Genomic DNA, 46943 nt, shown 5'->3' with positions numbered 1-46943 from the left:
GCCCAGCGATATCCAGCAGATCCAGAAGTTCAAGCAGGACACCACCAACGCCGAAACCACCATCACCCGGGGGCAGTACGAGATGCTCACCCCGACGGATTCCTACACCCAGTCCTTGCAGAACCTGCCCAATGCCGTGGTCGTCAGCAGTGGCGACAGTATGGACGGGGACGACGTCTACATCAATGGTTTCAGCAAGAGTCTCATCAACTTCACCCTCGATGGCATACCACTCAACGACAACGACAGTTACACCTATTATTCCAATGAATTCATCCCCTCGGTGCTCATCGCCGGTACCAAGTACTACCCCGGTGCCCAGTCTGCGGCCATCCCGGGGCTTGCAAGCTTCGGCGGCTCCATCGAGACCTACAGCCTGAAGCCGTCCCCCTACTTCTTCGTGCGGCCCATGGTTGGCGGCGGTTCCTTCGGCAAGTACAACTACGGCGGACTGATCAATACCGGACTCTTCCTGAAGAATGTCGCGCCCACCTCGGCCTGGCTCTATGTCAATCAGAATCGTCGGGACGGGTATTTCCTGAACAACGGCTCTATCCAGACGCAATTCCTCTTCAAATCCGTGAGCCAGATCGGCCCCGGAGCCCTGACCCTGTTCTTCACTCAGAACAATCAGCGCTTCAATTATTACAACGGTGCCACGGCGGCCGATATCGCGAAATATGGAGAAAATTATAACGCTTATACGAGCGATCCATTTCTCGCTAATGGCAAACCGAACACTTTCTACACCGGCTATAATTATAACCGCTACCTCAACTGGGTAGCCTATGGCAAGTACGAAGGTGAAGTAGGAAAAGTCAAGTTCTCGGAGCAGCTCTATTACTACTACGGCAACGGCTTCGGCGCCGGTGCGACCACTTTCCCCCAAACGCTCCTCACTCCTCAAGGTACGGTACAGCGTACCTCGCCAGCTGCCAACCAGGTATTGCTACGCAACAGCGTCAACAACACCCATCGCTGGGGAAACATCGCCAAGCTGCTCTTCCCGCTGGGACCCGTGGATACCGAGCTGGGCTTCTGGTTCAACCACAACAACACCATGCACGATGCTCAGTATTACAATCAGGCCAACACCTATCTCGGTTCGACCTACATCGAGCCGGTCAAGACCGATACCTACGAGCCTTTCATCGTCTTCAATTACAAGCCGACCCAGGCGCTCAAGCTGACCGCGGGCGTCAAATATCTCTACGCTCAGCGCGATTTCCGCGATGAGGTCGCCTTAGCACAGAATAAGCCAGGGGTCTTCAACGCGAATTTCCACGCGGTGCTGCCGTCGGTGGGCCTCAACTATCGGGTCATGGATGGCGTCAACGTCTTTGCCAACTTCACCCAGAATGCCAACCCCCCCGCCTACAATCAGTTCTACTCCGGCGTCTTCAATCCTTCTCTGGCGCCGCAGAAGGCGTACACCTACGATCTCGGCACGGTCTGGAATCTCGGCTTCTGGAAAGGCGAACTGGATCTCTTCCGGGTGGATTTCCGCAATTATATTCTGTCGACTACCGTGCAGGTCGGCTCCTTCAACCAGACTGTGCTCGCCAATGCGGGCAAGGCCATTAATCAGGGCATTTCCTGGCAGAATAGCTTCATCCTCAACGACCAGTTCAGCGCTTACGCCAATCTGGGCATTCTGGACGCTCGCCTGAAATCGCAGGGACAACCCTTCCCCTACGCCCCGCACCACACCGAATCCATTGGTTTCATCTATCACGACCGAGGTCTGCGGGCGACGGTCGGCTTCAACGAGATCGGCAACGCCTACTACAACCTGGGTGGGAAGTTCTTGCCTCTGGGCAGTCGCTTCTACACCAACGCGAGCTTGCGCTACACCTTCAACAACATGGCGCTCGGCAGCGGCGGCTTTGGCCTCAAGAAGGTCTCCCTGGGCGTGTACGTCAATAACCTCTTCGATCGCACCTGGATCCAGAGTTACTCGGGCAGCAACGCCAATCCCAACCTGAAGCTGAATCTGCCCGCCAACGTCTACGCCACACTGGACGCGAGCTTCTGAGTCCATCCATCCACCCTACGGGATACCTCTGAGGTATCCCGTCTGAGAAAGGTATTGCCATGGATATGCACGCACTTTTCACCATCGCTCAGGAATCGGGCGGGATCCTCTTCATCATGCCCCTCATCCTCCTGCTCGTCCTCTGGGTGAGTTTCGAGCGCTTTCTCTTCATCAACCGCATGGTGCAGCAGGGCGAGCAGATCGCCGCAGCACTGGACTCCGCCCCCGACCTCAAGCCCAGCACCCTGGCACCCATCGCCGAGCGTAGCCCCTATCCCTTCCGGGCGCTGCTCGAGGTCCCCCTGCGCTTTCCTCAGATCCGCGACAGCGCCCGCCTTTCGGAAGTCCTCCAGGAAATGGTGATGCGCCAGGTCCCAAGCCTCGACAAACGCCTCTGGATTCTCGACACTGCCGTGACCCTCGCCCCTCTTTTGGGCCTGCTCGGCACCATCGTCGGCATGTTCCACGCCTTCCAGGTGCTGGGGGACGCCGCCAACAACCCCACCGCCATCACCGGTAACGTCGCCGAGGCCCTGCTCGCCACCGCCGCCGGCCTTGTCATCGCCATCATCGGCTTGGTGACCTTCAACGGGCTGCACAACCGCATGCGCCTCGTCGTCCACCAGATGGAAACCCTGCGCAACATGCTGGTCAACCGTCTGGAAGGTCTGGACCATAGCCACGCCCTGACGGCCAACGAGGCCAAACCCGTGTACTACGCGGCGCAGGAGGCCTGATCCGTGCAGTATCTCGAGGTCAAAAAAGCGCGCATCGAGATCATCCCGATGATCGACATCATGCTATTTCTGCTGGTGTTCTTCATCATGGTGACCATCCACATGATCCCCGACAAAGGTCTACCAGCCCAGATGCCGGGCTCAAGCACCGCCCAGGAACTGCCCAAGCCCAAGCTCGTCATCAACCTGCAGGTCAATGGCGATGCCGAGGTCGACGGCAAAACCTACAGCCCAAGCGCCCTTGAGGATTACCTGCGTCAGCACGATCCCAAGAACCTGCAAGTGACCATCGCCGCCGACAAAAATGCCGATGTCGACGCCCTGGTCCACGTCATGGACAGCTGCCGAAAGGCCGGCGTCACCGCCATCGGTCTCGCTTCCCGTCTTGAGAGCTCGCGCTGAGCCAGTGAGGTTGCACATGTCGCACCGAAGTTCGGTGATCGTGTCGGTGGTTCTGCTCGCTTGCCTTACGCAAGCGCCCGCTTTGGCGCGCGAAGGGGCCTCCCCCTCGGCGCATTCCGCGACGCTCCTGTCCAGTGGTCAGCGGCTCGCGCCCCTGGCCGCGCCGGGTAGTGCCTACTGGCGCCTGCCCGCAGACGGCAGTAATCGCGGTTTGGCCCTGCGGGGGGCGAGTCGCATACTGTTCGTGAACGGCGGGGCCGAAGCCCTCGTATTGGGCGCAGGCTACAAGAATGTCGATGAGGCTCCCGGCAGAACCGACCGGAAACTCTCGAATCAGCACCTTTTGCGCCTGCAACTCTCCGCGCAGATGCCCGCTTTGACCCAGTCCATCCCCCTCTTTGATAGCTTCGAGGGTATGGCGCTGAGCCCCGATGAACGAACCCTTTACCTGAGCACTGGGGTAAAAGACGGCGTACTGATCCTTCGCCGCGAGGGGGACAAGGCTGCCTGGCGCTTTGCCGGGCCTGCCATCGCGCTTGGCCACCAAGGCAAAGGCCTCGGCATCGGCGTCAAACCGCTGGCCGCCGGTCTCGCCCTGGACGGCACTGGCCGCTATCTCCTCGTCTGCAACGCCTTCAACGATTCCGTAAGCCTCATCGACACCGAAAATCGCCGCATCCTCTGGGAGCAGGATCTGCGCCCCGGGCCAAGCCAGGGAAAAAGCGGCGTGGCGGGTGGGGAGTATCCTTTTGCGGTGGTCTGGAGCCAGGCGGATCAGGCCATCGTCTCCAGCCTCCGGGATCGCGAACTCGTACTTTTGCACGTGACACCCGGTGGCGCGCAGATCCTTCAGCGCCTCTCCGTGCCTGGCAACCCGGGACGCATGCTGGTAGATACGGCCCGAGGGCGCCTATACGTTGCGCAGGACAATCGGGACAGCATCGCGGTGGTGGACCTCGCTCGCTTTCAGCTGCTCGGCGAGACGCCTCTTTTGCCGGCAAGCCTCGCGCCGGAATTGCAGGCAGCGGGTTTCGTCGGCGCCAAGAATCTTGGCTGGTCCGCCAACAGCCTCGCCATGTCTCGGGACGGCAAGCGGCTGTATGCCAGCATCGGCCGCATGAACGCCGTCGCCGTGCTGGGTCTCGACAAGGACCGGCCTGAGAGCCTCGCCCTCCTGCCAACGGCCTGGTCACCGCAGGATCTCGCCGTCGGCAGCGACGACAGGACCCTCTGGGTAGTCAACAACAAGACCATGCCGGGCCCGAACACCGGACTCTGTTACGGACGCTACCGCGGCTGTCTGGAGAGCTCTCCGGTGCAGGCTCGTGCCAATCAGTACATCCTCCAGAAGGTGGAGTCCGGACTGCAGAAGCTCCCGCTGCCACAGGATCCCGAAACCCTGGTGGGTCTGACCCGCCAGACCTGGCAGAACAATCATCCGGCCGCTGCCCTCAGTGCCGACGAGCAGGCGACCATGGCCTTTCTGCGCCGCCACATTCGCCACGTCATCTACGTGATCAAGGAAAATCGCAGCTACGATCAGGTGTTCGGAGATATCCCGCGGGGCAACGGTGACCCGAAACTCACGGAATTCCCGCGCCGGACCACCCCCAATCAGCACCAAGCGGCTGAGCAGATGGTACTCCTGGACAATTTTCTCGTGACGGGGGAGGTAAGTGGGAACGGCTGGGCCTGGTCCACGGCCGGCCGCGAGTCCTATCTCAGCGTGAAAGTCCTGCCCATGGCCTATAGCGGTGGCGGCGGTTCCTACGACTGGGAAGGCAGCAATCGCGGCGTGAATGTCGGCCTCAGTGGCGCGGCCCGCCGTGCGGCGGACCCCCGCCTGCCTGCGGACCCGGATCTTCTGCCTGGTACCGCCGACGTCGCTGCTCCCGACGCCATGGATGGCGAAAAACAAAAAGGCTACCTCTGGAGTGCGGCCCTGCGCCAGGGTCTTTCGGTGCGAAATTACGGGTTCTTCCTCAGTCTCTATCACCGCGCCGAAGACAGCAGCCTAAAGGCCTCCCGTAACGCCTTTGCTGAGCAGAAGCCGCAAGGTGTGCCCGCCAACCCCGAGCTCGCCCCCATCACGGACGTCTACTTCCGGGGCTTTGACAGCGCCTATCCGGATTTCTGGCGATTCAAGGAGTGGGAGCGGGAATTTCGCGATTACGGAAAACAGGGGCAGCTGCCCCGGCTCTCCCTGGTACGTCTGCCGGGGGATCACACCGGCTCCTTCTCGGAGGCCATGGACGGCATCGACACACCGGAGCGTCAGGTCGCGGACAACGACTACGCCTTGGGTCTGCTTTTAGAGCGCGTAGCGCAGAGTCCCTTTGCCAAAGACACTCTCATTTTCGTGCTGGAGGACGATGCCCAGGATGGCCCCGATCACGTGGATGCTCACCGTAGCATCGCCCTCGTCGTCGGGCCTTACGTCGCTCACGGCCGCGTCATCTCCGCGCCTTACAACACCCTGAGCGTGCTGCGTACCATCAGCGAGGTCCTCGGCATTCCGCCGACGAACGCCCTGGTGGCCGCGGCGCGGCCCATGGTGGAGGTCTTCGACACACGCGCGGCCCAGTGGGATTTTCGGGCCTGTCCCTCACCTTATCTCCTGGGCACACCTCTCGCACAGCACTTCCCGGCTGAGGCTACACGTTGTAGCGATTCAGCGGCGCTGGCTCCTCGCCACGATCGCCACTATTGGGCGCAGGCCGCGGCCGGCATGGATTTCAGTCGTGAGGATCGCCTGGATGCGGACCGCTACAACCGCATCCTGTGGAAAGGTCTGATGGATAGACCCTATCCCGCTGCGTATTTCGCTGCCGCAAGCACACGGGAGGACTGAGTCATGGCCGTCGACTTTCGCCAGCTCCCGGCAGAACTGTGTGTCGAGCCGCGCACGCAGCGGAAAGCCTGGGTTCTCGCCATCGTGGTGGAGGCGATACTGCTCGCCCTGATCCTCTGGGAGACCCAGCACGCCTCTCCACCCCCCGCTGCCCTCCCACCCATGCAGCTGCAGCTCGTGCAGGAGCCCAAACCGCTGCCACCGACGCCGCCGCCCCCCAAGCCCACTCCGACGCCGCCTAAACCCACGCCCAAGCCGGTGCCAAAGCCCACGCCGAAGCCCACGCCCAAACCGGCTCCGACGCCCAAGCCGGTGCGCGAGACGCTGCCGCCGAGCCCTCTCCCCAGCCCGGTGCAAGCACCGCCCCCGGAACCGGTGCCGGAGACGCCGCCCCCGCCTCCCGCTCCCGTGAATCCCGCAGTCAAGGCCGACTACCTCGCCCAGGTGAAAGGCGCTATCCAGGCCGCTGTGCACTTTCCCGAGGCCGCCCGAATGCTGGGAGAACAGGGCCAAGTCCTGGTGCACTTCACCTTGCGTAACGGCGCGGTAACGGATCTGCGCATCCTCCGCAAAGGCAGTCTGGAGGCCTTCGACAGCGCGGCTCTGGCGGCCGTACGCAGCGCGCGTCTGCCGCCCACACCTAAAGAACTCGAGAACAAAACCTACAGCCTGGACGTAGTGGTGCAGTTCGTGCTGCGCAACGACTGAAGGCAAGGGAAACACAGAAATTCCGCTGATCGAGAAGGAGCGTCTAAGCCAATGCAACTAAGTATGAAAGCCCTGAGAATTGCCGTGGTTCTTAGTTTCCTGCCGGGCACGGCACTGGCCGAGAGCCAGTCCCTCGGGACCGTCACGGCGGTGGACTCTACCCCGGACGGTGGGGGGGCGCCTTCCATGGCGCATTATGGGCCGCAGAGTGCTCCGGCCCTGGCTCCGGGCAAGGCTCCGCTCTCTGCCACGGAGCCGTCCACGATCATCGACTCCCGCTTCATCGACAACGCCGTACTGGGGGATGCCGATTTCAATCAGATTGCAAATCTTGCACCGGGTGTTTCCGGGGGCTTCAACAGCAATGGACCCGGTATTGGGGAGTCCAAGCTCAACCTTCGCGGATTCGGCGACGGAGAGTTCAACATGACCTACGACGGCATCCCCTTCGGCGATACCAACGACTTTACCCACCACTCCACCGCCTACTTCCCCGCTTCCACCATCGATCGGGTGGTCGTGGAGCGCGGTCCCGGCAACGCCGACAACCTCGGCTACGCCACCTTTGGCGGCTCCGTCAATCTCTTTTCCCCAAATCCCAGCGCCACACCCTCGGGCAAGATGGGCTTCCTTTACGGTTCCGACAATACCCTGCTCTTCAAGGCCCGCGCCAATAGCGGAGCGCTGCCGTGGTTGGGCGGGGCACGCTACCTCGTCAATTATCAACACAACAGCAGCGATGGCTATCAGAGCTTCTCGCCCGTGAAAGGCGACAACGTCCTCTTCAAGATGCTCGTACCCCTGGGCGAGAACACTCTGGTGACCCTGCTCACCACCTTCAATTGGAATACGTATTATCAGTCCGATGCCACCAAAGGGCAGTTGACGGAAGCTCTGGCCCAGCGTTTCGGCAAGGATTTCGCGCTCGGCAACAATCCCCTCATGGCCAACTATTACGCCTACAACCGTACGCGAAAGCATACGGGCTTCAGTTATCTGCGGTTGCAGAGCACCCTCGGGGAGGGTTTTTCGCTGGACGATACGGTGTACTACTACTTCTATCACAACAGTACCCTGTCCAGCTCGGCCAAGGATCCCCTGGCGGGACTCGGTGCGGTGATCCTTGGCAACGGCAAGAAATCCCTAGGAATACCGGGCTACGACAAACTCAACGGCTATTGGCTGGTTGGCAACATTCTGCGCCTACACAAGGATTGGTCTTTTGGTCGCGCCACGGCGGGTCTGTGGGTAGAAACGGGAGCGACCCAGCGTGGGCGTGTGGATTACGATCTTCTGACGGGTGCGCCCAATTACGATCAGAAGCCGGTGCCCGGAATCCTTCCCGGCATAAACAACATCCAGTTCGATCAGCACTCTGGAACGCGCAACCTGCAACCCTTTGCTCAGTTCGCTTGGCGCCCGATGGAGTCCCTCACCATCACACCCGGCATCAAATACCTACGTTTCACCCGCAGCATGAGCGCACTCATCAACCAGAACTCGCGACTGCCAGCCTTCTATCAACAGAGCTACCATAGCACTCTGCCTTTCCTGACCGTAAATTATCGCCTCAATCCTGAAAACTCGGCTTATCTGCAGTTTGCCAAAGGCTTTCTCGCACCGCCGCTGGACGTATTGCAGACGGCCAATGGCGAGAAAAATCGTCTGCAGCCGGAGACCACTACCAATTATCAGCTGGGTTTCAACCACCAATCCGAGCACTGGGTCTGGGATGCCGATCTCTACTACATCGATTTCAACAACCGCTATGCCATCGATCCAAACTCGCCTTTGAGCGATCCCTACTACTACAACCAGGGCGGGGTCATCTACAAAGGGGTCGAGGGCGAAGCGACTTACGCCCTCGGCAATGGGCTTGCCATCTACGCCAACGGCTCCATCAACAGCGCCAAATCCAAGGCGACCAACTTGACCATATCGGGAGCGCCGCGCTACACGGCGGCCGCAGCTCTGCTGTACGATATGGGGCCCTATCACCTCGCCTTGGTTTACAAACGTACCGGTCGTCAATACGTTCGTGACGATGCCCAGTACCCCTTGGCACCCCTCAACAATCTCAATTTGAAGCTCGGCTATGACATCGTCTCGCCCCTGCCGCGGGTCAAGAAGCTGCGGCTTGGCTTCGATGTCTACAATCTGACGGATGAACGCGGCGCGTACAAGGCCAAGGTCAAGAGCGCGCAGCCCTCTCCCGGCGATACCTTCAACTTTCAGGCACCGCGCTCCTTCTACGGCAGCGTCACGGCAAGCTTCTAAACGCTGACGACGCCCGAGTCAGCCGGCAATGCCCTTAGGGGTATCGTCGGCCGACCCCATCTCGGCGTGGCTCGCCGCCTTCGCGTCTCTTGGCGTGAAGCGGTAGCCCACGCCACGCTCTGTCAGGAGAAACTGCGGTTGGCGCGGATTTTCTTCAATCAGTTTGCGCAGCCGTGTCACCCGAACATCGATGCTGCGATCGAATCGTCCCTCGTCATCTCCTCCGAGGGCCTGTAGCAGTTGGTCCCGGCTGAGGGCTCGATTGGGTCGTTGGGCAAATACCAGTAGCAGGTCCATCTCGGCAGGACTGAGTTCCACGACCTCACCATCGCGCGACAGGCGTCGCTCCACCAGATCCAAAACGAAGGGACCAAAGTGCAGTAAGCGGCCAGGGTCGCCACGACCGGCCCGACGCAGCAAAACCTTCAATCGCGCCAGCAACTCTCGAGCGTTGAAGGGCTTGGCAAGATAATCCTCGACCCCGCTCTCCAGCCCGTGAATGCGTTCTTCGTCCTCGCCTCTGGCCGAAAGCATAAGGATGGGCGGCCCTGACTTCGCGCGCAGCTCCCGCACCAGACTGATGCCGTCCTGGCCGCCGGGCAGCATCCAGTCCATCACCACGACGTCCGCGGGTTCGGCCGCCAGCTGCTGCCACATCTCTCGGCCGTTACTGGCGACTCGCACCACCATCCCTTCTGCCTGCAGAAAATCCTGCAGCAAAGCCGCCAAGCGTTGGTCGTCATCGACGATGAGTACCACGGCCACGCGCTTCAGACTCCTCTCCCAGGGATCCGGAAATAATTCTGAAACAATTCTCGGGAATAATCCACACATTCGCGTCGGATGATGACGCTTCGGAGCGGCCATCCACGCGGTTCTCGTTGTTTTGCGGCTATTGGACGGGCCTTGCGCCCGTCACTTTTTTGTTCCGGCGACCATCCCAAAACCCACGAGAGCCCTCACCTGCGCCTCCCCAATCCATGCCCGGACCTATCGAGGCACCATTGTGGTATCCATCCCGCGACGGAACCCAAGCTGAGACCACCCCGGAAAACGGCGGACGAAGCCGCAGACAGTGACTCTACCCAATGGGCGATCAGCCGGAAATATTCTCGAAACATTAAGATAGCATAGTAGTGCGCAGTGAGGCTTAGTGACCCAAACCTCAAATGTGATGGAGCGATAGACACGGTCAAGCCCCGAGAAAGGACAGGGGATCGACCCTAGAAGTTTTAGCGGTTGTTTTGCGGCTATTGGACGGACTCCTGAGTCCGTCTTTTTTTATCCCGGCTCTCGGGGCAGCAAAACAGGCGTTATCGGAAATAATCTGGAAACACGGCAGGGATATTCTGGATGGGCATTGGAGATCTGGCCCAAGCCTCAAGATGAAAGGGAGCGTAGCATCCGAAGGGAAAGACGCAGGTAAGGAGTACGGTGTCCAGGCGAGTTTTGTAGCGGTTGTTTTGCGGCTATTGGACGGGCTCACAAGCCCGTCTTTTTTTACCCCGAGCCCATCGTGCTAGACTGAAGCTGGTCACGGAGGAGCACGGTATGGATCCGAAAACGCAGCGCCTGGTCTGGATCGATCTCGAAATGACGGGCCTGAGTCCGGAGCGTGATCAGATACTCGAGATTGCGAGCATCGTCACCGACAACGAGCTCCGCATCCTCAGCGAAGGGCCGGTACTGGCCGTACATCAAAGTGAGAGTGTGCTTGCCGCCATGGACGACTGGAATCAACGCACCCACGGAAACTCTGGACTCACCCAGAGGGTGCGCGAAAGCCGCCTCGACCTCGGCGCAGTGGAGGCCCAGACCCTGGATTTTCTGCAAGCCCACGTCCAGCCCGGAACGGCACCGCTCTGTGGAAACAGCGTCTGTCAGGACCGTCGTTTTCTAGCCCGTCTCATGCCCCGCCTCGAGCGTTTTCTCCATTACCGTCTCATCGACGTCAGTACCATCAAGGAACTGGCCCACCGCTGGTATCCCAACCTGCCGCGCTACCCCAAGACCGAGCGCCACGAAGCTTTGGCGGATATTCGCGAATCCATAGGCGAGCTGCTCTACTACCGCGAGCACCTGTTCCCACAACGTCTTTTCGTCGCTGGCAGCGCGGGAGATTTTGGCGAGACGGATGACGCTGAACTGCCCTGACCCCGGCGGAGAGCCGTCACCTGGGTCACTTCACCGGTGTCGGCAGATTGCGGATACGCGCCACGGGCACCTGAATCTCACGATCCTCATCCAGGAGTCGACAGCGCAGCAGATCGCCATCGCCGGACGACTCCAGAGCCACAGGCAGTACCCGCTCATAGTAATGCATGCCACTGTCGGGATCTTCCCAGTGCAGACGCATCTGTTCCGATGTTAGAATGGCGATCTGCAGGCGCTCGGCGATGTGGGGCGGCGTCAAAGACATGGGGGACTCCCGATCATGCAGGTGGATCTCTTCTACGAGCTGGCGGTACCCGAGCACCTCGGGCGCTCCGAGGCACAAGTCTATCACGAAACCCTTGCGGAGCTGACACTGGCCGATCGTCTCGGCTTCCACGGCGCCTGGTTTGTGGAACACCATTTCATGCGCGAGTATTCGCACTCCAGTGCGCCGGAAGTGTTCCTGGGGGCCGCCAGCCAGCGCACCGAGCGGCTGCGTCTCGGCCATGCCGTGGTGGTTCTGCCCTATCAGCACATCGTGCGCGTTGCCGAGAAAGCGGCAGCCTTGGACATTCTCAGCGGAGGACGGCTGGAGCTCGGCCTGGGCCGGGGCTTTTCGCCGAAAGAGTATCGCCTCTTCGGTAGCGACATGGGGCAAAGCCGCCGCCACCTCGAGGAAGGCCTCGCTATCCTTCGCCGGGCGCCGGGCGGTGCCTTCAGCCATCACGGCGAGATCTACGACTTCGAGGATCTCGACATTCTGCCCAAGCCGGTGCAGCGCCCTCACCCACCGCTGTGGACAGCAGCGGTGAGCCCGCCGAGCTTTCAATGGGCAGCAAAAGAGGGTATCGGTGTCTTGAGCGGCCCCTTCAAGCCTTGGTTTCTCATTAAACAGGACCTTAAATCCTATCGTCGGGCCTGGCGGGAGCATCACGGTACCGCCACGGTAACACCCGGCCAGAATCCCCGTTTCGCCATGACCATCGGTTGTCTCTGCCTCGAAAATGAGAGGGAGGCCCGGCAACTGGCGGCCGGTTTTGCTTGGTACTACCAGCGGCTTCTGGACCAGACCCGTCCGGTTCTCGCGCAGTTGCGGGAAAGCTATGAGTACTATCATCGCCTTGGCTTTCTGGAGCCCCTGCTGCGTCGCGGTCTGAGCCTGAGCCTGTTGGAAAACATGGGGATGGTGGTCGTGGGCGATCCCGCCAGCTGCCGCCGCAAGCTTTCTCGTTACGCACGCGCCGGAGTGGATCGTCTGATTCTCGCGGTGGGCGCAGGCATGGTGCCCAGCGAAGTAACCCAGAGATCTCTGGAAATCTTGGCGAGAGAGGTCTTGCCCGGCCTCGAGCACGAGGACGCCGACGCCGCCTGATGCGTATTCTGGTCACGGGCGCCGCGGGCCACATGGGCAGGTTGCTCGTGGCGGAGCTTCTCCATCGTTTTCCGGAACACGAATTGCTGGCCTTGGATCGGGTAGCGGCCCATTCGACCCATCCCAGGCTCCGTTGCTGGCAGCGCGACCTGCGCGATCCGGATCTCCCGGTACTGTTGGCGGGCGTCGATCTCGTCATCCACCTCGCCTTCGTGGTCCTGAGTCCGCACCTCGGCTGGGGCAAGGCGTGGCGGGAACGCATGGCGGCCAGTAATCGCGAGGGGACTCGCGCGCTCCTGGAGGCCATGCGCACCGCAGGCGTCCATCGTCTCATCTACAGCAGCAGCGTCGCGGTCTATGGCGCCTGGCCCGACAACCCCGCCATCATCGATGAGCAGCAGAGGTTGCGTCCCAACCCAGGCTTTGCTTACGCGGAGGACAAGGTGGCTGTGGAAGGGCTACTGGATGAACACGCCGCCAGCAATCCGCGCCTGCGCATCACCCGCCTGCGCCTGCATGCCATCGTCGGGCCGCAAGCCCAGCCTCTCGTCAACAACATCGCCACGAGTCCCTTCGGTCTACGCCTGCCCGATCCCGACTTGCCCCTGCAATGCATCCACGAGCAGGATGCCATAGGCGCCGTGCTGGCAGCTCTGACACAGGATCGTCCAGGCGCCTACAACATCGCCGCACCGGACCCGATCCCCTGGTCGAGCATTCCCCGCCGCTGGTCGCTGCCCCTGTCGCCACGGCAGATGCACGAAATCCACCGACGCCTGCGTCCTTTGGTCCGAGCCATGGGAGACCCCGGCTGGCTACTCGGGCTCGAGCATCCTCTGGTGGTGGACTGTCGCAAGGCAGAGGCAGAGCTGGGCTGGCGGGCTCGTCACGATGTCGCTCAAGCCATCGCATCGGTGCGCGGCGAGTCCTTGGGATAAACGGAGAGCGCCAGTTTCAGATCCTCCCAGACCTTGCGTTTGTCCAGGGGATTGCGCAGCAGATAGGCCGGATGATAGGTCACCACCAGAGGAATGCCGCGGTATTCCCAGACACGCCCACGAAGTTGCCCGATGGGAGTGGTGGTCTGCAATAGGGACTGCGCGGCGAAGCGTCCCATGGCCACCACTATCCGGGGCTGGACCAAGGCAATTTGGCGCTCCAGATACGGTAGGCAGGACTGCACTTCCGGACCCTGTGGGTCACGATTGTTGGGCGGGCGGCATTTGAGCACATTGGCGATGTAGACGTCCCGAGTGCGACTCAGAGACATGGCCGCCAGCATGGCGTCCAGAAGCTGACCGCCGCGACCCACAAAGGCTTCCCCGCGCCGATCCTCTTCCGCCCCTGGCGCCTCGCCAACGAAGAACCAGGATCCCGTGGGACTGCCGGCGCCTACCACAGCATTCTGCCGGGTGTTCCCCAGGCTGCAGGCGCGACAGGCCGCAATGCTATCCTTCAGGGTCGACCAGTCCATGGCCGCGATGGCGTGTCGACTTTGCTCATCCACGCCCACATTGTCGGCGCTGCACTCGTTCGCGCTCGCCGGCGCCCGGACGTCCTCGCGTTCCGGCTCTGCAGCAACCGGTTCGATGCGAGCCGGCGCTGGATGTGGCAGGTTTGACGGGGTTCGCGCAGACGGTTGTGGCACCGCAGAAGACAGAGACATCGACTTTGGGCCCAGCTCGGCGCCGGGGTTCGAGACCGGAAATCCCGCAAGATCCAGACCCAGAACCTCAAAAAAACGGCGTTGCCGCGGATTCATGAGGAATGCCACGGGATTCGCCGTTCTTTGCTCCTGGGATCCCGCTCGCCCGCAAAAAACGCTGGCGAAAAATACTGGACTAAAGCGGTGTTGCTCATTAAAATCGTCACGAAATCAACCACCCCAGGGAGCGTACCATGGAATCACCCGAACAGGCCATTTCCACCAGCCGACCGAGTTCCGAAGATACCAACACGGCCACCATCGTCCATTTGAGCGGAATCCTCCTCGGCATCATCGTCCCCTTGGTCCTCTACCTTGTCAAGAAAGACAGTGCCAGTCCCTGGCTGCGCAGTCAGATCCTGGAGGCTCTGAATTTTCAGATCACGCTGCTCATCGCCTACCTGATCTCCGGTATTCTAGCCATGCTGCTCGTCGGTCTGGTGTTCTTTGGGCTTCTGTTCCTCGTCAACATCGTGTTCTGCATTCTGGCTGCGGTACAATCCAGCAATGGTGCGGACTTCCGCTATCCCATCGCCCTGCGCCTTTTGAAATAGGGGTCCTTGCCCCATGGACTCTCGCCCTCTAAGCTGTGAGGCCGGTGCGCGTCCGTGTGCCGGTAGCAGAGGGCGAGGAGACGAAATACCGTGGGGATGGTTTTGCAGTTGGACCAGGGCCAGGTCGAATGGGGGGGGCGTGCGCTTCTGGATCGTGCCGACCTCGTGCTCGATGAGGGCGAGCGGGTAGGTCTCATCGGCCGTAATGGGGAGGGTAAGTCGACCCTGCTGCAGGTGCTCGCAGGGCTCTACCCTCTGGACGGCGGTCGACTCTCTTGGTCTTCCGGACTGCACGCTGCCTACCTGGCCCAAGAACCGGAACTGCCAGAAGACCAGGATCTGCTGGACGCCATCTGCGCAGGGCACCCGCTGCACCAAGCAGCGCAAGCAAGTCCGCAGGGTACCGCCGAACCGACGGACCATCCGGATTTCTGGACCGTCACCGCGCGGGCGCAGAGTTTGCGCGATCAATTGGGCCTGCCGGAATCCGGGCGGATCGCCGCACTCTCTGGCGGGCAGCGCAAACGGGTCGCTATTGCCCAGGCCCTCATGGGTGAACCCGACCTACTTTTTCTGGACGAGCCCACCAATCATCTGGACCTGGCCGGTATAGACACCCTGGAAAAAACCCTGGCCCGATATCGGGGAACCCTGGTATTCATCACCCACGACCGCCGCTTTCTCGATCGTCTTGCCACGCGCATCGTCGAACTGGACCGTGGCAAGCTCAGCAGCTTTCCCGGCAGCTTTCGCGATTACCTCAAGCGTAAGGAGGAGATGCTGGCTGCCGAGGCGGCCGCATCGGAGCGGCTGGAGGGACAGTTGGCCGAAGAGGAAGCCTGGTTGCGCCAAGGCGTCAAGGCGCGCGCCAAGCGTAACCAAGGCCGTCTGCGTCGCCTGGAGCGTCTGCGCGATGAGCGCCGACAAAGGCGCCAACGGCTCGGGACGGCGCGTCTGGATATTGCCGCCGCCGAACGCTCCGGCAGCCTGGTGGCAGAACTGACCCATGTGTCTTTCTCCTACGACGATCGACCCATTGTCGAGGATCTGTCCATCCGCATTGAGCGCGGCGACCGGATCGCCATCGTCGGGCCCAATGGGGTGGGGAAAACCACGCTGCTGCGTCTAATCCTTGGGGAGTTGCCCCCACAGAAGGGCCAGGTACGCCAGGGTACCCGGCTGGAGCTTGCTTACTTCGACCAGTTCCGTGCCCAACTCGACCCCGACATGCGCGTCGTCGATGCCGTGGCCGATGGCAGCGACTTCTTGGACATCGGTGGCGAGCGCCGCCATGTTCTCAGCTATCTGCAGGATTTTCTCTTCCCACCTGGTCGCGCCCGTGGGCCTGTCAAGGCCCTATCGGGCGGCGAACGCGCCCGCCTACTGCTGGCCCGTCTCTTCGCGCGGCCCGCCAATCTGCTGGTGCTGGATGAGCCTACCAACGACCTCGACCTGGAAACCCTCGAGGTTTTGGAAGAACGCCTTCAGACTTTTCCAGGCACCGTCATCCTCGTTTCCCACGATCGCGAGTTCCTCGACCAGGTGGCTACCCAGGTCCTCGTCAGTCGCGGCGACGGGCACTGGCTCAACATGGCGGGCGGCTACAGTGACTGGGAGGCGTGGCAGCAGCAGGCAGAGCCGCCACACGCGGGCGATTCGCTTATGCCGATCGCGCGCAAGCTCACGCGCGAGAAAGAAAAACCGCGCAAGGCTGGCCTGAGTTTTCGCGAGCGACAGGATCTCGAGCAGCTCCCAGCCCAGATCGAAGCTCTGGAAGCGCGCCAAGAGAGCATAGCCGCCGCTCTCGCCGACCCCGACCTGTACCGGGAGCCGGACCGGCTCAAGAGCATCCAGGAGGAGGCCAAAACCGTCGCCGCGGAACTGGATGCGGCCTACGCCCGCTGGGCACTTCTGGAAAGCAAAGCCAGTGAAGCCTCAGCTTGAGCGCTGGCGACGCGTCCACAGCCCCAGAGCCACGCCATTCACCAGAGCCAACAAGAACGACGCCACCAGTCCGATAAACAGGCTGGTCCAGGGTCCGGGCGATGGCACCGGGTCCGGTAAAAAGCCTTGCCACTGCCAGGCGATATCCAAGAGATCATAGGACAGCAGCAAAGCCGGGATGAGTAGCAGCCCGTTCACAGCCAGCAGCACGAGTACTGCCAAGAGTACCAAGAGCACCGCCCCGACTCCCCGTAGTAGCGGGCCCAGCGCTGGGATCCGATCGGCCAGTGGTCTCACCCTCGATAGACCCACAGCAGGACATCTCGACGCGGGAGCTGCACCCGCCGATCCCCGCCAAAATACAGCTCGGCGCTGGGAAGAAAGGCTGCCGCAGTGTTGCGGGGATTGGCGCGGAATGCCCCGGGCCAGTCGGCAGCACGGTGCACCGCAACGCCCGCGGCTTCCAGCGCCCGCGCTCCAGCGGCGTTCACATAGATGTGGGCGATGGGAATCCGGGTGTTCAGTGCCACCACCAGAATTCCCAGAAGAATCAGGGCAACGCCAGTCGCGAGGACGCCCGCCACCCAACGATCCAGTCTGCTCACTTGCCACCTCCTTCTGCCCAGATCTCCGCCTGCGTGGTAGAGACGTTGGCGTCCTTGCTCACGCAGGCGCGCGTGCCGCACCAGCGGGGCGCGATGTTCAGCCGCTGCAGAGCGTGGCGCATGGTTACCCGAAAGACCGGCGCCGCCTCTACTCCGCCGAAATTCCAATAGCGCGTGCTGCCGCGTAACGATACCGCCATGACGAGGTCCGGTGCAAAACCCGGAGCAAAACCGACGAAGGTCGCGTTGGTCTTCTTTTTGTTGAAACCGCCCTTGCCATTGGCGAGGTTGGCGGTACCCGTCTTGCCCGCTACCGCGTAGCCCGGGATGGCGGCCAATATGCCTGTGCCATTGGCGGCACAGACGCCTTCGAGCCAGTGTCGCAGGTGGTTGGCGATGGCGGCTGACATGATACGGCGGGATTGGCCCGTCTGCCCAGCCACCAGCACCGGCTGCACGTGGTAGCCACCATTGGCGATGGCGGCGTAGGCTTCCGCCAATTGCAGCGTGGTCACCGATACACCATAGCCCAAGGCGATGGTGGCATGACGCGCGCGATCCCAGCTCTGCGCCGGTGGCAATACACCCGCCGTTGCCTCGTCGAAGCCCAATGGCGCCGGCTCACCGAAACCCGCGGCCCGATACATCTGGGCGATGGCTTCTGCGGGGGTGCGCAAAGCAATCTTGGCGGCCCCCACGTCACTGGAATACTTGAGGATATGCGCTACGTCCAACTCCCGATGGACCACGTCGTCCCGGATGCAGAAACCGCCCACCGGCAGGCAGTGGGACACGTTGAAATGCTGGTCGGGGCGGATGCTGCCGGTAGCCAGCGCCGCTGCCACCATGAAGGGTTTCATCACCGAACCCGGCTCGAAGGCCTGATGCACGGCATTGTTGACGTAGTCCGACGGATTCGTGCAGCCGTCCCGGGTATTGGGGTTGCAGGAAGGTACGCTGACCATGGCCAGAATCTGGCCGGTGTGCACATTCATCACCACGGCCGAGCCATTCTCGGCACCAAAATGCTTCTGCGCTGCCCGCAGGGTCATGTAGGCCCAATACTGAATCTGGGGATCGATGGTCAAATGCAGATCGTGACCGTTCACGGGCGGCCGCGGTCTGCCCAGCACGCGCAGCACCTCCCCCTTGCCGTCGACGAGCACCTTTTCTTCGCCCGGCTGACCGCTCAACCAACTGTCGTAGCCGCGCTCGAGACCAGCGGCACCGTGGTGGTTCAGGTGAACCAGCCCGATCAGGGGCGCCGTCACAGGCCCCAGAGGATAATAGCTGCGGCTGGTTTTTTGCACGTAAAGTCCCGGAACGTGCATGGCCGAGATGCTCTGCCCCAGCTGTGGCAGGACCTGCCGCTCCAGGTACGCAAAGTCCGCGCCACCGGCATCGACCCGCTGTGCCAGTTCCGCCGGCGTCAGGCCGAGAACCTGCGCAACGCTGGGCCACTGCGCCTTTTCCCGCGCGAAGATGCGTGGGTCAACCCACACCGTCACTGCCGGTACATTCACCGCCAAAGCCTGTCCATTGTCCGCGAGGATGCTGCCCCGCGCCGCCGGCAGGGGCCGTTCCTGGATCATCCGGATGGCGCCTTGACTGCGCAGATGCTGGGACAGCCAACCCTGCACCTCGGCATCGCGGACCAGAACCGCGACGAACGCGAGAACGATTACAGCAAAGAGCGCCGCCGCGCGCCAGCCCGGAAGTTTTCTGTGAAGCTTGCGTGGATCCTGGCCAGACATGGCTCAGTGCGTCTGCGGAGTCTGCAGGGGACAGTCGGACTCTGTGCAGTGATCCGCCGAGGTGTAACGCTGGCAGCGGGGACATTCTCGCAGGGACTGCAGGGGACGGGTGACATGGGAAACCGGACGACGACGGCGCCACTGCCACCACAGAAAGACGACCGCAGCAGCCAAGATCAGAATTTTCCACATACGATCACTTCCGCGGCCCCAGCCGTCTCCCCTGGGGGTCCCAGGGATAGGCAGTGCTTATATCAATGGTCGGGGCGAGAGGATTCGAACCTCCGACATCCGCCTCCCGAAGGCGGCGCTCTACCAGGCTGAGCCACGCCCCGAAATCAGTACTCTCTCTGCACCGAGAAACGCGCCAGAAATTCCAGAGCATCCCGTTCGGGACCGGGGCCGAAATTTGCGAGGCAATGTACTGCCTCCTCCGCCCGCTCCCGCGCAGATTGCAGAGTGTAGTCAATTGCCCCGGTTCTGGCAATGATCTCCAAGACCGCGGGCAAGTGCTGGCGACTGTCATCGCCGAGCGCCGCGCGCAGCACCTCCCGGTCACGCGGCTCACAGCGCTGCATGGCGACGATGAACGGTAACGTAGCCTTACCATCGACCAGATCATCGCCCGGATTCTTGCCCATGGTGACGGCCTCCGCCTGATAATCCAAGGCATCGTCCATCAGCTGAAACGCTACCCCCAGCAGGGAACCGTAGCGCGCCAGCGCGGACTCTTCCGCCGGCGGCATGGCATTGACGATGGCTCCGATGCGGGCGGCTGCCTCGAACAGTTTCGCGGTCTTGGCGGCAATGACGGCGAAATAGGCTTCCGTACCTAGATCGGGGTCGTCGGCATTCTCCAACTGGGCCACCTCACCCTGAGAGATGACGCTGGTGGCCTCGGCCATAGTGGCCATGACGCGCATGTCGCCATCTTCCACCATCATCTCGAAGGACCGGGCATAGAGGAAATCGCCCACCAGTACGGCCGCGGCATTGCCCCAGAGCTGATTTGCCGTGGCGTGGTTGCGTCGCAGCTCCGAGCCATCCACCACGTCGTCGTGCAGCAGGGTAGCGCTATGGATGAACTCCACCACCGCCGCCAGGGGGATGGGGCGCGGGCCGCGCTCACCGCCCATACGCGCGGCCAGCAGCAGAATGATCGGGCGCAAACGTTTGCCCCCGGCATTGATGAGGTAGGCGCCCATGGCCGGAATGGTAGGCACTCCCGACTGGATCTGCTCATGGATGACCCGATTGACTGCTTGCATGTCTGCCTCGACCAGGCCTTTGACCGCATCAAAATCCATGAGCACTCGTCTCCAGAGATGAAACCGGAACGCGCATCGCGCCCCAAGGAATCGGGATTGTCCTCAGCGCCTCGGAAGCTTGTCAAGAAAAATGGATGAACACCGCGATAAAAAGGGCGATCCCACTGGATCGCCCTCGGGGAAGCACCCGAATTGCCCCCCAAGCAGGGGGGCATCCCTGCTCAGAGGGAGATGCCCTCCTCGGCCATGGCCGCAAAGTAATCGGCCACCCGGCCATCGGGAACCGTCACCTTGAGCGCCCAGAGCATGCTCACCAGCGCAAGCACCGCAACGGCCAGCATCGACCAATAGAAACCGATGTCGCCAACCCCACCTAGTACCTTGGGTCCGAGATAGGAGAGGACCCACAGACCGATGAAATACGGGAAGATCCAGGTGATGTTGTAAAAGCCGGACTCCATCCCCGCTTGCCCGCCGCGCAGCAGACGAACGATGCCATAGACGGCCAGGATGCCGAAGAGAGCCCCAAAAATGTAGGTCAGTGCCTGGAACCCGCCCCAGAAGGCGACGAGAGAGGAGAGCACAAAGGCCACCGGAGCAATCACTTGGGCGCCCCACAATCGGAAGGGCCGATCCAGATCCGGCACCGACCGGCGCAACTGCAAGAGCACGATAGGACCGATGCCGTAAGTAATGACCGAGATGGTCGTGATGAAGCCCACCATCTTCTGCCAGGAGGGAAAGGGTAGAAAGTAGAGGCAGCCGATCACATAGGCCACGATTACCCCCACCCAGGGTACCCCTTTGGCACTGATGCGCGTGAAGACGGATGGACCGGCCCCGACCTCGCCGTTGGCCACCACGGCCCGCGCCGCCGATGTGGCATAGACGAAAGCGGTACCGCCGGGGGAGATGAGAGCATCCGCGTAAATCAGAATGGCCAGCCAGCCGATTCCCAGCATGGTGGAGATGGCCGCAAAGGGACCGAACAGGCCTTTGAAATCCAGATGTTGCCAGCCGTTGGTCAGCTGACTCGGTGGCATGCTGACGATGAAAGCCCACTGCAGACCGACATAGACGAGAGCACCGATGACGATGGCACCAATGACGGCACCCGGAATGTGCTTGCCCGGTTCACGACTCTCGCCTCCCAGCTCGATAGCCTGGCGAAAGCCCAGGTAGCTGAAGACGATACCCGAAGAGGCCACGGCCACGAACATGCCGTGCACACTGCTGTGCCAGTCCATCACGTGCAGATTTTCGGGGTGGTAACTGGTCAGCACGAGCACGACGATGGTGAGGATAGGCACGCCCAGTTTCCACCAGCCAATGCCGGTGAATAATTGAGCCACACGTTTGATGCCCAAAAAGTTCAGCAGAAACATGAGGCCCAGCAGCACCACAGCCGCTATGACGCCAACGCCGCTCAAGAGTCCGGTATTCCCCTGCAACAGACCCGGCAGATAATTGTTGGCGTAGGTCAAGACCGCCACCACCTCTACAGGCGCAATGGCGATATAGAACATGAACAGCAACCAGGCCCAGATCTTGCCGAGCAGATTGCCATGCACCACATTGGCAATGTGCGCGGCAGCACCGGCCCGGGGAAAGAGCGGCCCCACTTCGGCGTAGGTCAGGCCCAGCAGTAGGATGGTCAGGGCACCGATGAGCCAGGAAAATATGCTCAAGGGTCCGGCGGTCTGTGCTGCCACCAACGGGCCGAACAGCCATCCCGAGCCGATGATGCCTCCGAGGCTCGCGAAGATTAGGCCCGAGAAGCCGACATCGCGTTTCAATTTTCCCTTCATGGCAGAATTCCTTGTGGTGATCAGAGTAGGAAGCCGACATTGACCATGGCGACAAATTGATTTGGCGCAGTGCCGTTTTGCCCAAAGACGTCGCCCGCCTGATAGTGATAGACGTGGACATAACTCAGGTCACCCTCGGCAAACCAGTGCTTGTACTGATAGATAGGCGACAGCGTCAGCGAGACGGCGCGGCTGCCTGGACCGTAACCCATGCCGTTCCCGGGATTCGCTACCGCCGCTTGATCGCTGTACGCAATGTAATCCACTCGGGTACTGAGGGAGTAATGGGGTGTAAAGGCGTAGTTGGCATCGATACTGGCACCGTACTGATCACCGTGGCTGCGCCCACCGCGGCGGGTCGCCAGCAGCTTCTGGTACTGTACGTAGCCGAAGAGATTCCAGCGACTGCCACTATAGTTGTAACCCAGCAGGTAAAAATCGGAATTGTTGAGGTAGGCTGAAGCTGCTGAGGTGGCGTAGCCTGTACGTCCGAGATTTCCACCTGCCTGAGCGATGACGGTACTGGCCTTGCTGAGATTGTACGCCAACTGACCCACGGCCCAGTTATAGCGGTTGGAATATGGGCCGTCCGTCCACGCCAAAGAAGCGGACACCGGGCCCAAGGTATAATTGGCCTGGATCCCACGGGTAACGGTCTGCTGCTGTGCACCGGTCAGCCCGAACTCGATTCCGTAGGAATCCGAAATCAGAGACGTGAGGGGCGTAATTCCGGGTATGGCTGGTAACTTACCAATCTGCACATTGAAATTCTTGCTTGGCGTGTATTGGATATAAGCCAGGGGCAAAGGACCAAAGGTCGCGTTCATGATATTGCCAGTGGAACTCGGCGGCTGACCCACTATATAGAAATTATAGGCGCCACCCTCGAGATAGAATTGCCAGGTACCGGTATCCTTGGAAATGGAAATCAGGGCGTCGCTCACGGCGGCGCTGAAAGTCTTGCCAGCCGGCCCGGAGGCGCCGGGATAGACATTGCTCTGGGCTCTGCCCGCAAATGAAAAGAGGCCACCCACCTGTACCTGACCCAAGGGGCCGGCATCGATATTGACGCTCGGAGGCATGGCCGGCAGAACTGCGGCCAGGGCTGGTGTCGTAAAAACCAGGAGAGGAATGGTCACGGATGCCGCAAGCAGCGATACGGTTTTGGGCATGATATTTCTCGCTTTTTGTAGGTGGTGAGGAATTCCGACGGTGCTCGGCCATAGGCTCTATACCGCGGTCCGTGCCCCCTCAAGCATAGGGAGCATAAGGAAATTAATACACCATCGTTGAAACAGGTCAAGCCTTGCCGTGAATGCCCACAGAGCATCAGCATCGCACTATCTACACAATTAATGATGTGCTGGATCGCCCCATCTGTCCCGTGGTCATGCCGCGGCGCTGGCGCAAGGATCAAGCGATGGGACGGAGCATGACGGAGTATTTGGAATCCGAATATCTTCGCCGTCCCGCGCCCATTCTGGACTTTGACACCGACATCGACGATGCTTTTAACGTGGTCACATGGACCTCGGGAGGAAATCCAAATGCAAGTCAACGAAGGCAGTGTCGATCGTGTGCTTCGCGTCGTCGTCGGGATAGTGCTTATCGCCTTGGTGTTCGTCGGCCCCAAGACGCCGTGGGGATGGATAGGTCTGCTCCCCCTCATTACTGGACTCGTGGGAGTCTGCCCTGCTTACTCCCTGCTGGGAATTCGCACCTGTAAGCTGCCCAGATCCTGAGCCTTCACCGTGCCTGCCCGAGCCTTGACGCAGCGTCAGGGCTGGGCGCCGATTCCTACGGACTCCTTCCACTGCTGCATCTGGGCGATGAGGGGAGAGCTTGCGCAGGCATTGGCCGAAAGACTGCTGCAGGCGCTGGCCCACTGCGCCGTCACAGAGAAAAAGTGCGCTGCCGATCTGGCCTGCTCAACCCGCGCCCCTTGCTCCTGCCGACTGAGCTGCTCATAGCTCGACGAGCGATCCTTGGCCCAGGTCGCAACGGACTGCCAGCATCGACTCTGGGCCTCACCGTTCAGTCCCGCACACTGGGCACTGTCTTTGCGGGCCTGACGCAGGTCCGTCTCCCAGCGCGTCTTAAAGTCCGCCGTCGCTGGGCTCAACGCCGTCACGGGACCCACGCCCTGGGCAGACATGGATGCGCTCTGGGACGGTGCGGGGCTGATGGACTCGGAGCGGATGGTCGGTGTCGACGGAACCGGTCGAGGCCGAACCGGGGAGGGGGCAGGACGGTAGCTTTGAGGCCGCTCTGCTACGGTAGCGGCCGCACTTGCAGGTGCCGACATCTCGTAGGCCACCGTGTTCGGCGGCAGTCCATTGTTGGTGGCACAACCTGCTACCGCCAGTATTGCTATCAGCCCGACACTTTTCCGCGCCATCCCCATTCCAGGACCCCGCCACACCAATGACGGCCGCAGTATAGCGGACCGGCCGACGCAGGTCAGCCACCCTCGGGCGGTCCAATTGACCCCAGGCATCCCCCTCTTTAGAATGGCGAGTCGATGTCGGGAGGCTTTGCCCTCCTTTTTTTGCAGCTTTTGCGCAGAGTTGAGGATAGAGGCGTGCAGGCAGTCCTGGTATTGGCGGATGGTAGCGTCTTTCGTGGGCGGGGCTTCGGAGCCCCGGGCCTGGCCGTTGGCGAGATCTGCTTCAACACGGCGATGACGGGCTATCAGGAGATCCTCACCGACCCTTCCTATCGCGGTCAGATCGTCACGCTAACCTATCCGCACATCGGCAACACCGGCACTAACGGCGAAGACGCCGAGGGACGAACCATCTTCTGCTCCGCCCTGGTGGTCCGCAACCTGCCCCGTCGCCCCAGCAGCTGGCGCAGCGAGGAAGATCTGGACCACTATCTGCGCCGACAGGGGATTCCAGGTCTGGCGGACATCGATACCCGCGCGCTCACCCGGCGCTTGCGGGAAGGCGGCGCGCAGAACGCCGCCGTGCTGGTGGGCGATGTTGTGGATCCGGAGACGGCCCTGGATGCCGCCCGCGCCTTTCCCGGCCTCGAGGGGGCAGATCTCATCGCCGAGGTGGCGTCGGAGCAGCGCAGCACCTGGACCCTGCGCAGCGGGCACCCGGCGGAAGCCTACAGGGCGCAGGAGCAGGACGCCGCTACCCATCATGTAGTGGTCTACGACTTTGGCGCCAAACGCAATATCCTGCGCCTTCTGGCCGACAGAGGCTGCCGTTGTACCGTGGTACCGCCCGACACCAGCCCGCAGGAGGTACTCGCTCTGCGCCCCCATGGCGTACTTTTCGCCAATGGTCCCGGCGATCCCGCCACCCTGCACGGTGCGCAGCAGCACATGCGCGCGCTCCTGGAACAGGATCTGCCTATTTTCGGCCTCTGCCTGGGACATCAGATTCTGGGGCTTGCCCTGGGCGCTCGCAGTCTCAAGATGAAATTCGGCCACCACGGTGCCAATCACCCCGTTCAGGATCTGCGCACGGGCCGCGTGCTCATCACCAGCCAGAATCACGGCTTTGCCATCGACGCCGATACCCTCCCCGCCAGCGTCGAGGTCACGCACCGCTCGCTCTTCGATGGCAGCCTGCAGGGCATGCGCCTGCGCGGCACCCGCGTCTTTTCCTTCCAGGGGCATCCGGAGGCAGGTCCTGGCCCCCACGATGCCAGCAGCATCTTCGATGCATTTGTGGCCAGTTTCAGCCACCGGGCAGAGGTGACGCCGCATGCCTAAACGCGAGGACATCCACAGCGTCTTGCTCATCGGCGCCGGCCCCATCGTCATCGGCCAGGCCTGCGAGTTCGACTACTCCGGCGTGCAGGCCTGCAAGGCTCTGCGCGAGGAGGGCTGTCGCGTCATCCTGGTCAACTCCAATCCCGCCACCATCATGACCGACCCCGACATGGCCGATGCCGTCTACATCGAGCCGGTGGAGTGGCAGACCGTGGCCAAGATCATCGAGCGGGAGCGGCCGGACGCCCTGCTCCCCACCATGGGCGGCCAGACCGCCCTGAACTGTGCCTTGGATCTCCACCGGGAGGGCGTCCTTGACCGCTTCGACGTGGAGCTCATCGGCGCCAGCATCGACGCCATCCAGGAAGCCGAGGATCGCGGCCGCTTCAAGCGGGCCATGGAGGAGATCGGTCTCGAGGTAGCCCGCTCCGCCTTTGCCCACACCCTCGAGGAAGCACGGGAAATCGCCGAAGATATCGGTTTCCCGGTCATCATCCGTCCCTCCTACACCCTGGGCGGCAGCGGCGGCGGCATCGCCTACAACCGCGAGGAGTTCGAGGAAATCGCCGCCCGCGGCCTGGAGGCGAGCCCCAGCCACGAGATCCTCATCGAGGAATCGGTCATCGGCTGGAAAGAATTCGAGATGGAGGTGGTCCGAGATCGGGCCGACAACTGTATCATCGTCTGCTCCATCGAGAATCTCGATCCCATGGGCATCCACACGGGCGACTCCATCACCGTCGCCCCAGCCCAGACCCTGACGGACCGAGAGTATCAGTACATGCGCGACGCCTCCCTGGCCGTGCTGCGCCGGATCGGCGTGGATACCGGCGGTTCCAATGTCCAGTTTGCCGTGAACCCGCGCAACGGACGGATGCTGGTCATCGAGATGAATCCCCGGGTATCCCGCTCCTCGGCCCTGGCCTCCAAGGCGACGGGTTTCCCCATCGCCAAGATCGCCGCCAAGCTGGCCCTGGGCTACACCCTGGACGAGCTGCGCAACGACATCACCGGCGCCACGCCGGCGAGTTTCGAGCCTACCATCGACTATGTGGTGACCAAGATCCCGCGCTTCGCCTTTGAAAAATTCCCCGAGGCCGATAGCCACCTCACCACCCAGATGAAATCCGTGGGCGAAGTCATGGCCATGGGCCGCAGCTTCCAGGAATCCCTGCAGAAGGCTCTGCGCGGACTGGAGACGGGCGTGTACGGTCTCGATGAGAAGCTGGATCTGCGCGAGCCCGAGGCTCTGCCCCGTCTGGAGCAGGAGCTGCGCAACGCTGGACCCGAGCGCCTGTGGTATATCGCCGACGCCTTCCGCCGTGGCTGGACACCAGAGGAGGTGCAGGCCCTCACCCACATCGATCCATGGTTCCTGGAGCAGATCGCCGAGATCGTCACCACCGAGGATTCCCTGCGCGGCCTGCCGCTGGCCAGTCTCGACCGGGAACGGCTGCGCCAGCTCAAGCGCATGGGTTTCTCGGACCGCCGTCTAGCCCGGCTGCTGGGCTGTCGTGAGTCTTTGCTGCGCGAACATCGCCACAAGATGGGCCTGCGCCCCGTCTATAAGCGGGTGGATACCTGTGCGGCCGAGTTCCCCTCGCCGACGCCTTATCTCTACTCCAGTTATGAAGACGAATGCGAGGCCGCACCCAGCGATCGCCCCAAGATCGTGATCCTCGGTGGCGGACCCAATCGTATCGGTCAGGGCATCGAGTTCGACTATTGCTGTGTCCATGCCGCCATGGCCCTGCATGCCGACGGCTTCGAGACGATCATGGTGAACTGCAATCCAGAAACCGTCTCCACGGACTACGACACCTCCGATCGGCTGTACTTCGAGCCACTGACCCTCGAGGATGTGCTGGAAATCGTGGCGCTGGAGAAGCCCGTCGGGGTCATCGTCCAATTCGGTGGCCAGACACCCCTGAAGCTCGCCAACGATCTCGAATCCGCAGGTGTGCCCATCATCGGCACGAGTCCCGATTCCATCGATCTGGCCGAGGACCGGGAGCGCTTTCAACAGCTCATCACCCGCCTTGGTCTGCGCCAGCCCGAAAATGCCATCGCCCGCAGCACCGACGAGGCACTCCAGCTGGCGCGTCAACTGGGGTATCCCCTGGTAGTGCGTCCTTCCTACGTGCTCGGTGGGCGGGCCATGCGCATCGTCTACAGCGAGGAGGATCTCGCCCGCTACATGGTGGAGGCGGTCAAGGTCTCCGAAGATCAGCCCATACTCCTGGACCGCTTTCTCAACGACGCCCTGGAGGTGGACGTGGACGCCGTGGCCGATGGCCAGCAGGTCATGGTCGCCGGTATCATGGAGCACATCGAACAGGCAGGCGTACACAGCGGCGATTCCGCCTGCTGTCTGCCACCCTACTCCCTCTCCCAAAGCGTCCAGGAGGAGCTGCGGCGGCAGGCCGAATGCCTGGGTCAGGCCCTGGGAGTGATCGGGCTCATGAATTGCCAGTTCGCGGTGCAGGAAGATCGTATCTACGTACTCGAGGTCAATCCCCGGGCCTCGCGCACGGTGCCCTTCGTGTCCAAGGCCTGCGGCGTGCCGCTGGCCAAGATCGCTGCTCGCGCCATGAGTGGACGCAGCCTCGCAGACCAGGGTGTGGTCGCCATTGCTGCCGGTCCCCACTTCAGCGTCAAGGAAGCGGTCTTCCCCTTCATCAAGTTCCCAGGCGTCGACGTGCTCCTCGGTCCGGAGATGAAATCGACGGGTGAGGTCATGGGCATTGGCAGAAGCTTCGGTGAGGCCTTCCTCAAGGCGCAGATCGCCGCTGGTGAGCACTTCCCGCGATCCGGCACCGTCTTTCTCAGCGTCCGCGACAGCGACAAGGACGCTGCCGCGCGTATCGCCCGGGACCTGCGTACACTGGGCTTTTCGCTTCTCGCAACCCACGGTACGGCTACGCATCTGCAGGAGCGTGGCATCGACTGCGCCCACGTCAACAAGGTGACGGAGGGCCGTCCGCACATCGTCGATGCCATCAAGAACGGCAAGGTCCAGATGATCATCAACACGGTGGACGAGCGCCAGTCGGTGCGAGACTCCTACAGTATCCGCCGTGCCGCTTTGCAGATGGGCTTAACCTATTACACCACCCTGGCGGGTGCCAGCGCCGGTACGGCAGCCCTGCGGGTCCTTCTGGACGGCGACTGGAGCGTCGAGAAGCTTCAGGATCTGGCTTTCGCAACACCCTACACGAGGTAACTGCCATGAGCGATAAAATTCCCATGACCGTGGTCGGCGCTCAGCGTCTGCGCGAAGAACTGCAGCGCCTCAAGAGTCAGGACCGCCCGGCGGTCATCGAGGCCATTGCCGAGGCACGCGCCAAGGGTGACCTTTCGGAGAACGCCGAATACGATGCCGCCAAGGAGCAGCAGGCCTTCATCGAGGGCCGCATCCGCGAGATCGAGGACTTTCTTGCCCGCGCCCAGATCATCGATCCACGCAGCCTCAATACGGACGGTCGTATCGTCTTTGGCGCGACCGTCGAACTCGAAGACAGCGATGGCAAGGTGATCACCTATCAGATCGTTGGCGATGCCGAGGCGGATATCAAAGAGAACAAGATCTCCATCAGCTCACCCCTGGCCCGCGCCCTCATCGGCAAGCACGAAGGCGACAGTGCCGAGGTCAATGCTCCCGGGGGTATCCGCGAATACAGCATTCTCGGTGTCCGCTACCTTTGAGCGCCGATAAATCGAAGCCCCGTGCCCGGGGCCTCTCACTCGCTGTTTTACCAAGAATTCCAGCACGCACGGGGAGCGATCTGTAATGGCACACCATCTTTACCTGCTGATCCTGGCAGCGCTGCAAGGCGTCACCGAGCTCTTCCCCATATCCAGCCTCGGTCACAGCATACTGGTACCGGCCTTGTTTCAGTGGCCTATCGACCGCGATGCCGAGTGGTTTCTGCCCTTCATCGTGGTCCTGCACCTCGGCACCGTAGCAGCCCTGCTTACCTTCTTCTGGCGCGACTGGGTGCGCCTCATCGGTGGCTTTCTGCGGGCTCGGGGAAGGCCGAGCAACCCGGAGTCGCGCCTCTTGTGGCTCCTCGTGCTCGCCTCCATCCCCGCTGGTCTGCTGGGTCTTGCCCTCGCGCACAAGATCAAGGCCCTTTTCGGCGGCTTCAGCTTTGCCGCCATTGCGCTCATGCTCAACGGCTTGATGCTCATCTGGGGCGATCGCTTACGCAGTCGCAACCCCAGCCACAACCTGGACACTCTGAGCTGGCGTCGGGCGCTGGTCATCGGCTTCGCCCAGGCCCTCGCCCTCATCCCAGGCTTCTCCCGCTCCGGCGCCACCCTGGTGGCCGGCATCGGCACCGGACTGGATTACGAAAACTCGGCGCGCTTTTCCTTCCTGTTGGCCACTCCCATCATCGGCGCGGCGGGATTGCTCGAAGTCCCCAAGCTCTTCCATGCGCAACTTCCAGACGGTTTCCTGCAGCTGATCTTCGCTGCGGGAGTACTCTCGGGTGTCTTCGCCTGGCTGTCGGTGTGGTTCCTGATGCGCTACTTCCACAGCCACGAGATCAAGGCCTTGCGTCCCTTTGGTTTCTACTGCGTCGGCTTTGGCGCACTGGCCTTGATCTTGGGCGTGGGCGGTCTCGCTGGCTGATGGGCAGTCGCCAACAAGTTGGATCCACCTGAACCACCAACGAAAACGGGGCCGCAGAGCACGGCCCCGAGGCAAGCATCATCGTCCTCAGATACCAAACTCAGCGCTGTTCCGGCGCCAGCAATACGGTCAAACGTCCACTGCCCAGACTTTGCAGCGCCAGCAGCAAACCAATGGCGGTCAAGATATAGAAAACCCCAGACACACCGACGAGGCCCAGACCCCAGCCACCCACTACCCCACCCACAAAGATGCCGAGAAACTGCATGAGGGAATACACACCGCTGGCTGCCCCACGCTGTTGCGGACTGGTGGAGCGACTCATCATCGATGGCAGGATGGCGGAGGCGACATTGTAGCCGCCGAAGAAGATCACCGCAGACACAGCGACGGGCCAGAAATGACCCGCCTCGAGACCCATGAACAGCGCGCCCAAGGCGATGGCGACGCCGCTGCCCACCAAAGCGCTGCCGTGGTGCCGATGACGCTCGGCATAGATCACCGGCGGTACCATGATGGCGACGGACAGCAGCATGACCGGCAGATACACTTTCCAGATACCGGTATCACTCACCCCCATGGCCCGCACGAGCTCCGGCGACAGGACCACGAAGCCAGCACCCAACACCATCTGCAGGATGAAGATGCCAACGCTGGCCGTCAGTACCGGAGCGTGGGTAAACATGGCCCAGGCTTCACGAAAACCGCCCATGCGTCGTTCTGGATGGACGGGGATGGGTGGAATGATGGTCCACAGCGGCAATAACGCCAGAACCCCCAAGACCGCCGCCGCGAGGAAAACCCCGGTCAAGCCAGAAAGGCCATAGACCACCGGGCCCAGCCCCATACCCAGCACGTAGGCGACGGCGATACTTCCGCCGATGGCTGCCATGGCCTTGGTGCGATGCGCCTCATCCGTGAGGTCGCCAGCGCTGGCCAAAAGCACCGAAGATACCGCACCGGCGCCTTGCAGCACCCTTGCCAGCACGATTCCCCAGATATTGTGGGTAAAGGCGCCCAACAGGGAGCCGGCGATGAAAAGCACCAGACCGAAGACCAGCATCGGCTTGCGGCCGAAGCGATCCGAGGCAACGCCGAAGGGAAACTGCAGGGCGGCCTGAGCCAGCCCATAGACACCTATGGCAAGACCAAGCAGTACGGGCGAGCTCCCCTGCAGATGCGCACTGTCCAGGGACAGTACCGGCATCAGCATGAAGAGTCCCAGCATACGCACGACATAGATGAAGCTCAGCCCGGAGATGGCCTGTTTCTCGGCCTTGGTCATGGGCCGCGCGACGGTGCCGACAGTACGCTCGCGCCGAAGCTCAGACGATGCCATAGGCCAGAGCCGCCTTGCCCAGAAGCAACGCTGTGAAGATCAGGAACAGATAGGAGATAGAGAAAGCAAAGAGGCGCCGGGCGTAGCGATCCATGTCGGCATCGATGCGCATCCCCTTCAGGCGCAGCGCCATGGCGACAAACCAGGCTCCTGCGACACCGGCGATGGCGCCGTAGATCCAGTCCTGGTTCAAGAAGGCCGGCACCATGCTCACGGCCCAGGTTGCCAAGGCATAGCGCACGACCTCACGACGCGTCCGGTCGACGCCGTGGGTCACCGGCAGCATGGGGATACAGGCCTGGGCATAGTCGCGGCGACAGTAGATGGCCAGCGGCCAAAAGTGCGCCGGCGTCCAGACAAATATCAGGGCTACCAAGACCAGCGGCAAGGCGGCCAGATGGCCCGTCACGGCCGTCCAGCCGATGAGCGGCGGCAGGGCGCCGGCAAGGCCACCCCAGACGATGTTCCAAGGAGTGCTCGGCTTGAGGTAGAGGGTGTAGACGACGCCATAACCCACCGTGCCCAGGAGGGTCAGCACCAGCGTCAGGGGATTGGTCCAGGTGGCGAGGATGGCGATGGCCAGACTCATCAAGACCAGTGCGTAAAGAATCGCTCCGGAGCGACCAATGCGACCGTTTGCGAGGGGCCGCCCGTGAGTACGTCGCATGTGCTGATCCAGATCGGGCTCGACGATCTGATTGAGTACACCGCCGGCACCACCCGCCAGGGCGATACCCACGAGCCCCGCGAGAGCCGCGGGCCAGTGATTGAGGGTGCCAGGCGCCAACAGCTCACCCACCGCCGCGGTGAAAACCAGCAGACTGACTACCCGTGCCTTGGCCAGCACCCAAAGGTCACGCAAGAGCTGGCGAACGCTGCCCGGCTCGGGCAGCGGCAGTATGCGCGGGGCATTGCTCAAAGACTTTGACATGGCTATGGATTCCTCAATGCCAGTGCAGGACGATGGCGAGACTCATCAACAGCACCATGCTCTGGTGAAAAGCGACCATGATGCCCGGATCCTTGGGCTTGAGATTGACAGCGTGGAAGAGGAGGAAGCCCACGGCCACCTGGGTCACTGCCAGATAGAAGGCCACGGGGAAGGCCGGCATCATCCAGCCCAGCGTTGCCACCAGAATCAGGGCGGCGGATACGTGGGCCGCCACCGTCCACTGCGAGGCCTTGCGCGGCTGCACAAAGCTGCCGATTGCCGTGCCGAAGCCACGCTGACCCGTGGTCATGCCGCCCAGCAATACCGCCAGCAGCAGTGCGTGCAAAGCCCCCTGATAGTACAGGAAGGTCCAGAAGTTCATCCCTGGATAGGCAAGATTGGTGAGATAGGTCAAGAACACGCCATAGGCCAGCAGGCCGTGCACGCCGTGCACCAGCGCCGGAGCACGTCCAGCCAGGACGTACAGCGTGCCCATGCCGAACAGCGCCGTCACCACGATGAGACTCAAGCCGCTGATGGTATTCACCGTCGGCGACAGCAGCGCGAGAGCCAATGCCACGAGACCCACCATGGTCGCCACCACCCGGTGCGCCGCTTCCGGATCGCCGCGCAGCATCAACACCACGATGTTACGGGTGTAGGGCCACTTGGTCCCCAGGGACAGACCGTAGCCGAAGCCCTCCACAAGGCTACCGAGCAGGATGAGCACCATGGCCAGCCCGACCTCGGTGACGGCAAGACCCGCTACCACCCGTTCCAGCAGGGGGCCGGAACTGTCGAGCCCCCGCCACAGGCCAGCCAGCACGGCGGCAGCGAGGGCAACACCGATGCCTTTACCGATTCGGCGTACCAGCGGAGTCATCTCCGGCTCTACCGCATGGGGCAGAGCCTCGGCGGCAGCAGGGGCGGCGGCGGGACGATCACTCAGGACACTAGACATGGGTCTCAGACTCCTCGGCTATCAGTGCATGCCGGGCATGGGCGGCATGGTACGGAGGTAGAGCTGCGAGAACATCCACCAGGTCAGACCGATGGTCAGCACGAACAAGGGGATAAAGGCCACCAAGGAAACGGTGTTCCAGATGTTGTGCTCGGAGATGTCTATGTGCAGCAAGAAATAGATCTGGGCGATGATGGAAATCCCGGCGCAGACCGTTATCACCAGCAGGAGCCCAAAGGGTGGTGCGGCGTGGGAGCTGACGAGAAAAGTCGCGATCAGCATCAGCAGGGTCGATATGAGGAAACCCGAGAAATAACCGCGCCCGCTGGACATCTGCACCTCTGGGTGGAGGATGGGGTCGGCGTGACCGTGTCCACCCTGGTGCCCGTGATGTGCCTGACTCATGACATGTACCCCCAGAGGTAAACGAAGATGTAGACAAAAACCCAGATCACAGCCTGGAAGTGCCAGAACATCCGCAGGCTCAGCAGCCGGCCGACGGTGTCCGTGGTAAAGCCGAGCCGCAGCACCTGGTAGATCATCACCAGGATCCAGAGCAGCCCGAAGAAGATGTGGGCCGCGTGCACCTGGGTCAGAATGATGAAGGCCGAGGTCCCACCGCTGGTCGCAACGGTGATACCGTGGGCGGCCAAATCCATGACGTCGTGGACGTCCAGCACCAGAAAGAGCGCCCCCAGGACGAAAGCGCCCAGCAGACCGTTGATGAGGCCGCCGCGGCTGCGCCGCTTCAGGGCTGTCATGCCCATGCCGTAGGCCAGCACGCTCAGAAAGAGCGCGATGGTCTGGGAAAAGGTGTACCAAGGCTTGACGAAGTCGGCGGGCGTCGGGCCACCGAAGTAACTGTGCTGATAGCTCAGCACCCCGTAGGCCGCAAAAAGCGTGGCGAAAAGCATGCCGTCGCTCAGCAGGTACATAAAGAAACCCAGACTGCGGGTAGAGATCACGTCGTGACCGTGATACTCCGTATCCCAGAGCACCGCGGTCTTTGGATCCGGGTTATTGCTTGCGTGTCCACTCATAAGCTCGATCTTCCTTGTGTGGGGCTGCGCCCGTAGGCACAGCCCATACTTGCCTTAGTGATGCGCACCAGGACCCATGCTCGGTGGCGTGGAGGTCTTGGGCAGATCACTGCGCTCGTAAGCCATGGCCGGACGACCCACCGCCGGCGCACCACCCACCACGGGCTCACCGGCACTGCCGTCCACCTGCCGTTCGCGGGCGATGGCTTCGCGCTCCATACGTTCCAGCTCCGCCGCGGTGACGATGTAGCCCGGGTCACCCCGATAGGAACGGACGATCATGAGCACGATGATGGCCACCAGACTGGCCAGGCACAGCCACCAGATCCGCCAGGTCAGGGCAAAGCCCAGGACGAAGGTCAGAGCACCGATGTACAGCGCCACCGGGGTATTGTTGGGCATGTGGATATCCACATACTTGGCCGGCTGCACCGCCGCGATACCATTGGCCCGACGCCAGGCGGCCTCATCCCGGGCATTGACGTGCGGCGTCACGGCAAAGTTGTAAAAGGGCACAGGCGAGTGGGTGAGCCACTCCAGAGAACGAGAGGTACCCCAGGCATCGGCACCGACCCGGTTCTTGACCCGATCGCGGATGCTGACGTAGAGCAGCACGAAGAAGGCGAAGACCGACAGGGTGTACACCACGATACCGCCTTCCATCACCAGCAGATACGGATGCCAGTTGGTGTTGAAGACGTAGTCCAGACGCCGGGTCATGCCCATGAAGCCGAGCATGTACATGGGCACGAAGACCAACACCGTGCCACCGGTGAAGAGCCAGAACATGGTCTTCGCCCAGAACTCATCCAGCTTGAAGCCGAACACCTTGGGAAACCAGAAGATGACCGAACCGAACACCGCGTAGACGATCACCAGCAGCATCGAATGGAAGTGCGCAATCACGAAGACGCTGTTGTGCACCATATAGTTGATGGCAGGAATGGCCAGCATCATGCCGGTCAAACCACCGATGAGCAGCAGGAACAGAGCTCCCAGAGCCCAGAGCATGGCCGCTGTGAAGGTCAGCCGCCCACGGTACATGGTGAAGGCCCAGTTGAAGACCTTCACGCCCGTGGGAATACCGACGAGCATGGTAGCCACACTGAAGAAGCTGTTGACGTCCGGACCCGCACCCATGGTGAAGAAATGGTGCAGCCAGACCAGCCAGGACACACCCGCGATGGCAAAGCTCGCCAGCACCATGGTGATGTAACCAAACAGCGGCTTCTCGGAAAACACCGGGAAGATCTCTGACATCATGCCGAAGGCTGGCAGGATGACGAAGTAGACCTCGGGGTGACCCCAGATCCAGAAGAGGTTGGTGTAAAGCATGAGGTTGCCGCCCAGGCCCGCCGTGAAGAAATGGGCACCCAGATAGCGATCGGCAGCCACGAGACCCAGCGCCACCTGCAGGGCCGGGAAGGAGGTCAGGGCAATGATGTTGGCAGAGAGACTGGCCCAGACAAAAATGGGCAGACGGAACCAGGTCATGCCAGGGGCACGCATCTTGATGATGGTCACCAGCAGGTTGATACCGCCCAAGGTAGTTCCCAAGGCCAGAAGCTGCAGGGTCCACATCCAGTAGTCCACACCCACGCCCGGGCTGTACTGGATCTCAAAGATGGGCGCATAGCCAAACCAGCCGTTGTGGGCAAAGTTGCCGATGAACAGGCTCGCCATGATCAGGGCCGCACCCGCCGCCGTGATCCACAGACCCAGGGCGTTGAGGTAGGGATAGGCCATATCGCGGGCGCCGATCTGGATCGGCACGATGATGTTCATGAAGCCCACCAGCAGCGGCGTCGCTGCCAAAAGGATCATGATCAGTCCGTGCGCGGTGTAGACCTGACCATAGTGGAAGGGGGTAAGGTAGCCGTGCAGAGCGCCGAAAACCCCGGAGGAGTCCGGACCCACGGCCCAGGCCTGCTGGGTTCGGATCATCATGCCGTCCACGAAACCGCGGAACAGCATGACCAGGCCGATGATGATGTACATCACCCCCAGCTTCTTGTGATCGACGGTAGTGAGCCACTCCTTCCAGAGATAGCCCCACTTACCGTAGTAAGTGATGAGCGCCACGATGGCGATGCCACCCAGGACCACTGCCACAAACAGAGGCGCGAGGATGGGGTTGTCATAGGGAATCTGGCTCCAGGCCAGGCGCCCCAGAAGGGGGTTCCAACCCCCAGGAAGATCTACGAGCATGGGCTTATCCTCTCCTTTTGTCCTAGTCGCGATGCTCTGCGGATTGTTTTGCCATGTAGGCCACCATGTTTTCCGTCATCATCGGCGGAATGGGCCAGGTCTTGCCGTCCATCACCTCCATCATGACGTGATCGAAGAGCCCGTCCGGCACCTGCGAGAAATAGGCTACCCGGTGATGGACGTTGATATAGGGCTCGGCGTAGCGATCGAAACTCGCCTCGGTCATGATCTTCGGCGAGGCCTTGACCTGCTGCACCCACTGCGTGAACTCTGCCTGAGGGACGATCTTGGTCTTGAAGGTCATCCAGGACGTGCCCGCACCGGCATAATCCGAGCAGATACCCTGATACTCACCGACGTGCGTGGTGTAGAGTGCATTCTTGGTGCGCATGCCCGGCATCACGTCGATCATGCCGACCAACTGCGGAATGAAGAAACCGCTGGTCACCGAGGTCGAGGTCAGACGGAAGAAGGCGGGAGTATCGACGGGCAGTACGAGTTCGTTGGCCACCGCCATGTGATACTGGGGATAGACAAACAACCACTGCCAGTCCGTGGCGATGACATCCACATCCACGCGCTGGGACTGCGGTGTCATGTTCTTGGTGATCACCGTCGGATTGTAGGGATTGAGCTCGAAGGTGCCCTTCACGGCGAAGTAGGCCAAAAAGCCCACGGCCACGATGGGGATACCCCAGACCACCACTTCGATGGCATTGGAATGCGACCATTCCGGGTGGTAGCTGCCACGATTCTTGCCCTTGTGGTAACGCCACATGAACCACACCACCAAAAGCGCCGTAATGCCAACGATGGCGCCCATGACCAACACGTCGATGATCATGTATTTGAGGTTGGTGTCGGCCATGACACCCTTCGGATCGAAGATCCAGAAAATCCCTGCGTCGGCCTGGCTCGACCAAAGCCCTACCAGCAGTGCCATCCAAGGCGCCGCCAGGCGCCAGACCTTATTCATATACATAGGACATCTCTCCCTTTCGGATCTTTGCGACCACCGTATTGTGTAATGACTGTGTCGATGGAGCGGAAAACGCAGAGCTGCCCCTGCCGGGAACTCCCTTTTTTCCCCGCAGCGGCCGAAAAACCAGCGGCAAGCACGCCGCCGCCCCGCGCAGCATCGCTCGGTGCACTGGTAGAATCCGACTAGAAGTCGTGCCGCGGCAGTCCAGCAGGCAAAGCACGATGCTACTCCTTCGGGGGAACCCCGCTCCGTCGGCGGACCGCCGACGCTCTGCTGAATGGAACCTTTTTTTCCTGACCAATGAGAAACGTCCATAAGGTAAATCAGGCTATTCTGTTAGGCAAGGGAATTAGGCTTCAAATATTTTTGGGCAAACAAAAACATTTATTAGCACGGTCAATGGTAAATATAGTTATATTAATTTATTCTAATATTAATAATAAAACAGCACGCTGAGTTTCTGCCAAGCCTATGCTTGCTTTATTGTCGCCACCATAGAAATAACGCGCCACAGAGAGAAAAAACTATAGCTACATCTTACTGTAATGTTATTTAAAACATCTCAAAAAGTCTTTTTTTCTGATTTTAAGGAGATATTTTTATCTTTTTATTACGCTGAGCGCATCGGCGTGTTATGTTTCATCCATGCGAACCCAACCCTATGTGCTGATATTACTGAGCAGCAGCCGACAGCTGACACTGCGGGATGGCGACCTGCTGGACTGCGGTTTCTGGGCGGAGGAATTCCTCACGCCCTGGAACATCCTGCGAGACAGTGGCTGGCCCGTGGTCCTCGCCACACCCGACGGCCAGCCACCCCAGGTCGACCCCGAAAGCGTGCAGGCGGCCAACCTGGACGGCGATTCACAGCGTGTCGAAGCCTTGCTCGCGGAACTCCGCGACCTCGCCCCCCTGCTGTCGACGGTCCAGGATATCCGTCGCCTGGACGACGAACTGCTGCACACGCTGCGCGGCCTCTTCATCCCCGGCGGCAACGGGCCCTTGCAGGACCTGCCACGAAGCGCGGCGCTTGCGCGCTTGCTCTGCTACTGCGAAGCGCGGGGCACGCCCGTCGCTACCCTCTGTCACGGCAGCGCCGCTCTGCTCGCCACGACAACCGACGACCGTCGCGCTTTTTCGGGATATACGGTAAGCTGTTTCAGCAAGGCTGAGGAAGAAAACACGCGCCTATCGGGTCGCTGGCCCTTCCATCTAGAAGAGGCACTCCGGGCGATGGGTTTTCAAACGGATCTGGGACCGGCTTGGTCTGAGCACTGGGTGCAGGACCGCCTTCTCCTGAGTGGTCAGAACCCTGCCTCGGCCGCCGCACTCACCCGCGCCTTCGTGGCGCAGCTGGAAGCAATTCGACATCACAAAGGATCGCGACATGGACGTTAAGGCCCTCAAGGAAATGGCTGCGGAAGCGGCGCTTCACTACATCCAGCCTGGCATGGTGGTGGGCGTGGGCACGGGCAGCACCAGCAACCTGTTCATCGACGCCTTGGGGCGCGCCAAGATCCACGTCGAAGGCTATGTGGCCTCCAGTCTCGCCACCGAGGCCCGGCTCAAGTCCTTGGGCCTGCCGGTACTGGATCTCAATGCCACCGGCGATATCCCCGTCTACATCGACGGCGCCGATGAGATCGATCCGCACTTTCGTCTCATCAAGGGCGGCGGCGGCGCGCTCACCCGCGAGAAGATCGTGGCCTCGGCCGCGCGGCGCTTCATCTGCATCGCCGATGCCAGCAAGGACAAGGCGGCTTTGGGGAGTTTCCCTCTCCCCGTGGAGGTCATTCCCTTTGCCCGCAGTTTCGTTGCCCGACAGCTGGTGAAGTTGGGCGGCAACCCCGTCCTGCGCAAGGATGTGACCACCGACAACGGCAATGTGATTCTGGACGTGACGGGCCTCGATCTCAGCGATCCTTTGGCCATGGAGATCCGCATCAACAGTATCCCGGGCGTCCTGGACAATGGCATCTTTGCGCAGCGGCGAGCCGACGTGGTGCTCATGGGCAGCGCCTCGGGCCTGATCAGCCGCGCTACCGAGACCCAAGCCTGAACCGAGGAGTACTCCCATGGAAGGCGAGATCGATCACCGCAGCACACGCCGGGATTTCGTGCACGGCGAACTGCATCGCCGGGACCTGGACCCCGATCCTTTCCGGCAACTGGCCATCTGGCTGGAAGCGGCCGAGAAGGCGGGAAATTTCGATCCCACCGCCATGGCCCTGGCCACCGCCGACGCGCAGGGTCACCCGAGCTTGCGTTATGTCCTGCTGAAACATTTCGATGCTGAGGGGCTGTGCTGGTACACCGACAGCCGCAGCCGCAAGGGTCAGGATCTGGCCGCGAACCCCTGGGCAGCCCTCGTCTTCTATTGGCCGGAGGTAGATCGTCAGGTGCGTATCGAGGGCAAGGCTGAGATGCTGCCAGAGTCCGCGGCCGAGGATTACTTTCACCAGCGCCCACCGCGCAGCCGTCTGGCGGCCTCGGCCTCAGAGCAGTCCCGTCCCATCGCCGATCGCGCAGCCCTGGAGGCACGCATGGCAGAACTGGCGGAGCGCTATCCTGACGGGAGCGTGCCACGCAACCCGGCCTGGCGGGGCTACCGCCTCATCCCGGACCACTTCGAGTTCTGGCAGGGACGCCGCGATCGGCTCCACGATCGCTTCGTCTATGACCGCCCAAGTGCCGGCGATGACTGGCGCATTCAGCGCCTGATGCCCTGAGGACCGCCGTCGCCAACAGCTCTGGCACTGCCCGGTAGGTGGACCTCAGCTTCCTGCCGCGGCGCAAGGACCCCCATACCAAAGAGGCGGGACTCCTCAGAAAGGTTCGAGCCGTGCCTCGTGGTCGATGATGATGAGGCGATAGAGAGATTCGCCTAACTGGATGTGCCCGCTCTGGGGCGCGCCGATGCGAATGCTGCTGCCGCCCGCGGAACTGAGGCCGAGAGGTTGGAAAAGATCCTGGGCGATGAGATCCTGCAACAGGCCCTCCAACTCCGCCACCTCCACCGATGCCGTGTTGTCGACAATGCGACAGCCTTTCCCACGTTTCGTCTGCCCCTCCACGACCACGGCGTCGGGTCGCAGGGGGGGTAGACCCTCCTCGGCAGGTGTATCGCTCACGCCTGGATTTCCGTCAAGACTCACGTCGCCACACTCCCTTTCTCACTGGGTCCCACTTGCTGAATTCCCCCACCCATCCGCTGCACTCGGGCTCGGGAGCAAGGCTTTTGGAAGCCTGGGGCCAAGGATGGCCCTGCTACCCACGAAACAGCCACGGAAACTGCTCTCGCCGTTGTGCCTCGTAACGCGCGATGGCCTCTTTGTGCTGCAGGGTGATCCCGATGTCGTCCAAGCCGTGCAGGAGCTTGTGCCGCGTGCCCGGTGCGACCTCAAAGTGGGTGCGCCAACCGTCACTGCCCTGAATCTCGCCCTGCGCGAGGTCGATGCGCAGTCCGTAGCCCGGCCGACTCTGCACCGCCTGGAAAAGATGTTCGACCTCATCGGCGCTCAAGGTGACCGTGAGGATACCGTTCTGCACACAGTTGTTGGCGAAGATATCGGCAAAGCTCGGGGCAACCACGGCCCGGATACCGAAATCCGCCAGAGCCCAGGGGGCGTGCTCGCGACTGGAGCCGCAGCCGAAATTTTCACGCGCCAACAGGATCTTGCCCCCCGAGTAGGGTGGACGATTCAGGACAAAATCGGCCTTGGGCGTGCCGTCGTCCTCGTAGCGCCAGTCGTGAAAGAGGTGGCGGCCCAAGCCCTGCCTTTCGATGGTTTTCAGAAACTGCTTGGGGATGATGGCATCGGTATCCACATTGGCCCGGTCCAAAGGAATGAGGACCGACTCCACTACGGTGAAAGCTTCCATTCAGCGCTTCTCCAGACGGCGTAACACCAGGTACTCGGCGGCGGAACAGGCGCTGCCCCAGCCGCGACTCCCGGCCAGAATGCCGATATCCACAAGACCCAGACTGCAGATCACCAGGGCCAGCTGCGCCCACAGCCGACGGCGCGGGCGCGCGGGCACCAGCTCGCCCTCAGACCTGCCAGTGGCGCACATCGACGAAATGTCCGGCAATGGCCGCCGCCGCCGCCATGGCAGGACTGACGAGATGGGTGCGCCCACCGGCGCCCTGGCGGCCCTCGAAGTTGCGATTGGAGGTGGCGGCACAGCGCTCGCCGGGCTCCAGACGATCGGCATTCATGGCTAGGCACATGGAACAACCGGGCTCGCGCCATTCGAATCCGGCCTGACGGAAGATTTCGTCCAGACCCTCGGCCTCGGCCTGCATCTTCACCAGTCCGGAACCCGGCACGACCAGTACGGATTTGACCGAAGCCGCCTTGGTCTTGCCCTGCACCACCTGGGCCGCTGCGCGCAGGTCCTCGATGCGGGCGTTGGTGCAGGAACCGATGAAGACGCGATCCACGGCGATGTCGGTGATGGGCGTGTGTGGCCGCAGGCCCATGTACTGCAATGCGTTGCTCCAGGCCTGCCGACGCACGGCATCGGGGGCCTCGTCCGGGTCCGGAACGCGATCGTCCACGGCCAGCACCATCTCCGGGCTCGTACCCCAGGTCACCTGGGGCCGAATGGCGCTGCCGTCCAAGCGCAGCTCTTTGTCAAAATGGGCATCGGCATCGCTGACCAGCTGGCGCCAGACGGCCACCGCGCGATCCCACTCGGCACCGCTGGGGGCGTAGGGGCGCCCCTGCAGGTATTCGATGGTCCGTTCATCCACCGCTACCAGACCGGAACGCGCCCCCGCCTCGATGGCCATGTTGCAGAGGGTCATACGCCCTTCGATGGAGAGCGCCTGGACGGCCGGGCCCGCAAACTCGATGGTGTGGCCGGTGCCGCCAGCCGTGCCCAGCTGCCCGATGATGGCGAGGACCAGATCCTTGGCCGTCACCCCGGCGCCCAAGCGTCCATCGACCCAGACCCGGAGATTCTTGGCCTTGCGCGCCCACAGACACTGGGTGGCAAGGACGTGCTCCACTTCCGTGGTGCCGATGCCAAAGGCCAGGGTTGCCAGGGCACCGTGGGTGGCGGTGTGGGAATCGCCGCAGACCACGGTCATCCCCGGAAGGGTCAGGCCCTGCTCCGGCGCGATGACGTGGACGATGCCCTGGCGGCGGTCCATCATCCCGAATTCTTCGATGCCGTACTCACGACAGTTGCGGTCGAGGGTATCCACCTGCAGACGCGCCACGGGGTCGCTGATCCCCGCCGCACGGTCGGTGGTGGGGACGTTGTGATCCGCCGTGGCGATGTTGGCGTCCACCCGCCATAGCGGTCGCCCCGCTGCCCGCAGTCCCGCGAAGGCCTGGGGGCTCGTCACCTCGTGGAGCAGCTGGCGATCGATATACAGGAGCGTACGACCGTCGTCCTCGGCGAGGATACGGTGCTGGTCCCACAATTTGTCGTATAGGGTCTGTGCGGCCATGAAACCTGGGCCTCCGCTACCTTGAATCCAGTCTGAACCTTAGCGAAATCGGGACCGGCTGTAAATTGCCCGGGCGCCGACCTGGCGCCGGACCGTGGCAAGACTTTCGGGCGACGGGTCGGCTGGGCTAATCTGCGGTGATGGAAATCCACGAAGACCGAGCAAGCAGGCCATGAAACGCTATCTGGTAGGCGGCGCGGTGCGTGACCGGCTACGCGGGGCCGCGGTGCAGGATCGCGATTATGTCCTGGTGGATGCGCGGCCAGAGGATATCGACGCCCTACTCGCCCAAGGTTTTCGCTGGGCGGGCAAGGATTTTCCGGTGTTGATCGGCAGGAACGGCGAGGAGCTCGCCCTGGCCCGCACCGAGCGCAAGAGTGGCAGCGGCCACCGCGGTTTTGTGGTGGCGACGGCGGGGGTGTCCTTGGAGGACGACCTGCTGCGGCGTGATCTCACCATCAACGCCATGGCCGAGGACCTGGAGACAGGCGCGATCATCGATCCCTATGGTGGCCGTCGCGATCTGGACGAGGGCGTTCTGCGCCACGTTTCTCCCGCTTTCCGTGAAGATCCTCTGCGGGTGCTGCGCCTGGCACGGTTTGCCGCCCGTCTAGGTAATTTCATTATCGCTCCCGAAACAGAAGCTCTGGTGCGCCAGATGGTTGCCAAGGGCGAGCTGGCGGAGCTCAGTCCGGATCGGATCTGGAAAGAAACGGAAAAGGCCTTGGCCAGCCCCGGCGCCAGCCGCTATTTCAGCCTGCTCTGGCACTGGGGCGCCCTTAACATCCTGTTCCCGGAATTGCTGCTCCTGGCGCAGTCGGGCCTGCCCTGGCAGCGGGCCCTGGCGGCGCTGGATCATTGCCTGCGCCGCTGCGAATCCGGGGCCCTGGCCTGGGCGGCTCTCTGCTACCCCCTGGGCACCCTCTGTCCCGCTACAGCGGAGGCGATGTTGACAGCCATGGGGCAGCGGCTGCCCATCCCCAAATACTGGCAGCGCCTTGCGCTGGCGGTGGTCGCGGGCCGTGAGCAGCTGCTGCCGGCCCTGCGACAGGCCTCGCCGCGACCATGGTTGCAACTTCTACTGCAGCTTGGAGCACTGCGGGAGGGCGGCGTGTTTGGTTCGGTGCTGCAGGTATGGCAGGCCATTGCCGAAGCAGAGATGGAGTATCGTCGCCCCTGGGCATTGGCCCTGGCCACCACAGAAGCGGCGCAGCGGCAACTGCAAGCACTGCGCGGCAGCTCTGCCTATGCGGATATCACCCAGGGCTACGCCGGGCAGGACTTTGGCCGCGCCCTGCGCATTCTGCAACTGCGCACCCTGGCGGCACTGCAAAGGCAATATCGTCAGCAGCTCCGAGATGGTGGCGCGGCGCTGTGCGAGGCGTGGTCGTCCTCCCGTGGCGCGCGTTTTCCTCAAGGGGCGGCAATGGGTATGATGCAGGGATGCCTACCGTCGAGGAGCCCAGCATGAGCCGAAGCGAACCCCCACTACCCTCTGCCGCCGAACTGAGTGCCATCGTCGAACAGGCGCTCGGCCTCGCCCGCCAGGCCGGAGCGACGGCTGCGGAAGCGTCGGCCAGCAGCGGCAAAGGGTTGTCCGTGAGTGTCCGACTCGGCGAGGTGGAATCCATCGAGTATCACCGCGACAAAAGCCTGGGCGTCACCGTCTACGTGGGACAAGCCAGAGGCAGCGCCTCCACTTCCGACTTTTCCGCACAGGCCCTGGAAGAGACGGTGCAGGCGGCTCTGGCCATCGCTCGCCACACCTTTGCCGACCCCCATGCCGGACTCGCCGATCCCGCATGGCTGGCGCGGGAATTTCCCGAGCTCGATCTCTATCATCCCTGGGCCATCGATGCCGACACCGCCGCCGAACTGGCGCGCCGCTGTGAGGCGGCCGCCCGGGACAGCGATCCGCGCATCTGCAATTCCGAAGGTGCCAGTGTGGGTACGGGCGAGGGCCTGACGGTCTACGGCAACAGCGAAAACTTTCTGGGCGTCAGTCGCGGCTCTCGCCACAGCCTGAGCTGCTCGGTGCTGGCCGGCGATGCCCAGGGCATGCAGCGGGATTACTGGTATGACGTGGCTCGCCGCGCCGATGCCCTGGCGGCCGCCGAAGACATCGGCAGGATCGCCGCGCAACGGACTCTACGCCGCCTGGGGGCGCGCAAGATCGCCACGACGCGGGCGCCGGTACTCTTTGAAAACCAGGTGGCCGCGAGCCTCCTCGGCCACCTCGCTTCCGCCATCAGCGGCGGGAATCTCTACCGTCGCTCCAGCTTCCTGGTGGACAGTCTCGGCAAGCGGATCTTCGCCGACGGTATCCGCATCTTCGAGGAGCCCTTGCGTCCACAGGGACTGGGCAGCGCCAGCTTTGACGCCGAGGGTGTCGCGACGCGCAACCGCGATCTCGTCGAAGACGGTGTATTGCAGGGTTATCTGCTGGACAGCTACAGCGCCCGAAAGCTCGGTATGGCGAGCACCGGCAACGCCGGTGGCGCCCACAACCTTACCCTGAGCCCCGGCCAGCGTAGTCTGGACGAACTGCTGCGGGACATGGGTCGCGGGCTGCTGGTGACAGAGCTCATCGGCTTCGGCGTCAACACCCTCACGGGCGACTACTCCCGCGGCGCTGCCGGCTTCTGGGTGGAGAACGGCGAGATCCAGTACCCCGTCGAGGAAATCACCATTGCCGGCACGCTCCAGGACATGTTCGCCCAGATTGCCGCGGTCGGCAGCGACATGCTCATCCACGGCAATGTCGGCTGCCCCTCCGTCCTCATTCAAGAGATGACCATCGCCGGCAACTGAGTCCCACGCAGCAGCAGCCCGGTACGCCCCTAAATTTAGGCTCACAATGGTGGCGGGTGGTGCTCCCTGTGGGCGCCCAGGTGCGCCTGGGTGGGTGTGGACCAAAAAGACGACAAGGCCTCGGCCTGCTGCAACACCGTCTGCACCGCCGCGTCCTGCAAATCCGGCGGATAGCCGTATTTGCGCAGGATGCGTTTGACCAGTACCCGCATGCGGGCGCGGGCAGATTCGCGGTGGGCCCAATCGACGGTGACGTTCTCCTTCAGGCTCATGAGCAGTTCGTGCGCGATGACGCGCAGCTTGTCGTCGCCCATCACCTGCACGGCGCTTTCGTTCTCGGCCAGCGCGTCGTAGAAGGCGATTTCCTCGTCAGACAATCCTTGCTCCTCGCCCCGCTGGCGGGCGGCGCGAATGTCGCGGGCCAATTGGATCAGTTCCTGCAGCACTTCCGCCGTGGTGATGGCGTTGGCGTGGTAGCGCGCCACCGCATCTTCCAGCCGCTCGGAGAATGCCTTGGTCTGCACCACGTTGGCCTTGGCGCGCGAGCGAATGCCGTCGTTGATCAGCTTGCGCAGGGCTTCCAGCGCCAGGTTTTTCTTCTCCATCTGCTGCACTTCGGCGAGGAATTCGTCCGAGAGGATGGAAATGTCCGGGCTCTTGATCCCGGCGGCCG

At 62.1% G+C, this 46943-nt stretch carries 43 protein-coding genes and 1 tRNA gene; 21 read left to right on the top strand and 23 right to left on the bottom strand.

Annotation, left to right across the window (positions count from 1 at the left end; all coding sequences use genetic code 11):
- From Q0C23_RS08425 to Q0C23_RS08400, 6 genes are all read left to right on the top strand, one after another.
- Window positions 1-2035, top strand: a 2035-nt coding sequence (locus Q0C23_RS08425) for a TonB-dependent receptor (RefSeq protein WP_291511924.1), incomplete at its 5' end; no start/stop codon positions are given.
- 59 nt (window positions 2036-2094) lie between these two features.
- On the top strand, window positions 2095-2772 hold the full coding sequence (locus Q0C23_RS08420) for a MotA/TolQ/ExbB proton channel family protein (RefSeq protein ID WP_291511923.1): 678 nt from the start codon (window positions 2095-2097) through the stop codon (window positions 2770-2772).
- Between the two features lie 3 nt (window positions 2773-2775).
- Window positions 2776-3174, top strand: coding sequence for a biopolymer transporter ExbD (locus tag Q0C23_RS08415; RefSeq protein ID WP_291511922.1), 399 nt, complete (start codon window positions 2776-2778; stop codon window positions 3172-3174).
- 16 nt (window positions 3175-3190) lie between these two features.
- Window positions 3191-6025, top strand: coding sequence for a bifunctional YncE family protein/alkaline phosphatase family protein (locus Q0C23_RS08410; RefSeq protein WP_291511921.1), 2835 nt, complete (start codon window positions 3191-3193; stop codon window positions 6023-6025).
- A 3-nt stretch (window positions 6026-6028) separates the two neighbouring features.
- Window positions 6029-6733 (top strand): energy transducer TonB, encoded by a 705-nt coding sequence (locus Q0C23_RS08405; RefSeq protein ID WP_291511920.1) that lies wholly within the window; start codon window positions 6029-6031, stop codon window positions 6731-6733.
- A gap of 51 nt (window positions 6734-6784) precedes the next feature.
- Window positions 6785-9010, top strand: a complete 2226-nt coding sequence (locus Q0C23_RS08400) for a TonB-dependent receptor (protein ID WP_291511919.1) — start codon at window positions 6785-6787, stop codon at window positions 9008-9010.
- Between the two features lie 18 nt (window positions 9011-9028).
- Here the strand turns inward: Q0C23_RS08400 and Q0C23_RS08395 are convergent, their stop codons facing one another.
- Window positions 9029-9775: a response regulator transcription factor gene (locus Q0C23_RS08395; RefSeq protein WP_291511918.1), complete on the bottom strand. Its 747-nt coding sequence runs from the start codon at window positions 9773-9775 to the stop codon at window positions 9029-9031.
- Between the two features lie 786 nt (window positions 9776-10561).
- Between Q0C23_RS08395 and orn the strand changes: the two genes are divergently transcribed.
- Entirely contained in the window at window positions 10562-11164 is a 603-nt protein-coding gene (gene orn, locus Q0C23_RS08390; protein WP_291511917.1) for an oligoribonuclease, read from the top strand.
- A gap of 25 nt (window positions 11165-11189) precedes the next feature.
- Here the strand turns inward: orn and Q0C23_RS08385 are convergent, their stop codons facing one another.
- Window positions 11190-11429 carry a hypothetical protein gene (locus Q0C23_RS08385; RefSeq protein ID WP_291511916.1) on the bottom strand — a complete coding sequence of 80 codons (240 nt, stop codon included), beginning with the start codon at window positions 11427-11429 and terminating at the stop codon, window positions 11190-11192.
- Between the two features lie 15 nt (window positions 11430-11444).
- On the opposite strand from Q0C23_RS08385, the gene Q0C23_RS08380 reads away from it, so the two are divergent.
- Both Q0C23_RS08380 and Q0C23_RS08375 read left to right on the top strand, forming a co-directional pair.
- The gene (locus Q0C23_RS08380; protein ID WP_291511915.1) at window positions 11445-12536 is read left to right on the top strand and encodes an LLM class flavin-dependent oxidoreductase; all 1092 of its coding nucleotides are present in this window, start codon (window positions 11445-11447) and stop codon (window positions 12534-12536) included.
- On the top strand, window positions 12536-13474 hold the full coding sequence (locus Q0C23_RS08375) for an NAD-dependent epimerase/dehydratase family protein (protein ID WP_291511914.1): 939 nt from the start codon (window positions 12536-12538) through the stop codon (window positions 13472-13474). The genes Q0C23_RS08380 and Q0C23_RS08375 overlap by 1 nt, the downstream gene beginning before the upstream one ends.
- On the opposite strand, the gene Q0C23_RS08370 is transcribed toward Q0C23_RS08375, so the two are convergent.
- Entirely contained in the window at window positions 13435-14043 is a 609-nt protein-coding gene (locus tag Q0C23_RS08370) for a uracil-DNA glycosylase (RefSeq protein WP_291511913.1), read from the bottom strand. The genes Q0C23_RS08375 and Q0C23_RS08370 overlap by 40 nt on opposite strands.
- 392 nt (window positions 14044-14435) lie before the next feature.
- On the opposite strand from Q0C23_RS08370, the gene Q0C23_RS08365 reads away from it, so the two are divergent.
- Both Q0C23_RS08365 and Q0C23_RS08360 read left to right on the top strand, forming a co-directional pair.
- Window positions 14436-14795: a DUF4870 domain-containing protein gene (locus Q0C23_RS08365; RefSeq protein ID WP_291511912.1), complete on the top strand. Its 360-nt coding sequence runs from the start codon at window positions 14436-14438 to the stop codon at window positions 14793-14795.
- Between the two features lie 96 nt (window positions 14796-14891).
- Entirely contained in the window at window positions 14892-16739 is a 1848-nt protein-coding gene (locus tag Q0C23_RS08360; RefSeq protein ID WP_291511927.1) for an ATP-binding cassette domain-containing protein, read from the top strand.
- On the opposite strand, the gene Q0C23_RS08355 is transcribed toward Q0C23_RS08360, so the two are convergent.
- The 7 genes from Q0C23_RS08355 to Q0C23_RS08325 all read right to left on the bottom strand — a co-directional run bounded on the left by Q0C23_RS08355 (window position 16731) and on the right by Q0C23_RS08325 (window position 23346).
- Complete coding sequence (locus Q0C23_RS08355; RefSeq protein ID WP_291511911.1) at window positions 16731-16976, bottom strand: hypothetical protein; 246 nt, start codon at window positions 16974-16976, stop codon at window positions 16731-16733. The genes Q0C23_RS08360 and Q0C23_RS08355 overlap by 9 nt on opposite strands.
- A 56-nt stretch (window positions 16977-17032) precedes the next feature.
- Complete coding sequence (locus Q0C23_RS08350) at window positions 17033-17344, bottom strand: hypothetical protein (protein ID WP_291511910.1); 312 nt, start codon at window positions 17342-17344, stop codon at window positions 17033-17035.
- Window positions 17341-19098, bottom strand: a complete 1758-nt coding sequence (locus tag Q0C23_RS08345) for a penicillin-binding protein 2 (RefSeq protein ID WP_291511909.1) — start codon at window positions 19096-19098, stop codon at window positions 17341-17343. Before Q0C23_RS08345 ends, Q0C23_RS08350 begins: the two co-directional genes overlap by 4 nt.
- Before the next feature lie 258 nt (window positions 19099-19356).
- Window positions 19357-19433 (bottom strand) — tRNA-Pro (locus Q0C23_RS08340).
- A gap of 3 nt (window positions 19434-19436) precedes the next feature.
- Window positions 19437-20405 carry a polyprenyl synthetase family protein gene (locus Q0C23_RS08335; protein ID WP_291511908.1) on the bottom strand — a complete coding sequence of 323 codons (969 nt, stop codon included), beginning with the start codon at window positions 20403-20405 and terminating at the stop codon, window positions 19437-19439.
- A 182-nt stretch (window positions 20406-20587) separates the two neighbouring features.
- Window positions 20588-22174, bottom strand: a complete 1587-nt coding sequence (locus tag Q0C23_RS08330; protein WP_291511907.1) for an amino acid permease — start codon at window positions 22172-22174, stop codon at window positions 20588-20590.
- A gap of 20 nt (window positions 22175-22194) precedes the next feature.
- Window positions 22195-23346 carry an outer membrane beta-barrel protein gene (locus tag Q0C23_RS08325; protein ID WP_291511906.1) on the bottom strand — a complete coding sequence of 384 codons (1152 nt, stop codon included), beginning with the start codon at window positions 23344-23346 and terminating at the stop codon, window positions 22195-22197.
- Window positions 23347-23721: 375 nt separating this feature from the next.
- Between Q0C23_RS08325 and Q0C23_RS08320 the strand changes: the two genes are divergently transcribed.
- On the top strand, window positions 23722-23916 hold the full coding sequence (locus Q0C23_RS08320; RefSeq protein WP_291511905.1) for a DUF2892 domain-containing protein: 195 nt from the start codon (window positions 23722-23724) through the stop codon (window positions 23914-23916).
- Window positions 23917-23951: 35 nt separating this feature from the next.
- Here Q0C23_RS08320 and Q0C23_RS08315 read toward each other — a convergent pair whose 3' ends face one another.
- A complete protein-coding gene (locus Q0C23_RS08315) occupies window positions 23952-24329 on the bottom strand; it encodes a hypothetical protein (protein WP_291511904.1) in 378 nt (125 codons plus the stop codon).
- A 426-nt stretch (window positions 24330-24755) separates the two neighbouring features.
- On the opposite strand from Q0C23_RS08315, the gene carA reads away from it, so the two are divergent.
- The 4 genes from carA to Q0C23_RS08295 all read left to right on the top strand — a co-directional run bounded on the left by carA (window position 24756) and on the right by Q0C23_RS08295 (window position 30537).
- Window positions 24756-25901 (top strand): glutamine-hydrolyzing carbamoyl-phosphate synthase small subunit, encoded by a 1146-nt coding sequence (gene carA / locus Q0C23_RS08310; protein ID WP_291511903.1) that lies wholly within the window; start codon window positions 24756-24758, stop codon window positions 25899-25901.
- On the top strand, window positions 25894-29124 hold the full coding sequence (gene carB, locus Q0C23_RS08305; protein ID WP_291511902.1) for a carbamoyl-phosphate synthase large subunit: 3231 nt from the start codon (window positions 25894-25896) through the stop codon (window positions 29122-29124). Before carA ends, carB begins: the two co-directional genes overlap by 8 nt.
- Window positions 29125-29129: 5 nt before the next feature.
- Entirely contained in the window at window positions 29130-29606 is a 477-nt protein-coding gene (greA, locus tag Q0C23_RS08300; RefSeq protein WP_291511901.1) for a transcription elongation factor GreA, read from the top strand.
- A gap of 85 nt (window positions 29607-29691) precedes the next feature.
- Window positions 29692-30537 carry an undecaprenyl-diphosphate phosphatase gene (locus Q0C23_RS08295; RefSeq protein ID WP_291511900.1) on the top strand — a complete coding sequence of 282 codons (846 nt, stop codon included), beginning with the start codon at window positions 29692-29694 and terminating at the stop codon, window positions 30535-30537.
- Window positions 30538-30637: 100 nt separating this feature from the next.
- Here the strand turns inward: Q0C23_RS08295 and Q0C23_RS08290 are convergent, their stop codons facing one another.
- The 7 genes from Q0C23_RS08290 to Q0C23_RS08260 all read right to left on the bottom strand — a co-directional run bounded on the left by Q0C23_RS08290 (window position 30638) and on the right by Q0C23_RS08260 (window position 37998).
- Window positions 30638-31822, bottom strand: coding sequence for an MFS transporter (locus Q0C23_RS08290; protein WP_367273189.1), 1185 nt, complete (start codon window positions 31820-31822; stop codon window positions 30638-30640).
- A gap of 40 nt (window positions 31823-31862) precedes the next feature.
- Complete coding sequence (locus Q0C23_RS08285; RefSeq protein WP_291511898.1) at window positions 31863-32807, bottom strand: heme o synthase; 945 nt, start codon at window positions 32805-32807, stop codon at window positions 31863-31865.
- Window positions 32808-32820: 13 nt separating this feature from the next.
- The gene (locus Q0C23_RS08280) at window positions 32821-33768 is read right to left on the bottom strand and encodes a cytochrome C oxidase assembly protein (RefSeq protein ID WP_291511897.1); all 948 of its coding nucleotides are present in this window, start codon (window positions 33766-33768) and stop codon (window positions 32821-32823) included.
- 21 nt (window positions 33769-33789) lie between these two features.
- Window positions 33790-34101 carry a hypothetical protein gene (locus Q0C23_RS08275; RefSeq protein WP_291511926.1) on the bottom strand — a complete coding sequence of 104 codons (312 nt, stop codon included), beginning with the start codon at window positions 34099-34101 and terminating at the stop codon, window positions 33790-33792.
- A gap of 68 nt (window positions 34102-34169) precedes the next feature.
- A complete protein-coding gene (locus Q0C23_RS08270; protein ID WP_291511896.1) occupies window positions 34170-34808 on the bottom strand; it encodes a cytochrome c oxidase subunit 3 in 639 nt (212 codons plus the stop codon).
- Window positions 34809-34862: 54 nt separating this feature from the next.
- Window positions 34863-37016 carry a cbb3-type cytochrome c oxidase subunit I gene (locus Q0C23_RS08265; RefSeq protein WP_291511895.1) on the bottom strand — a complete coding sequence of 718 codons (2154 nt, stop codon included), beginning with the start codon at window positions 37014-37016 and terminating at the stop codon, window positions 34863-34865.
- Window positions 37017-37038: 22 nt separating this feature from the next.
- Window positions 37039-37998: a COX aromatic rich motif-containing protein gene (locus Q0C23_RS08260; RefSeq protein WP_291511894.1), complete on the bottom strand. Its 960-nt coding sequence runs from the start codon at window positions 37996-37998 to the stop codon at window positions 37039-37041.
- A 645-nt stretch (window positions 37999-38643) separates the two neighbouring features.
- Between Q0C23_RS08260 and Q0C23_RS08255 the strand changes: the two genes are divergently transcribed.
- From Q0C23_RS08255 to pdxH, 3 genes are read left to right on the top strand one after another with little or no spacing between them, the layout of a single operon-like run.
- The gene (locus Q0C23_RS08255) at window positions 38644-39396 is read left to right on the top strand and encodes a type 1 glutamine amidotransferase domain-containing protein (protein ID WP_291511893.1); all 753 of its coding nucleotides are present in this window, start codon (window positions 38644-38646) and stop codon (window positions 39394-39396) included.
- Window positions 39386-40057, top strand: coding sequence for a ribose-5-phosphate isomerase RpiA (rpiA, locus tag Q0C23_RS08250; protein WP_291511892.1), 672 nt, complete (start codon window positions 39386-39388; stop codon window positions 40055-40057). The genes Q0C23_RS08255 and rpiA overlap by 11 nt, the downstream gene beginning before the upstream one ends.
- A 16-nt stretch (window positions 40058-40073) precedes the next feature.
- Window positions 40074-40727 (top strand): pyridoxamine 5'-phosphate oxidase, encoded by a 654-nt coding sequence (pdxH, locus tag Q0C23_RS08245; RefSeq protein WP_291511891.1) that lies wholly within the window; start codon window positions 40074-40076, stop codon window positions 40725-40727.
- A 96-nt stretch (window positions 40728-40823) separates the two neighbouring features.
- On the opposite strand, the gene Q0C23_RS08240 is transcribed toward pdxH, so the two are convergent.
- From Q0C23_RS08240 to leuC, 4 genes are all read right to left on the bottom strand, one after another.
- On the bottom strand, window positions 40824-41129 hold the full coding sequence (locus tag Q0C23_RS08240) for a hypothetical protein (protein ID WP_291511890.1): 306 nt from the start codon (window positions 41127-41129) through the stop codon (window positions 40824-40826).
- Window positions 41130-41265: 136 nt separating this feature from the next.
- The gene (leuD, locus tag Q0C23_RS08235; protein WP_291511889.1) at window positions 41266-41880 is read right to left on the bottom strand and encodes a 3-isopropylmalate dehydratase small subunit; all 615 of its coding nucleotides are present in this window, start codon (window positions 41878-41880) and stop codon (window positions 41266-41268) included.
- Entirely contained in the window at window positions 41881-42039 is a 159-nt protein-coding gene (locus Q0C23_RS08230) for a hypothetical protein (RefSeq protein ID WP_291511888.1), read from the bottom strand. It lies immediately after the preceding gene.
- A 10-nt stretch (window positions 42040-42049) separates the two neighbouring features.
- Entirely contained in the window at window positions 42050-43459 is a 1410-nt protein-coding gene (gene leuC / locus Q0C23_RS08225) for a 3-isopropylmalate dehydratase large subunit (RefSeq protein WP_291511887.1), read from the bottom strand.
- Between the two features lie 172 nt (window positions 43460-43631).
- On the opposite strand from leuC, the gene Q0C23_RS08220 reads away from it, so the two are divergent.
- Both Q0C23_RS08220 and pmbA read left to right on the top strand, forming a co-directional pair.
- A complete protein-coding gene (locus Q0C23_RS08220; RefSeq protein ID WP_291511886.1) occupies window positions 43632-44930 on the top strand; it encodes a tRNA nucleotidyltransferase in 1299 nt (432 codons plus the stop codon).
- Complete coding sequence (gene pmbA, locus Q0C23_RS08215; RefSeq protein ID WP_291511885.1) at window positions 44927-46270, top strand: metalloprotease PmbA; 1344 nt, start codon at window positions 44927-44929, stop codon at window positions 46268-46270. The genes Q0C23_RS08220 and pmbA overlap by 4 nt, the downstream gene beginning before the upstream one ends.
- Before the next feature lie 41 nt (window positions 46271-46311).
- Here the strand turns inward: pmbA and Q0C23_RS08210 are convergent.
- Window positions 46312-46943: DUF3387 domain-containing protein (locus Q0C23_RS08210; RefSeq protein ID WP_291511884.1), on the bottom strand; the 632-nt coding region annotated here is incomplete at its 5' end.

Source organism: Acidithiobacillus sp. (assembly GCF_023256195.1).
In the GTDB taxonomy this organism is placed as follows: domain Bacteria; phylum Pseudomonadota; class Gammaproteobacteria; order Acidithiobacillales; family Acidithiobacillaceae; genus Acidithiobacillus_A.
Note: the sequence above shows the minus strand (reverse complement) of the source record. Positions and strands in the feature narration are given on the sequence as shown.

Coding starts and splice junctions, on each gene's coding strand:
- Q0C23_RS08420 (WP_291511923.1), top strand. CDS start 2,095: ATGGATATGCACGCACTTTTCACCATCGCTCAGGAATCGGGCGGGATC.
- Q0C23_RS08410 (WP_291511921.1), top strand. CDS start 3,191: ATGTCGCACCGAAGTTCGGTGATCGTGTCGGTGGTTCTGCTCGCTTGC.
- Q0C23_RS08405 (WP_291511920.1), top strand. CDS start 6,029: ATGGCCGTCGACTTTCGCCAGCTCCCGGCAGAACTGTGTGTCGAGCCG.
- Q0C23_RS08400 (WP_291511919.1), top strand. CDS start 6,785: ATGCAACTAAGTATGAAAGCCCTGAGAATTGCCGTGGTTCTTAGTTTC.
- orn (WP_291511917.1), top strand. CDS start 10,562: ATGGATCCGAAAACGCAGCGCCTGGTCTGGATCGATCTCGAAATGACG.
- Q0C23_RS08385 (WP_291511916.1), bottom strand. CDS start 11,429: ATGTCTTTGACGCCGCCCCACATCGCCGAGCGCCTGCAGATCGCCATT.
- Q0C23_RS08380 (WP_291511915.1), top strand. CDS start 11,445: ATGCAGGTGGATCTCTTCTACGAGCTGGCGGTACCCGAGCACCTCGGG.
- Q0C23_RS08375 (WP_291511914.1), top strand. CDS start 12,536: ATGCGTATTCTGGTCACGGGCGCCGCGGGCCACATGGGCAGGTTGCTC.
- Q0C23_RS08365 (WP_291511912.1), top strand. CDS start 14,436: ATGGAATCACCCGAACAGGCCATTTCCACCAGCCGACCGAGTTCCGAA.
- Q0C23_RS08360 (WP_291511927.1), top strand. CDS start 14,892: ATGGTTTTGCAGTTGGACCAGGGCCAGGTCGAATGGGGGGGGCGTGCG.
- Q0C23_RS08345 (WP_291511909.1), bottom strand. CDS start 19,098: ATGTCTGGCCAGGATCCACGCAAGCTTCACAGAAAACTTCCGGGCTGG.
- Q0C23_RS08335 (WP_291511908.1), bottom strand. CDS start 20,405: ATGGATTTTGATGCGGTCAAAGGCCTGGTCGAGGCAGACATGCAAGCA.
- Q0C23_RS08330 (WP_291511907.1), bottom strand. CDS start 22,174: ATGAAGGGAAAATTGAAACGCGATGTCGGCTTCTCGGGCCTAATCTTC.
- Q0C23_RS08325 (WP_291511906.1), bottom strand. CDS start 23,346: ATGCCCAAAACCGTATCGCTGCTTGCGGCATCCGTGACCATTCCTCTC.
- Q0C23_RS08320 (WP_291511905.1), top strand. CDS start 23,722: ATGCAAGTCAACGAAGGCAGTGTCGATCGTGTGCTTCGCGTCGTCGTC.
- Q0C23_RS08315 (WP_291511904.1), bottom strand. CDS start 24,329: ATGTCTGCCCAGGGCGTGGGTCCCGTGACGGCGTTGAGCCCAGCGACG.
- carB (WP_291511902.1), top strand. CDS start 25,894: ATGCCTAAACGCGAGGACATCCACAGCGTCTTGCTCATCGGCGCCGGC.
- greA (WP_291511901.1), top strand. CDS start 29,130: ATGAGCGATAAAATTCCCATGACCGTGGTCGGCGCTCAGCGTCTGCGC.
- Q0C23_RS08295 (WP_291511900.1), top strand. CDS start 29,692: ATGGCACACCATCTTTACCTGCTGATCCTGGCAGCGCTGCAAGGCGTC.
- Q0C23_RS08290 (WP_367273189.1), bottom strand. CDS start 31,822: ATGACCAAGGCCGAGAAACAGGCCATCTCCGGGCTGAGCTTCATCTAT.
- Q0C23_RS08285 (WP_291511898.1), bottom strand. CDS start 32,807: ATGTCAAAGTCTTTGAGCAATGCCCCGCGCATACTGCCGCTGCCCGAG.
- Q0C23_RS08280 (WP_291511897.1), bottom strand. CDS start 33,768: ATGTCTAGTGTCCTGAGTGATCGTCCCGCCGCCGCCCCTGCTGCCGCC.
- Q0C23_RS08275 (WP_291511926.1), bottom strand. CDS start 34,101: ATGTCCAGCGGGCGCGGTTATTTCTCGGGTTTCCTCATATCGACCCTG.
- Q0C23_RS08270 (WP_291511896.1), bottom strand. CDS start 34,808: ATGAGTGGACACGCAAGCAATAACCCGGATCCAAAGACCGCGGTGCTC.
- Q0C23_RS08265 (WP_291511895.1), bottom strand. CDS start 37,016: ATGCTCGTAGATCTTCCTGGGGGTTGGAACCCCCTTCTGGGGCGCCTG.
- Q0C23_RS08260 (WP_291511894.1), bottom strand. CDS start 37,998: ATGTATATGAATAAGGTCTGGCGCCTGGCGGCGCCTTGGATGGCACTG.
- Q0C23_RS08255 (WP_291511893.1), top strand. CDS start 38,644: ATGCGAACCCAACCCTATGTGCTGATATTACTGAGCAGCAGCCGACAG.
- rpiA (WP_291511892.1), top strand. CDS start 39,386: ATGGACGTTAAGGCCCTCAAGGAAATGGCTGCGGAAGCGGCGCTTCAC.
- pdxH (WP_291511891.1), top strand. CDS start 40,074: ATGGAAGGCGAGATCGATCACCGCAGCACACGCCGGGATTTCGTGCAC.
- leuD (WP_291511889.1), bottom strand. CDS start 41,880: ATGGAAGCTTTCACCGTAGTGGAGTCGGTCCTCATTCCTTTGGACCGG.
- leuC (WP_291511887.1), bottom strand. CDS start 43,459: ATGGCCGCACAGACCCTATACGACAAATTGTGGGACCAGCACCGTATC.
- Q0C23_RS08220 (WP_291511886.1), top strand. CDS start 43,632: ATGAAACGCTATCTGGTAGGCGGCGCGGTGCGTGACCGGCTACGCGGG.
- pmbA (WP_291511885.1), top strand. CDS start 44,927: ATGAGCCGAAGCGAACCCCCACTACCCTCTGCCGCCGAACTGAGTGCC.